The sequence below is a fragment of the Arminella tubonensis genome, assembly GCF_003240585.1.
Taxonomy (GTDB): Bacteria; Pseudomonadota; Alphaproteobacteria; order Rhizobiales; family Rhizobiaceae; genus Rhizobium; species Rhizobium tubonense.
The window spans coordinates 1-54,856 of record NZ_PCDP01000053.1 but is presented as its reverse complement, the minus strand read 5'-3'; the positions used below and the strand labels follow the sequence as shown (position 1 = coordinate 54,856).

At 59.0% G+C, this 54,856-nt stretch carries 53 protein-coding genes and 1 pseudogene; 29 read left to right on the top strand and 25 right to left on the bottom strand.

What is annotated here, in order from left to right; translation table 11 throughout:
- The 10 genes and pseudogenes from CPY51_RS24020 to CPY51_RS32895 all read left to right on the top strand — a co-directional run.
- A pseudogene (locus tag CPY51_RS24020) lies at positions 1-127 on the top strand (IS630 family transposase); the annotation flags it as partial.
- Positions 128-350: 223 nt separating this feature from the next.
- Complete coding sequence (locus tag CPY51_RS24015) at positions 351-2,669, top strand: bifunctional salicylyl-CoA 5-hydroxylase/oxidoreductase (RefSeq protein WP_111162752.1); 2,319 nt, start codon at positions 351-353, stop codon at positions 2,667-2,669.
- A 10-nt stretch (positions 2,670-2,679) separates the two neighbouring features.
- On the top strand, positions 2,680-3,468 hold the full coding sequence (locus CPY51_RS24010; protein WP_111162751.1) for an SDR family NAD(P)-dependent oxidoreductase: 789 nt from the start codon (positions 2,680-2,682) through the stop codon (positions 3,466-3,468).
- Positions 3,465-4,316 (top strand): enoyl-CoA hydratase family protein, encoded by an 852-nt coding sequence (locus tag CPY51_RS24005; RefSeq protein WP_111162750.1) that lies wholly within the window; start codon positions 3,465-3,467, stop codon positions 4,314-4,316. Before CPY51_RS24010 ends, CPY51_RS24005 begins: the two co-directional genes overlap by 4 nt.
- A 4-nt stretch (positions 4,317-4,320) precedes the next feature.
- Positions 4,321-5,502, top strand: coding sequence for an acyl-CoA dehydrogenase family protein (locus CPY51_RS24000; RefSeq protein WP_111162749.1), 1,182 nt, complete (start codon positions 4,321-4,323; stop codon positions 5,500-5,502).
- A 14-nt stretch (positions 5,503-5,516) separates the two neighbouring features.
- Positions 5,517-6,704: an acyl-CoA dehydrogenase gene (locus CPY51_RS23995; RefSeq protein WP_111162748.1), complete on the top strand. Its 1,188-nt coding sequence runs from the start codon at positions 5,517-5,519 to the stop codon at positions 6,702-6,704.
- A gap of 9 nt (positions 6,705-6,713) precedes the next feature.
- Complete coding sequence (locus tag CPY51_RS23990; protein WP_111162747.1) at positions 6,714-7,145, top strand: acyl-CoA thioesterase; 432 nt, start codon at positions 6,714-6,716, stop codon at positions 7,143-7,145.
- Positions 7,123-7,518 (top strand): RidA family protein, encoded by a 396-nt coding sequence (locus tag CPY51_RS23985; RefSeq protein ID WP_111162746.1) that lies wholly within the window; start codon positions 7,123-7,125, stop codon positions 7,516-7,518. Before CPY51_RS23990 ends, CPY51_RS23985 begins: the two co-directional genes overlap by 23 nt.
- A 14-nt stretch (positions 7,519-7,532) precedes the next feature.
- Complete coding sequence (locus CPY51_RS23980) at positions 7,533-9,497, top strand: 3-hydroxyacyl-CoA dehydrogenase NAD-binding domain-containing protein (RefSeq protein ID WP_111162745.1); 1,965 nt, start codon at positions 7,533-7,535, stop codon at positions 9,495-9,497.
- A gap of 84 nt (positions 9,498-9,581) precedes the next feature.
- Positions 9,582-9,728 carry a hypothetical protein gene (locus tag CPY51_RS32895; protein WP_195909614.1) on the top strand — a complete coding sequence of 49 codons (147 nt, stop codon included), beginning with the start codon at positions 9,582-9,584 and terminating at the stop codon, positions 9,726-9,728.
- Between the two features lie 36 nt (positions 9,729-9,764).
- Here the strand turns inward: CPY51_RS32895 and CPY51_RS23975 are convergent, their stop codons facing one another.
- Positions 9,765-11,567 (bottom strand): adenine deaminase C-terminal domain-containing protein, encoded by a 1,803-nt coding sequence (locus CPY51_RS23975; protein ID WP_111162744.1) that lies wholly within the window; start codon positions 11,565-11,567, stop codon positions 9,765-9,767.
- A gap of 325 nt (positions 11,568-11,892) precedes the next feature.
- Here CPY51_RS23975 and CPY51_RS23970 point away from each other — a divergent pair, with 325 nt between their 5' ends.
- Positions 11,893-12,195, top strand: a complete 303-nt coding sequence (locus CPY51_RS23970; RefSeq protein ID WP_111162743.1) for a hypothetical protein — start codon at positions 11,893-11,895, stop codon at positions 12,193-12,195.
- Positions 12,196-12,207: 12 nt separating this feature from the next.
- On the opposite strand, the gene CPY51_RS23965 is transcribed toward CPY51_RS23970, so the two are convergent.
- The 3 genes from CPY51_RS23965 to CPY51_RS23955 form a co-directional block, all read right to left on the bottom strand.
- Positions 12,208-13,416: an adenylate/guanylate cyclase domain-containing protein gene (locus CPY51_RS23965; protein WP_111162742.1), complete on the bottom strand. Its 1,209-nt coding sequence runs from the start codon at positions 13,414-13,416 to the stop codon at positions 12,208-12,210.
- Between the two features lie 154 nt (positions 13,417-13,570).
- Positions 13,571-14,473, bottom strand: coding sequence for an SDR family oxidoreductase (locus CPY51_RS23960; RefSeq protein WP_111162741.1), 903 nt, complete (start codon positions 14,471-14,473; stop codon positions 13,571-13,573).
- 52 nt (positions 14,474-14,525) lie between these two features.
- Positions 14,526-15,266, bottom strand: a complete 741-nt coding sequence (locus CPY51_RS23955) for an SDR family oxidoreductase (RefSeq protein WP_111162740.1) — start codon at positions 15,264-15,266, stop codon at positions 14,526-14,528.
- Between the two features lie 118 nt (positions 15,267-15,384).
- Here CPY51_RS23955 and CPY51_RS23950 point away from each other — a divergent pair, with 118 nt between their 5' ends.
- The 3 genes from CPY51_RS23950 to CPY51_RS23940 all read left to right on the top strand — a co-directional run bounded on the left by CPY51_RS23950 (position 15,385) and on the right by CPY51_RS23940 (position 18,362).
- The gene (locus CPY51_RS23950; RefSeq protein WP_111162739.1) at positions 15,385-16,290 is read left to right on the top strand and encodes a LysR family transcriptional regulator; all 906 of its coding nucleotides are present in this window, start codon (positions 15,385-15,387) and stop codon (positions 16,288-16,290) included.
- Between the two features lie 131 nt (positions 16,291-16,421).
- Positions 16,422-17,768, top strand: a complete 1,347-nt coding sequence (locus CPY51_RS23945; protein WP_111162738.1) for an LLM class flavin-dependent oxidoreductase — start codon at positions 16,422-16,424, stop codon at positions 17,766-17,768.
- Positions 17,769-17,819: 51 nt separating this feature from the next.
- On the top strand, positions 17,820-18,362 hold the full coding sequence (locus CPY51_RS23940) for a carboxymuconolactone decarboxylase family protein (protein ID WP_111162737.1): 543 nt from the start codon (positions 17,820-17,822) through the stop codon (positions 18,360-18,362).
- A 204-nt stretch (positions 18,363-18,566) separates the two neighbouring features.
- Here the strand turns inward: CPY51_RS23940 and CPY51_RS23935 are convergent, their stop codons facing one another.
- The 3 genes from CPY51_RS23935 to CPY51_RS23925 all read right to left on the bottom strand — a co-directional run bounded on the left by CPY51_RS23935 (position 18,567) and on the right by CPY51_RS23925 (position 20,696).
- Positions 18,567-18,995, bottom strand: coding sequence for an OsmC family protein (locus CPY51_RS23935; RefSeq protein WP_111162736.1), 429 nt, complete (start codon positions 18,993-18,995; stop codon positions 18,567-18,569).
- 102 nt (positions 18,996-19,097) lie between these two features.
- Positions 19,098-19,850: a FadR/GntR family transcriptional regulator gene (locus tag CPY51_RS23930; RefSeq protein WP_111162735.1), complete on the bottom strand. Its 753-nt coding sequence runs from the start codon at positions 19,848-19,850 to the stop codon at positions 19,098-19,100.
- A gap of 132 nt (positions 19,851-19,982) precedes the next feature.
- On the bottom strand, positions 19,983-20,696 hold the full coding sequence (locus CPY51_RS23925; RefSeq protein ID WP_111162734.1) for a FadR/GntR family transcriptional regulator: 714 nt from the start codon (positions 20,694-20,696) through the stop codon (positions 19,983-19,985).
- 305 nt (positions 20,697-21,001) lie between these two features.
- Between CPY51_RS23925 and CPY51_RS23920 the strand changes: the two genes are divergently transcribed.
- A complete protein-coding gene (locus tag CPY51_RS23920) occupies positions 21,002-22,267 on the top strand; it encodes a glycerate kinase type-2 family protein (RefSeq protein WP_111162733.1) in 1,266 nt (421 codons plus the stop codon).
- Positions 22,268-22,288: 21 nt separating this feature from the next.
- On the opposite strand, the gene CPY51_RS23915 is transcribed toward CPY51_RS23920, so the two are convergent.
- Positions 22,289-22,471 carry a hypothetical protein gene (locus CPY51_RS23915; protein ID WP_111162732.1) on the bottom strand — a complete coding sequence of 61 codons (183 nt, stop codon included), beginning with the start codon at positions 22,469-22,471 and terminating at the stop codon, positions 22,289-22,291.
- 423 nt (positions 22,472-22,894) lie between these two features.
- Here CPY51_RS23915 and ggt point away from each other — a divergent pair, with 423 nt between their 5' ends.
- The 3 genes from ggt to CPY51_RS23900 all read left to right on the top strand — a co-directional run bounded on the left by ggt (position 22,895) and on the right by CPY51_RS23900 (position 28,002).
- Entirely contained in the window at positions 22,895-24,640 is a 1,746-nt protein-coding gene (ggt, locus tag CPY51_RS23910) for a gamma-glutamyltransferase (RefSeq protein WP_111162731.1), read from the top strand.
- 257 nt (positions 24,641-24,897) lie between these two features.
- Positions 24,898-26,346, top strand: coding sequence for an MFS transporter (locus CPY51_RS23905; RefSeq protein WP_111162730.1), 1,449 nt, complete (start codon positions 24,898-24,900; stop codon positions 26,344-26,346).
- A gap of 96 nt (positions 26,347-26,442) precedes the next feature.
- Positions 26,443-28,002: an alpha/beta fold hydrolase gene (locus CPY51_RS23900; protein WP_111162729.1), complete on the top strand. Its 1,560-nt coding sequence runs from the start codon at positions 26,443-26,445 to the stop codon at positions 28,000-28,002.
- On the opposite strand, the gene CPY51_RS23895 is transcribed toward CPY51_RS23900, so the two are convergent.
- Both CPY51_RS23895 and CPY51_RS23890 read right to left on the bottom strand, forming a co-directional pair.
- Positions 27,989-29,020 (bottom strand): hydroxyacid dehydrogenase, encoded by a 1,032-nt coding sequence (locus CPY51_RS23895; protein WP_111162728.1) that lies wholly within the window; start codon positions 29,018-29,020, stop codon positions 27,989-27,991. The two genes, CPY51_RS23900 and CPY51_RS23895, sit on opposite strands and share 14 nt — an antisense overlap.
- 105 nt (positions 29,021-29,125) lie before the next feature.
- Positions 29,126-30,403: an L-fuconate dehydratase gene (locus CPY51_RS23890; protein WP_111162727.1), complete on the bottom strand. Its 1,278-nt coding sequence runs from the start codon at positions 30,401-30,403 to the stop codon at positions 29,126-29,128.
- A 221-nt stretch (positions 30,404-30,624) separates the two neighbouring features.
- On the opposite strand from CPY51_RS23890, the gene CPY51_RS23885 reads away from it, so the two are divergent.
- Positions 30,625-31,410, top strand: a complete 786-nt coding sequence (locus CPY51_RS23885) for an IclR family transcriptional regulator (RefSeq protein WP_111162726.1) — start codon at positions 30,625-30,627, stop codon at positions 31,408-31,410.
- Between the two features lie 91 nt (positions 31,411-31,501).
- Here CPY51_RS23885 and CPY51_RS23880 read toward each other — a convergent pair whose 3' ends face one another.
- Positions 31,502-31,888, bottom strand: a complete 387-nt coding sequence (locus CPY51_RS23880) for a BRA0787 family protein (protein WP_111162725.1) — start codon at positions 31,886-31,888, stop codon at positions 31,502-31,504.
- 246 nt (positions 31,889-32,134) lie between these two features.
- Positions 32,135-33,499: an LLM class flavin-dependent oxidoreductase gene (locus tag CPY51_RS23875; RefSeq protein ID WP_111162724.1), complete on the bottom strand. Its 1,365-nt coding sequence runs from the start codon at positions 33,497-33,499 to the stop codon at positions 32,135-32,137.
- Between the two features lie 252 nt (positions 33,500-33,751).
- Between CPY51_RS23875 and CPY51_RS23865 the strand changes: the two genes are divergently transcribed.
- Positions 33,752-34,111 (top strand): DUF4189 domain-containing protein, encoded by a 360-nt coding sequence (locus CPY51_RS23865; RefSeq protein ID WP_206607262.1) that lies wholly within the window; start codon positions 33,752-33,754, stop codon positions 34,109-34,111.
- Between the two features lie 39 nt (positions 34,112-34,150).
- Positions 34,151-34,672, top strand: a complete 522-nt coding sequence (locus tag CPY51_RS23860; protein WP_111162722.1) for a hypothetical protein — start codon at positions 34,151-34,153, stop codon at positions 34,670-34,672.
- 218 nt (positions 34,673-34,890) lie between these two features.
- On the opposite strand, the gene CPY51_RS23855 is transcribed toward CPY51_RS23860, so the two are convergent.
- The 4 genes from CPY51_RS23855 to CPY51_RS23840 all read right to left on the bottom strand — a co-directional run bounded on the left by CPY51_RS23855 (position 34,891) and on the right by CPY51_RS23840 (position 40,361).
- Positions 34,891-35,160 (bottom strand): PsiF family protein, encoded by a 270-nt coding sequence (locus tag CPY51_RS23855; RefSeq protein WP_111162721.1) that lies wholly within the window; start codon positions 35,158-35,160, stop codon positions 34,891-34,893.
- Positions 35,161-35,697: 537 nt separating this feature from the next.
- Complete coding sequence (locus tag CPY51_RS23850; protein ID WP_111162720.1) at positions 35,698-37,368, bottom strand: FAD-dependent oxidoreductase; 1,671 nt, start codon at positions 37,366-37,368, stop codon at positions 35,698-35,700.
- A gap of 328 nt (positions 37,369-37,696) precedes the next feature.
- Positions 37,697-37,999 carry a hypothetical protein gene (locus CPY51_RS32375; RefSeq protein WP_146260168.1) on the bottom strand — a complete coding sequence of 101 codons (303 nt, stop codon included), beginning with the start codon at positions 37,997-37,999 and terminating at the stop codon, positions 37,697-37,699.
- Between the two features lie 1,552 nt (positions 38,000-39,551).
- Entirely contained in the window at positions 39,552-40,361 is an 810-nt protein-coding gene (locus tag CPY51_RS23840) for a hypothetical protein (protein ID WP_111162718.1), read from the bottom strand.
- A gap of 429 nt (positions 40,362-40,790) precedes the next feature.
- Between CPY51_RS23840 and CPY51_RS23835 the strand changes: the two genes are divergently transcribed.
- The 6 genes from CPY51_RS23835 (at position 40,791) to CPY51_RS23810 (ending at position 44,979) form a co-directional block, all read left to right on the top strand.
- Positions 40,791-41,447 carry a hypothetical protein gene (locus tag CPY51_RS23835; RefSeq protein ID WP_111162717.1) on the top strand — a complete coding sequence of 219 codons (657 nt, stop codon included), beginning with the start codon at positions 40,791-40,793 and terminating at the stop codon, positions 41,445-41,447.
- A gap of 305 nt (positions 41,448-41,752) precedes the next feature.
- A complete protein-coding gene (locus CPY51_RS23830) occupies positions 41,753-42,151 on the top strand; it encodes a hypothetical protein (RefSeq protein WP_111162716.1) in 399 nt (132 codons plus the stop codon).
- 9 nt (positions 42,152-42,160) lie between these two features.
- A complete protein-coding gene (locus CPY51_RS23825; protein ID WP_111162715.1) occupies positions 42,161-42,370 on the top strand; it encodes a hypothetical protein in 210 nt (69 codons plus the stop codon).
- A 136-nt stretch (positions 42,371-42,506) separates the two neighbouring features.
- A complete protein-coding gene (locus tag CPY51_RS23820) occupies positions 42,507-42,968 on the top strand; it encodes an Imm50 family immunity protein (RefSeq protein WP_111162714.1) in 462 nt (153 codons plus the stop codon).
- Between the two features lie 104 nt (positions 42,969-43,072).
- Positions 43,073-43,864 carry an alpha/beta fold hydrolase gene (locus tag CPY51_RS23815; RefSeq protein ID WP_111162713.1) on the top strand — a complete coding sequence of 264 codons (792 nt, stop codon included), beginning with the start codon at positions 43,073-43,075 and terminating at the stop codon, positions 43,862-43,864.
- Between the two features lie 2 nt (positions 43,865-43,866).
- Positions 43,867-44,979 (top strand): PAS domain-containing sensor histidine kinase, encoded by a 1,113-nt coding sequence (locus CPY51_RS23810; RefSeq protein ID WP_111162712.1) that lies wholly within the window; start codon positions 43,867-43,869, stop codon positions 44,977-44,979.
- 331 nt (positions 44,980-45,310) lie between these two features.
- Here CPY51_RS23810 and CPY51_RS23805 read toward each other — a convergent pair whose 3' ends face one another.
- Positions 45,311-45,859, bottom strand: coding sequence for a recombinase family protein (locus CPY51_RS23805; protein ID WP_111162711.1), 549 nt, complete (start codon positions 45,857-45,859; stop codon positions 45,311-45,313).
- A gap of 406 nt (positions 45,860-46,265) precedes the next feature.
- Here CPY51_RS23805 and CPY51_RS23800 point away from each other — a divergent pair, with 406 nt between their 5' ends.
- Positions 46,266-47,867, top strand: coding sequence for a hypothetical protein (locus tag CPY51_RS23800; protein ID WP_146260167.1), 1,602 nt, complete (start codon positions 46,266-46,268; stop codon positions 47,865-47,867).
- A 176-nt stretch (positions 47,868-48,043) separates the two neighbouring features.
- The gene (locus tag CPY51_RS23795) at positions 48,044-49,399 is read left to right on the top strand and encodes a plasmid recombination protein (RefSeq protein WP_146260166.1); all 1,356 of its coding nucleotides are present in this window, start codon (positions 48,044-48,046) and stop codon (positions 49,397-49,399) included.
- A 13-nt stretch (positions 49,400-49,412) separates the two neighbouring features.
- On the opposite strand, the gene CPY51_RS23790 is transcribed toward CPY51_RS23795, so the two are convergent.
- From CPY51_RS23790 to CPY51_RS23755, 8 genes are all read right to left on the bottom strand, one after another.
- A complete protein-coding gene (locus CPY51_RS23790) occupies positions 49,413-49,688 on the bottom strand; it encodes a hypothetical protein (RefSeq protein WP_111162708.1) in 276 nt (91 codons plus the stop codon).
- Positions 49,685-50,152 carry a hypothetical protein gene (locus CPY51_RS23785; protein WP_111162707.1) on the bottom strand — a complete coding sequence of 156 codons (468 nt, stop codon included), beginning with the start codon at positions 50,150-50,152 and terminating at the stop codon, positions 49,685-49,687. The genes CPY51_RS23790 and CPY51_RS23785 overlap by 4 nt, the downstream gene beginning before the upstream one ends.
- A 104-nt stretch (positions 50,153-50,256) precedes the next feature.
- Positions 50,257-50,499 (bottom strand): hypothetical protein, encoded by a 243-nt coding sequence (locus tag CPY51_RS23780; protein ID WP_111162706.1) that lies wholly within the window; start codon positions 50,497-50,499, stop codon positions 50,257-50,259.
- 158 nt (positions 50,500-50,657) lie between these two features.
- Positions 50,658-51,008 (bottom strand): hypothetical protein, encoded by a 351-nt coding sequence (locus tag CPY51_RS23775; protein ID WP_111162705.1) that lies wholly within the window; start codon positions 51,006-51,008, stop codon positions 50,658-50,660.
- A gap of 222 nt (positions 51,009-51,230) precedes the next feature.
- Positions 51,231-51,959 (bottom strand): hypothetical protein, encoded by a 729-nt coding sequence (locus CPY51_RS23770; protein WP_111162704.1) that lies wholly within the window; start codon positions 51,957-51,959, stop codon positions 51,231-51,233.
- 66 nt (positions 51,960-52,025) lie between these two features.
- Positions 52,026-52,664: a helix-turn-helix transcriptional regulator gene (locus CPY51_RS23765; protein ID WP_195909613.1), complete on the bottom strand. Its 639-nt coding sequence runs from the start codon at positions 52,662-52,664 to the stop codon at positions 52,026-52,028.
- Positions 52,665-52,788: 124 nt separating this feature from the next.
- Positions 52,789-53,850, bottom strand: a complete 1,062-nt coding sequence (locus CPY51_RS23760; RefSeq protein WP_111162702.1) for a flagellin N-terminal helical domain-containing protein — start codon at positions 53,848-53,850, stop codon at positions 52,789-52,791.
- A 389-nt stretch (positions 53,851-54,239) separates the two neighbouring features.
- Complete coding sequence (locus CPY51_RS23755; RefSeq protein WP_111162701.1) at positions 54,240-54,743, bottom strand: nucleoside 2-deoxyribosyltransferase; 504 nt, start codon at positions 54,741-54,743, stop codon at positions 54,240-54,242.
- Positions 54,744-54,856: the final 113 nt, after the last annotated feature.

Here is a 54,856-nt window from a genome sequence, read left to right as displayed (position 1 = left end):
GGCAGCCATCAACCGCTTTATCAAAGAGCACAATGAAGAGCCGAAGCCGTTCATCTGGAAAGCAGACCCTGACGACATCATCGCAGCCGTCAGACGTGGGCACCAAGTGTTGGAATCAATCGACTAGGTTGCCGCACCCGCTCAAACACTCGATTCCTCTGTTGCGCGGAGAGCGTTGTTTTAGGAGAACGGCGCGGCAAGTTAACCCCCTCCCCCTTGTGGGGAGGGTTGGGGAGGGGTCTTTCTTCCCATTTAATGCTTGACGCAGGATATCTGGTGATTATATTTTAAACTTAAAATAACTCGACACGATGCGGCTCGCGCCGTGGAGCGACTGTAGAGGAAATGCGATGAAAATCGTCTGTATCGGTGGCGGCCCCGCAGGGCTCTATTTCGGCCTTCTGATGAAGAAGCTCCACCCGGAACACTCGATCCGCGTCGTCGAGCGCAACAAGCCCTACGACACCTTCGGCTGGGGCGTCGTCTTCTCCGACGCGACCATGGATTCGATGAAGGTCTGGGACCCCGAAAGTGCGGCCGAAATCCAGGATGCCTTCAATCACTGGGACGATATCGAAGTCTGGTTCAAGGGCACGAGGCAGCGCACGTCCGGCCATGGCTTCGTCGGCATCGGCCGCAAGAAACTCCTGAACATCCTGCAGAAGCGTTGCGAAGCGCTCGGCGTCGAGCTCGTCTTCGAAACCGATGCGAACTCCGATCTCGATTATCCGGACGCCGACCTCGTCATCGGCTCGGACGGGCTGAACTCGAAAATCCGCAATCACTATCCCGAGATCTTCCAGCCCGACATGATCACCCGCCCGAACCGGTATATCTGGCTGGGCACTAACAAGCTCTACGACGCCTTCACCTTCGATTTCCGCAAGACCGACCACGGCTGGTTCCAGGCACATATCTACAAGTTCGACGACAAGACCTCGACCTTCATCATCGAGACCACGGAAGAGGCTTATCTTGCCCACGGCCTCGACAAGATCGACCAGGACGGCTCGATAGCCTTTTGCGAGAACCTGTTTTCGGAAGTGCTCGGCGGCGCCTCGCTGATGACCAACGCCCGCCATGTCCGCGGCTCGGCCTGGCTCAATTTCAACCGGCTCATCTGCGGAAAATGGAGCCATTTCAACGGCAATTCCCACGTCGTGCTGATGGGTGACGCCGCCCATACCGCCCATTTCGCCATCGGCTCCGGCACGAAGCTTGCGATCGACGATGCGATCGAATTGACGCGCCAGTTCCAGCTGCAGGGCCATACCGTCGATAAGATCCCCGCCGTCCTCGACACCTACGAGGAAATCCGCCGTGTCGACGTCGCCCGCATCCAGAATGCGGCGCGCAACGCCATGGAATGGTTCGAGGTCGTCGGCCGCCGATATGCCGACACGCTCGAACCCGAGCAGTTCATGTATTCGATGCTCACCCGCTCGCAGCGCATCAGCCACGAAAACCTCAGGCTCCGCGACAAGGACTGGCTTGAAGGCTACGAGCGCTGGTTTGCGAAGAAGTCGGGGCTTGCCGTCGGCAACGATCGCTGCCTGCCGCCGATGTTCACGCCCTATTCGCTGCGCGGCGTCACGCTGCCGAACCGCATCGTCATGTCGCCGATGGCGATGTATTCGGCCAAGGACGGCCTGATCAACGATTTCCACATGGTGCATCTCGGCGCGCGCGCGCTCGGTGGCGCGGCTCTGATCTTCGCCGAAATGACCTGCGTTTCGCCCGACGCCCGCATCACCCCGGGTTGCCTCGGGCTCTGGAGCGAGGAGCAGGCGGAAGGTTGGCGCCGCGTCGTCGATTTCGTCCACAGCAATAGCAGCGCCAAGGTCGGCATCCAGCTTGGCCATGCGGGCCGAAAGGGCGCGACCAAGGTTGCCTGGGAAGGCATCGACCAGCCGGTGACCGAGGGCGAATGGCCGCTGATCTCGGCCTCCGCCCTGCCCTACCTGAAACACAGCCAGGTGCCGAAGGCGATGGACCGTGCCGACATGGACCGCGTCAAGGCCGAACACGTTCGCGCCACCGAACTGGCCGCAACGACCGGCGCCGACTGGCTGGAGCTGCACTGCGCCCACGGCTACCTGCTCTCGAGCTTCCTTTCGCCGCTCACCAACATCCGCGATGACGAATACGGCGGCAGCCACGAAAATCGCGCCCGCTACCCGCTGGAGATATTCAAAGCCATCCGCGCCGTCTGGCCTGAGGACAAGCCGATCTCGGTCCGCCTGTCCTGCAACGACTGGACCGATGGCGGCAATACGCCTGAGGATGCCGCGATCTTCGCGCAGATGTTCAAGGATGCCGGCGCCGACCTGATCGACTGCTCGTCCGGGCAGGTGTCAAAGGAGGAGCAGCCGGTCTATGGCCGCCTCTTCCAGACCCCCTTCTCCGACAAAATCCGCAACGAAATTGGTATCCCGACCATCGCGGTCGGGGCAATCTCGGAAGCAGACCACGCCAATTCGATCATCGCCGCCGGTCGCGCCGATCTCTGCGCCGTCGCCCGTCCGCATCTGGCAGACCCCGCATGGTCGCTGCACGAAGCGGCCAAGATCGGTATAAGCTCGATCCCCTGGCCAAAGCAGTACCAGGCAGGCAAGTATCAGTATGAAGCCAACCTCGCCCGCGCGGTTCCACCCGCGCCGGCAAAGTGAGTAGCCGACGATGACAACCTCGGGCAAACTTGCGGGCCGTCATGCCCTCGTCACCGGTGCCGGCAGCGGCATCGGCGCAGCGATCGCACGCGCCCTTGTTGCCGAAAGCGCCCATGTGACGCTCGCCGCCCGCCGCCGCGAGCCGCTCGATGCACTTGCCACGGAACTCGGAGACGCGGCGTTCGTTGCCGCCGGTTTCGACGTGACGAATGCCGAGGCAATCGCCACCGGCTTTGCCGCCGCAAGGACGAAATTCGGTCCGGTGACTATCCTTGTCAACAATGCCGGCGAAGCACCCACCGCGCCGTTTGAAAAAACCAGCCTGGACATGTGGTCCCGGGTGATCTCCGTGGATCTCACTGGCGTCTTCCTGGTGACGCAGGCAGCTCTGGCGGACCTGAAATCGCACGGCCACGACGCCCGCATCATCAACATCGCCTCGACGGCCGGGCTTCAGGGCTACGGCTACGTCTCCGCCTATGTCGCCGCCAAGCACGGCGTCGTCGGCCTGACCCGGTCGCTGGCGGTCGAGCTCGCAAAGACCGGCATCACTGTCAACGCCGTCTGCCCCGGCTTCACCGATACGCCGATCATCGAGCGCGCGATCGACACCATCGTCGCCAAGACCGGTCGCTCTGCCGAGCAGGCACTGGCCGAATTCACAAAATCCAATCCGCAGGGACGGCTCGTCAAACCGGAGGAGGTTGCCGATACCGTTCTGTGGCTCGCATCGCCGGGCGCGGCATCGATCAACGGTCAGGCAATCGCGGTTGCCGGTGGGGAGGTTCAGGCGGGATGAGCGAGCGCGACATGACGATGCAGGGTCATCTGAAGCCCTTCAAGGACTACCAGGCAAAGCATTTCCTCTGGGAGGTCAGCGACGACGGACGCGTGGCGACCATTCGCCTGAACCGGCCAGAGCGTAAGAACCCGCTTACTTTCGAAAGCTACGCCGAACTCCGCGATCTCTTCCGCGACCTCGTCTATGCATCCGACGTCAGGGCGATCGTCCTGACCGGCGCCGGCGGCAATTTCTCGTCCGGCGGCGACGTATTCGAGATCATCGAGCCACTGACCCGCATGGCAATGCCGGAGCTTCTCGCCTTCACCCGCATGACTGGCGATCTGGTCAAGGCGATGCGCAAATGCCCGCAGCCGATCGTCACCGCCGTCGACGGCATCTGTGCCGGCGCCGGCGCGATCCTCGCAATGGCCTCCGATCTGCGCCTGGCGACGCCCGAGGCAAAGACCGCCTTCCTGTTTACCCGGGTAGGCCTCGCCGGCGCCGACATGGGCGCATGCGGCATCCTTCCCCGTATCATCGGCCAGGGCCGCGCCGCCGAGCTGCTCTACACCGGCCGCTCGATGACCTCTGCCGAGGGCAGTGCATGGGGCTTCTACAACGGTCTCCATGCGCAGGCCGATCTGGAACAGGAAGCCGTCAAGCTCGCCCGTTCGCTCGCCGATGGCCCATGGTTTGCCCATGGCATGACCAAGACCATGCTGAACCAGGAATGGGCGATGGGCATCGACGAGATGATCGAATCCGAAGCGCAAGCGCAGGCGCTCTGCATGGCGACGCAGGATTTCCGCCGCGCCTTCGAAGCCTTCGCCGCCAAGCGCAAGCCAGAATTCCGAGGGAATTGACGCGATGTCGGCGCCAACCATGCTCAGAGGACCGACGCGCGACCATCTCGAATGGCCGTTCTTCGACATCGAGCATCGGGAGTTTGCCCGGAACGTCGATCAATTCGCAAAGTCGGCGCTGAGCGAAATCGACCACGCGGACGTCGACAATGCCTGCCGCAAGCTGGTGCGGGCCCTCGGCGACGCCGGGCTCCTGCGCGCTGCGGTTGGTACTGGTGCACCCGGCGACATGCCGATCGATTCCCGCCTTGTCTGCCTCGCCCGCGAAACGCTTGCCTGGCATGACGGGCTTGCCGATTTCGCCTTCGCCATGCAGGGCCTCGGCACCGGCGCGATCGGGCTTTCAGGAGACGATGCACTGCGCGCTACGGTGCTGCCGAAGGTGCGGTCGGGAAAATGGCTGGCCGCTTTCGCCCTGTCGGAAAAAGACGCCGGCTCCGATGTCGCGGCGATGGCTTGCGCAGCCCGGCTTGACGGCGAACACTATGTTCTCGACGGCGAGAAAACCTGGATTTCCAACGGCGGCATTGCCGATGTCTACACCGTCTTCGCCCGCACCGGCGAGGCTCCGGGAACGCGCGGCATCTCCGCATTTGTCGTCTTTGCCGACGACCCGGGCTTCTCGGTCACCGAGCGGATAGAGGTGATCGCGCCGCACCCGCTGGCGACCATCCGCTTCGAGAATTGCCGCATCCCTGCGTCGCGCCGCCTTGGCGCTCCGGGCGAAGGCTTCAAGATCGCCATGCGGACGCTCGACATCTTTCGCGCCTCGGTGGCGGCGGCTGCCGTCGGCTTCGCACGCCGCGCACTCGACGAATCCATCGCCCATGCCAAGGCGCGGCCGATGTTCGGCGGAGCGCTTGCCGACCTGCAGTTGACGCAAGCCGCCCTCGGGGATATGGCGACCGGCATCGATGCTGCAGCACTGCTCACATACAGGGCGGCCTGGCGTCGCGACGTGCAGAAACTGCCGACGACCCGCGAAGCGGCCATGGCCAAGATGACGGCCACGGAGACGGCGCAGAGCGTGATAGACCGTGCCGTCCAGCTTTTCGGCGGCCGCGGCGTCAGAAGTGGCGAAATAACAGAGAAGCTTTATCGAGAGATTCGTGCGCTTCGCATCTACGAGGGTGCGACCGAGGTTCAGAAACTGATCGTCGCGCGCGAGCTCCTGAAGGCCAATTGATGGGAGATCAGACTATGCAGCACACCCGTGAAATCTTTGACTGGGCCGATCCGTTCCGGCTGCAGGAGCAGCTGACCGACGAAGAGCGCATGGTGCTCGACACCGCGCAATCCTATGCGCAGGAAAAGCTTGCCCCTCGTGTTCTCGATGCCTTCCGCCACGAAAAGACCGACCCGGCGATCTTCCGCGAAATGGGCGAACTCGGCCTGCTCGGCCCGACGATCGCACCGGAATACGGCGGCTCCGGCCTCGGCTATGTCGCCTACGGCCTGATCGCGCGCGAGGTCGAGCGCGTCGACAGCGGCTACCGCTCGATGATGAGCGTGCAGTCGTCCCTGGTCATGGTACCGATCGACGCCTTCGGCTCAGAAGCCCAGAAGCAGAAGTACCTGCCAAGGCTCGCAACCGGTGAATGGATCGGCTGCTTCGGCCTGACCGAGCCCAACCACGGTTCCGACCCCGGTTCGATGGCGACCCGCGCGAAAAAAGTGGACGGCGGCTACAGCCTGACCGGTTCCAAGACCTGGATCTCCAACGCCCCCATCGCCGACGTCTTCGTCGTCTGGGGCAAGACGGAGGACGGCGTCATCCGCGGCTTCATCCTCGAGAAGGCCTGGAAGGGACTGTCGGCCCCGGCGATACACGGGAAAGTCGGGCTGCGCGCCTCGATCACAGGCGAAGTGGTGATGGACAACGTCTTCGTGCCCGAAGAAAACATGCTGCCCAACGTTACCGGCCTCAAGGGGCCTTTCACCTGCCTGAACTCGGCCCGCTTCGGCATCGCCTGGGGTGCGCTAGGCGCTGCCGAGGATTGCTATGCCAAGGCGCGGCAATACGTGCTGGATCGCAACCAGTTCGGCCGGCCGCTTGCCGCCAACCAGTTGATCCAGAAGAAGCTGGCCGACATGGCGACCGAGATCAGCCTCGGCCTTCAGGGCTGCCTGCGCCTCGGACGGATGAAGGAAGAGGGCCACCCGCCGGTCGAGCTCACCTCCATCCTCAAGCGCAATTCCTGTGGCAAGGCGCTCGACATCGCCAGGGCTGCCCGCGACATGCTCGGCGGCAACGGCATCTCGGACGAGTTCGGCATCATCCGCCACTTGGTCAACCTTGAAGTGGTCAACACCTACGAAGGAACCCACGACATCCACGCCCTCATCGTCGGCCGAGCCATCACCGGCATCGCGGCCTTTGCGAACTGAGGCACGAACTTGGCATTCAAGGCAACCAGACCCTTGCGCTTTGGAGATTGCGATCCCTCGGGGATCGCATATTTCCCATCCTACCTGAACATCCTCGTCGGTGTGACGGAGGACTATTTCGCGTCGCTCGGCTTTCCCTGGAAAACCCTGATAGAACAGCGCCGTATCGGCATGCCAACGGTGCGCCTTGACGCGACCTTCGTAAGTCCCGGCTTTCAAGGGGACGAACTGGAATTCGCGATCGTGGTGCGCCGCATCGGCCGCTCCTCGCTCGATCTCGAGCATGAGGTTTCCGCCGCCGGCAAGGTCCTCTGGACCGCACGCCAGCGCGTCGTCGCCACATCGCTCGATACCCATCAATCGCTTGCCTGGCCGGATGATATCCGTGCAGCGCTGGAACATCATCTGGAGAAGACCGATGCACACGATCCTGCAGCCTGAAGGTTGGGCCAAGCCGATCGGATATGCCAACGGCATGTCGGCCACCGGTCGCATGGTGTTCGTCGGCGGCCAGGTCGGCTGGAACGAGAGCTGCGAATTCGAGAGCGATGATTTCGTGGCGCAGGTCCGCCAGACGCTGAAGAACGTCGTGGCAATTCTTGCGGCAGGTGGTGCCGAGCCGCAGCACATCACCACGATGACCTGGTACTTCACCGACAAGGCGGAATATCGCGACAACCTCAAGGGCATCGGCCAGGCCTATCGCGACATCATCGGCCGCCATTTCCCGGCGATGGCCGCCATGCAGGTCGTGGCCCTCGTCGAGGACCGCGCCAAGATCGAGATCCAGGCCACCGCCGTCGTTCCGGAATAACGGAGGGATAAGCAATGGCGGGTTTAAGCTTTTCCGAAAGCGTATCGGCAACAGCAGCCGACGGCATTCTGGTCGTCACGATCGACAACCCGCCGGTCAATGCAACCTCGACCCATGTGCGCATCGGCCTGATGGCAGCACTTGACCACGCCGAGCGGGATGCTGGCATCATCGGCGTCATGCTCACGGGCGCGGGCCGCACCTTCGTTGGCGGCGCCGACATCAGGGAATTCGGCAAGCCTCCCCTCGAACCGTTGCTGCCGGACGTCATCAACCGCATCGAGAACTTTGACAAGCCAATTGCGGCGGCCATCAATGGCGCCGCCCTCGGCGGCGGCTGCGAGATCGTCCTTGCTTGCCACGGCCGCATTGCCGGCACCGCCGCGAGCTTCGGCCTGCCGGAGGTCAAGCTCGGCATCGTTCCGGGCGCCGGCGGCACACAACGACTTCCGCGCCTCATCGGGACCATAGCCGCCATCGACCTGATCGGCACCGGCCGTATCGTCAAGGCCGACGAAGCCGTGACGCTCGGCCTCATCGATAGCGTGGCCGCCGATCCGCTGGCGGCGGCCGAAGCCATGGTTAGAGACCTCGCGACAAGACCGCTTCGCCGAACCGGCCAGCTCGCCGTCAGAGCCGAAGATACGGCTGCGATCGACGCTGCTGCCCAAAAGGTGCTCGGCAGATCCAGAGGCCAGACAGCCCCCGGACAAACCGTTCGACTGGTCATCTCGGCCTCCACCACCCCCCTCGCCGAAGGTCTTGCGGACGAACGCGCCACCTTCCTTCGCCTGCGCGACAGCGAGCAGGCTTCGGCACTCCGCCATGTCTTTTTCGCCGAGAGATTGGCCGGCAAGGTCGATGGCCTGGAGAAAATAGTTGCGCGGAAGATCGAGACGGTTGGCATCGTCGGCACCGGCCTGATGGGTTCGGGAATTGCCGTCGCTACGCTTAATGCCGGCTACCGCGTCATCGGCATCGAGCAAACCGAGGAAGCCGCCAAAAAAGGCCGCGAGCGCATCGCCGGTATCTTGGAGAAAGCCGTGCAGATCGGCCGACTGGATGCCCCAGGTCTGGCAGATCGGCTGCAGAGATTGACGGTGACGTCCGAGATGGAAGCGCTTGCCGCAGCCGATCTGATCATCGAGGCCGTCTTCGACGACCTGACCGTCAAGACCGAACTCTTCCAGCGCCTCGACGTGGTCGTACACGACGACGCCATCCTCGCCACCAACACCAGCTATCTGGACCCCGATGCCATAGCCGCAGCGACGCGTCTTCCCGAGCGCATCGTCGGACTGCACTTCTTCTCCCCGGCCAATATCATGCGGCTGGTGGAAGTGGTGAACTGCGCAAAGACCGCGCCTGATGTACTCGCAACGGCCCTCGCCTTCGCCAAACGCCTGGGCAAGCTGCCCGTTGTCAGCGGCGTCACCGAAGGCTTCATCGGCAACAGCATCTTCTCCGCCTATCGGCGCGAGGCCGAATTCATGCTCGAAGACGGCGCCCTGCCCCACGAGATCGACGCCGCGCTTGAAGCCTACGGTTTCCCGATGGGCCTCTTCGCAGTCTATGACATGGCCGGCCTCGAGATCGCCTGGGCGCGCCGCAAGCGCCAAGCCTCGACGCGCGACCCGAATGCACGCTACGTCGACATATCAGACCGCCTTTGCGAAGCCGGGCGCTTCGGCCAGAAGGCCGGTCGCGGCTGGTATGTCTACCCCGGCGGCAAGCGCACCGTCGACCCCGAGGTCACCGCACTGATCGAACAGGCGCGCCGCGAAAAAGCGATCGAGCCCCGTTCGTTCACATCAGACGAGATCGTGACGCGCCTGCTGAAAGCCATGGCCGACGAAGGCGACCGCCTTTTGGCCGGCGGCATCGCCGCGAGACCCGGGGATATCGACCTTGTAATGATCAACGGCTACGGCTTCCCATCCTATCGTGGCGGCCCGATGTTCGCAGCCGGCCGCCGCTGACGGACTTGACGCAACCAATCCTAGGACCATCTTAGATCAAGCACTTTAGGTTGAAGCTTGTGATCTGAATAAAAGGTGGGGAAGATGCGAACACTGATGCTCGTCATCGTCGTGGTAATGATCGGCTCCATCCTGAGTATTCTCGTCATCAAGCCGTTCAGCCCCAGCAAGAGCGGCAAGGACGCGGAGCCGCAGAAAGTCATCCAGCAGCCCGACCCGCAGAAGCCATAGGCCGGGACGCCATCGCCCCGGCCCGGCAAAGTATGGTCAGGCCGGCTCGAACAGCGGCGCGATGGTCATCTCGGGCACCAGCACCAGCCCCTTGTCGGTGATGCGGATTTCCGGGATCACCGAGAGCGGGATGAGGTTGAACCCCATATAGGCGATGGTGCACTCCGCCTTTTCCCATTCGACCTTCAGCAGTTTCACTTCGTCGGCAACCTCATGCACCCGCTTGTCGGACAGAAGTCCGGCAATGGGCAGCGGCACCATCGCCGTCACCTTCCCGTCCATGACGACGCAGACCCCGCCCTGCCTGGCCTCGATCGCATCCAGCGCCACCTGCATGTCGGCCTCGTTTGTGCCGGCCACGATGATGTTGTGGCTGTCATGCCCGACTGATGAAGCGACCGCGCCTTTCTTCAGGCCGAAGCTGTTGAGCAAACCGTGTGCGACGTTCCCCGGAGACTTGCCATGTCGCTCGACCACCGTCACGAAACAAAGACCGTGGCGCTCGAAATGGGTCTGCCAGTCGTTCGCCGGCTCGAGTTCTACTGTCACATGCCCGAGCGTGATACCCGGTAGTTCCGTCTTGATCGTGTGGGCGATGACCGGCTCGGTCGGCAGGTCGGGCGTCAGCTTGAGGTTCTTCGGCAGCTTGACGGTATGATAGGCCGCCTCGGGGTATCGATAGGGATTGGAAAGTGCAGCCTCCAGCACCGGCGTGATCTTCCTGTGGTCGACGACGAGCTCGCCGCCGTACCAGGTGCTGACCGGCTTCAGCTCATCGGTCAGAAGCACGAGGTCGGCGCGCCGCCCGCCCCCGAGCCCACCGATCTCGCCATCCATGCCGAAGCGTGTCGCGCCGTGCAGCGAGCCCATGGCCCAGGCCTGCTCCCTGGACATGCCGGCCTTCATCGCTTCGCGTGTCACCCAGTCGAGACCGAACAGCAAAAGGTCGTCGGCATCGCGATCGTCGGTGCAGACGGCGATACGCTTGTGTGAGGCGCCGAGTTCGGTGATCGTCTTGATCGCATGCGGCAGGCTATGCCACGGCGTCGTCGGCGGCCCACCGCGCAGGAACAGCCAGATACCGGCCTCGAGCATATCGTCGGCAATCTCCCGATCGATTGCTTCATGGGTGTCGGTGACGCCTGAAGCGGCATAGGCGGACACGAACTCGCGGCCATAGACATGACCCGATACGGGACGGCCGCGCTGCAGGGCCGCGGCGAGGATCGCGTGGCTGCGCTCGTCGCCCATCGCCACCTGGACGAAATCCATTTTCTCGCCGAGCGCCACCGCCTCCGGCCATTTGTCGAACAGTCCGGCAATCTTCTCAGGCGTCAGGTCGCCGCCTGCCGTCTCGAGTGCCGCCGAGGTTGCGGGCACCGTGCTTGGCACCGTCAGGAAAATCGACAGCGGCGCGTGCCGCGCATCTTCCAGCATCGCCTCGACGCCGGCGACATCCATGACGTTGCCGATCTCGTGGCTGTCGCAGAAAATCGTCGTCGTGCCGTTGAGAAGGGCTGCCTCGGCATAGGCGCAGGCCGTCACCATGCTGGACTCGATGTGGATATGCGGATCGACCAGGCCTGGAGCGATGATCCCGCCCTTGGCATCATAGAGTTTTGCGCCGCTTCCCCTGTAGGTACCGGCGGGTTTCACAGCGGCGATGCGACCGCCAGCAACCCAGACTTCCCGGTCACCGAGAATGCGCTCGGAATAGGTGGAAAGCACCCTGGCTCCCTGTATCACCAGATCTGGTTCCCTGCGGGCAGAAGCAACGTCGGCAAGCGTCCGCGTCATGGTCGACAGCGGCTTTACGGAAAAACGGGTGAGCGTGGCCATCGAAATCCTATCCTGCCAGAGACCGGACGCGTACTCTCCCACGGCGAACTCTTCACCGCAAAATCTACGCGAAGTCGTATTGTCTAATAATTTGACATGCTTTGCATTTGAGCATGTTAGGCCGATTTTGGAGATCACCACAAGAGCCCAGGGCGAACGATATGCTGCGATATCGGACCATCCACACGGGATCATTTGTCGAGAAGGAACCGCTCCAAACAACCCGTCTCGGACACATTCGGACTACGACGCAAGAAACGGGCTTCTTTTAGCCTTCGCCTGTGAGACTGTGACAACTGCCGAAAGTGGAAGGGAGAATTTTTTGATGAGAACGATCATGCTTGGCCTTGCGCTCGTGGGTATCGCCTCCCCCGCGTTGGCAATATCCACACAGGTCTCGACGCAGATCTCCTGCTCTGCAATTCACGCGCTTATCCAGAGGGATAGGGCTGTAATCCTGCGCTACACATCGAAAAGCCCGCCGGGCCTTCCGATCTATGATCGGGCCGTTGCCGATCCGGTCGTGTGTTTCGGCAGCGGCACCGGCAAACGCGACTATTTCCCCGCCTCGGACACGAACAGCTGCGCCGTCTGGGTTTGCGCACCCGGCAGCGATCTGCGGCCCTGAGGAATAGAACGGTCAGCCCGCGGAAATCAGCGTGAATAATTCCTGCGCGCGCTTGACGCCACGCAATGCATAGCGGCCGACGGAGACCAGTTCGTTTCGTTGCGCAACCGGAGCCGCGGCGACGAAGTTGGCGGACATCAGGATATCGCGATCCGCCGAGTGGCACATCGAGGCGATGCGGCTCACCTCGTTGACTGCGGGACCGATGACGGTGAAGTCCAGCCGGTCCTGGCTGCCGATATTGCCATAGAAGACGTCGCCGATGTGGAGGCCGAGATACACCTCCGTCACCGGCCGGCCCTCGATCTGGCGCTGGGAATTCAGATCTCCCAACCGCTGGCGCAGCAGTGATTCCGCCTTCAGCGCCGCCGCGCAGGCTTCGCTCATCTCCTCCGCCTTGAAAATCGCCAGCGTCCCGTCGCCCATCAGCTTCAGCACGTTGCCGCCGGCCTCATGGATCGATGAAATCACGGCATCGGCGTAGTCGTTCAGCATCGGAATGATCTCGTCCGGTTCAGCCGTGTCCGAGATGCGGGTGTAGTTGGCAAGGTCCGAAAACCACAGCGCTGCCGAAATGCGCTCCGTCTTGCCGCGAGTGATCTTGCCTTCGAGAACATGTCGCGCCGCATCTTCGCCGAGATAGACCTCCGCAATGGTGCGGGCAATCCGTCCGAGCGCCGTGCATTTGATCGCCAGAGCCAGAGCAGGGACGAGCCGGCGCAGGACGGAGAGGTCGTCATCGCAAAAACCTTCTCTGGACATCGTCGAGAAGTGCGAGAAAAAGCAGTCCATCTCGCCGATCGTGCCGGCCTCCTCGAAGCGATGGCAGAAAGCGATGAAGTCGGTGTAGCCGGCATCCTTCAACGTATCGAGCAGGTAGAAATCGGCGGGGTCGCCGAAGCCGATGCGGCGGCGCACCTCGTCGAGTTTGTTTTCCAGCAGATGATAGAAGGCCGATTTCTGCCAGGTTTCAGCGGCGATCCCCTCGACGGAAGGACCGTATTCGAAAACAGGTTCGATGATCTCCGTACTGTCCCAACGGAAAGCCCGTCCTTCGAACACTGGGTGCAGCGTATCCATCAACGCCATGCCGCGGTCCATGTTGAGACCGTGTCTGCGGCACGCCTCGCAGAAGCCCGCAAGCAGATCGGCCTCCGACGTACCTTTCAGACCTTGCTGCATGAGCCATGCAGCAATCTCGGCGATGTCTTTATCTTGCATGGAGTCATCCCAGCTGCTGAACGACCGATTTAATACCAATCCGACCGACAGGGAAGCGGCGGAACGAATAAATGGCTCTCAAGGACGGCCAATCGCCGCTCCATGGTCTTGGAGCGGCGATTTGACGCGACAGTGTTCTGATGAGCCAAAGGCTCTACGCGTTGATCCGCGGCTTCAGCAGATCTTCAAGGCCGATGCGCCGGAACATCTCGGCACGGACACGGTCGGCAACGCCATTGACGATCTCCGCACCGTCCTGCGACGGATCGATATGGACGCGGAACGGCCTTGTGCCGAAGGGCATGCCGACTACATCGACGATGGCGACGGCGACGCTTCCCGCGTCGGCATCGGCAGGCTCCAGGGCGGCAAGGCCCTTGAGAGCCTGGTCCGGAACTCCGGCATAGGGACCTTCGTCATACTCGGCGGCACGAGCCTTGTCGGTCGGAGAGCCGGAATGTGCGAAGTGGTTCGTCCCCTTGGTGAAGGCGCCGGGAACGATGATCGAAGTCTCGATGCCCCAGCGGGTAAGTTCCGAAGCGTAGGAGACGGCAAGGGAATCCATCGCTGCCTTGGCGGCAAAATAGGGCGACAGGTATGGAGGCGTGCCGCCACGGGTGCTCGACGAAGATACCCAGACCACGAGGCCCGTGCCCTGCTTGCGCAGATATGGAAGTGCCGCGCGGTTGACGCGCTGGGTGGACAGTACGTTGATGTCGAACAGCTCGGCAAATTGTTCGGGCGTAAACGCTTCCGCCGGGCCGAAGGACATGTGGCCGGCATTGTGGATGATGACGTCGATATGTCCTTCCTGCTCGATCACCCTGGCAATCCCCGCCTGGACCGACGCGTCGGAGGCGACGTCCAGCTCGACGGCTTTCAGGTCGACATTGTTCTCGGACGAGAAAGCGGCGACGGCCGCGACTTGCGGCGCGTTGCGACCCTCGGTTTCGCGCATGCTGGCGTAGACGGTGTGGCCGGCTCTGGCGAGGGCGCGGGCGGTGAGAGCGCCGAAGCCGCTCGAAGCCCCTGTTATGACGATGACTTGCTTGCTCATGATCCTGTTCCTTTTCTGAAAGCCGAAGAGCTTGTGGCGAACGCGTCGCGGCTCAGACCATGCCGCCGTTGGAGCGCAGTACCTGGCCGTTGATCCAGCCGCCGTCAGGCCCGACGAGGAAGGCGACGGACGAGGCGATATCTTCGGGCGTGCCCAGGCGTTCCAGCGGGTTCATCTTCGCCATCCGCTCGATCAGTTCGTCGCTCTTGCCGTTGAGGAAGAGGTCGGTGGCGGTCGGGCCGGGAGCGACGGCGTTGACGGTGATCGAGCGGCCACGCATTTCCTTGGACATGATCGCCGTCAATGTTTCGACGGCCGCCTTGGTGGCCGCGTAGACGCTGTAGCCTTCAAGCTTCAGGCCGACAACGCTGGTGGAGAAGTTGACGATGCGCCCACCGTCCCGCAGCCGCTTTCCGGCTTCGCGAAGGGTATTGAACGTGCCCTTCAGGTTGACGCTGATCTGGCGATCGAAATTTGCGTCGTCCGCGTCGGCAAGCTTGGCGAGCGACATGATGCCGGCATTGTTGATGAGGACATCGACGCCCCCGAATGCAGCCTCGGCTGCATCGAACATGCGGCGAACTGCTTCTGCGTCGCTGACATCGGCCTTGGAGGTCAGCGCCTTGCCGCCCTTCTGCTCGATCTTCCGGGCAAGCTCTTCGGCCGGAGCAGCATTACCGGAATAGTTGATGACAACAGTGAAGCCATCCGATGCAAGCCGCTCGGCGATGGCAGCACCGATGCCGCGGGAGGCGCCGGTGACGATGGCAACCTTGTTTGTATTCTCGGACATATCTTTCTCCTTCGTGTCTGCGCCGCAGCGCGTTTCAATGAGGAGAGGATGCCCTCTTTCTTTTTGCGCATAATCAGGCATTATCCGGCATCACTATCCGAAGATCGCGAACAAATAGATGGATCGGTTCGATGCCATGCGGGTTTTCACCCGCGTCGTGGAAAGGCGCAGCTTCACGCTGGCGGCGGAAGACACCGGGCTGCCGCGCTCGACAGTCACCGATGCGGTCAAGCAGGTCGAGGCGAGGCTGGGCGTCCGGCTGCTGCAGCGAACAACCCGGCACGTCTCCCCGACGCTCGACGGCGAGGCCTATTACCAGCGCTGCCTGCGCATCCTGTCGGATATCGAAGACGCCGAGAGCGCCTTTGCGGGCGCCAAACCGAAGGGGCGGCTGCATGTCGACGTGCACGGAACGCTTGCCCGGCATTTCGTCCTGCCGAGCCTGCCTGCCTTTCTCGAGACCTATCCCGACATCGATATCTACATCAGCGAGGGCGACCGGCTGGTCGACCTTGTCCGCGAGGGCATCGACTGCGTGCTTCGCGTCGGCGACCTGCAGGACAGCGACATGATCGCCCGCCGCGTCGCCATGCTCGAGGAAGTGACGCTCGCCTCCCCCGCCTATATCGAGCGCCATGGCATGCCGATGCATCCCGATGGGCTGGAGGGCCATCGCATCGTTGGCTTCCGGTCAACGGCGACGGGGGGCCTGCTGCCGCTGGAACTGACGGTCGACGGCGTTGTCCGCAACTACCCCTTGCCTGCGACCGTCGCGGTCAACGCCGCCGAAAGCTATTTCGCCGCCGCAAAGCTCGGGCTGGGGATGATCCAGGTGCCTCGCTATCACGCCGAGCATGCCCTGCGATCAGGCGAACTGGTTTCCGTATTGAAGGATTTCGCTCCCACCCGGACGCCGGTCTCCCTGCTCTATCCGCGCAACCGCCAGCTGTCGCCGCGCGTCCGCGTCTTCATCGACTGGGTGGCAGGGATATTCAATCGACACGCCGAAGTCGCCGACGGCTGAAACCGGTCGTTCAAATAAATGCCGGCGGCCCTTTGCATGAGCCGACGGCGTTCCTACCTCCAATAGGAAATTCCAGAGTGGCGTGACCTTGTCCGCCTCCATCACCAATGATTTTCCGAGGGGATTGCTACATGACTGAACAGAAGCAGTTGAGGCTCGGCGCCTTCATGCGCCCCGTCAGCCTTCACACCGGCGCCTGGCGCTATCCCGGCGCCTACCCGGATGCCAACTTCAATTTCAAGCACATCAAGAGCTTTGCCCAAAAGCTGGAGGCCGCGAAATTCGACGCCTTCTTCATGGCCGACCATCTGGCCGTGCTGAACATGCCGGTCGAGGCGCTGAAACGCAGCCACACGGTGACCTCCTTCGAACCGTTCACCCTGCTCTCCGCTCTTGCCGCGGTCACCGAGAAGATCGGCCTCGTTGCCACGGCCTCCACCACCTTCGATCAGCCCTACCATATCGCCCGTCGCTTCGCCTCGCTCGATCATATCAGCGAAGGACGCGCCGGCTGGAACATCGTCACCACCTCCAACCCGGATGCGGCGCTGAATTTCGGCCTCGACGAACATGTCGAGCACGACGAGCGCTACCACCGGGCGCGCGAATTCTACGACGTCGTCACCGGCCTCTGGGACAGCTTCGCAGATGACGCCTTCATTCGCGATGTCGAGAGCGGCATTTTCTTCGATCCTGAAAAGATGCACGTCCTTGCCCACAAGGGCGAAAGCCTGTCGGTCCGCGGGCCGCTCAATATCGCCCGCACGCCTCAGGGCTGGCCCGTCATCGTCCAGGCCGGCCAGTCCGAACCCGGCCGCCAACTGGCCGCCGAAACCGCGGAAGTCGTCTTCGCAGCCCCTCGGGACCTGGAGGGAGCCAAGTCGCTCTATGCAGATATCAAGGGCCGGATGCAGGCCATTGGCCGCAACCGCGATCATCTGAAAATCCTGCCTGCCGCTTTCGTCATCGTCGGCGATACCGTCGAGGACGCCCGCGCCAAGCGGGCCAAGCTCGACAGCCTCGTGCACTACGACAGCGCCCTCGCCTCGCTTTCGATCTCGCTGGGACACGACGCCTCCGGCTTCGATCCCGACGGTCCGCTGCCGGAAATTCCCGAGACCAATGCCAGCAAGAGCAGCCGCGAGCAGGTCATCCGCCTGGCAGAAAAGGAAAACCTCACCGTCCGCCAGCTGGCCCAGCGTCTCGGCGGCTATGGCGGACTGGCCTTCGTCGGCACGCCGCAGACGATTGCCGACGAGATGGAACAATGGCTCTTCGAGGAGGGCTCCGACGGCTTCAACGTCGTCTTCCCGTTCCTGCCTCAGGGCCTCGACGACGTGACCGACCGCCTCGTTCCGGAACTACAGCGCCGCGGCCTGTTCCGCCGCGACTATGAAGGCACGACGCTTCGCGACCATCTCGGCCTGCCGCGACCGGAAAACCGTTTCTTCGCGCAGGTGGCGCAGGCAGCTCAGTGACATCAGCCGCCAAATCGGTCAGAAGACATCGACCATTTGAGAGCCCTATCCATGAGCCATCTATCCCACTTCGATTACGACACGGCCTCCGACGCCGCGCGCGCCGAGCACGACAGGGAGATCGCCCTGCGCGGGCGCATGACCAATATGAAGCGGACGCTGCTGCATTCCCCGGTGGCGCACCGAATCTATGCCGAATGGTTCACGCTCCGCGAAGAGCTGCGCCCGGCGCTCGACGACCGCGCCGTCTGGCTGTTCTGCCAGGCGATCGCGATCGAATGCCGGGCGATTATCCCAGTGGGCTTCCTCCGGCGGGCGCTGATCAACGCCGGACTGAACCCGGAAACGATCGAACCGACCAATGACGAGGCGCTGCTGATCGAATTCGGCAAGGCAATGGTGATCGATTCCAATGGCGTTCCCGATGCGCTCTGGGATCGCCTCAAGTCCCGCTACGACGAGCCCACCCTCGTCAACCTCGTCGCCTTCGCCGGCATCATGATCGCCACCGCGATCTTCAACAACGTCGTCGACGTCGATGTGGACGAGGAACTGTTGCCGTATATTGAAGGCTTCGAATTTCCGGCGCGATGATTGGCGGATATTGCCGTTCCCAAAGACCCCCTCACCCTAACCCTCTCCCCGCGGGGGAGAGGGGACGACTGCGCTCATCGCAGCTTATCGGATATCAAAAAGGTGAGGGACGACGGCAGGCACGTCTATCCCCTTCGCCCCGCGTGCGGGGAGAAGGTGGCCGACAGGCCGGATGAGGGGGCGCCGCGACCTCGAGTTCACCAATCACCCCGAGACCGTCGTCGAAAACGCCGGATTGCCGCGGATCGTGTTGCTCACCGTACAGATCTCGTCTTCGGCCGCGCGTGCGATGGCCTCGCGCGTGGCGTCATCGAAATCGCCCTTGATCCTGAAGGCAATGTTGAATTTCTCGACGCGGGAAACGCCTTCGGCGGCCTTTTCGCCAGTGACCGCGGCGGTCACTTCAGTGAGCTTGTCGAGCACACTCATCTGGCTGGCCGCCATCCGCGCACTGAGCACGAGGCAGGCTGAAAGCGACGCATAGAGCAGGTCGAGCGGATTAAACCCCACCTGCGACGGGGCGGTGACGATATTGATCTCGCCACCCGTCACCGACGTCACATGAGGAAATCCGGTGCGGCCGAGGATTGCCGTAGCACCTGTCTGTCTTGCCTTTGCCTTCAGCTCAACCATGTCGAAAATCCCTGCAATTGATCCGTTCGAAACGTCATCTGAACAGATAAGGATTTCCGCCCGCGGAAACAATCGTCGGCACGAGTCGATCCGCCGAATAGGCTAATCGATGGAATGATGGGCCTGATCGCGCAGTTCGGCAAACTTGGTCGCGCTTTTGCTGAGGTGATTTCTGAGGTTGCGTCTCGCTCCAGCCTCATCGCCGTCGCGGATGGCGACGAAGATCGAGTAGTGCTCCTTGCGCATCCGGGCTGCATGCCGCCTGCGCTCTGCCGGCGTCATGCGATCGAAGCGGGCCCATTGCCGCGGCACCATGGCGCTACCGAAGGTGTCGAACAGTCGGGCGTAGTAGGAATTCTGCGTGGCGACGAGAATGGCGCGGTGGAAGGCGAAATCTTCCTCTGAGCCGGAAAGCCCTTCTTCGACCGCAGCATCGAGCGCGTCGAGCCGTCCCTGCATGCGAACGATGTCCTCATCGACACGCCGAAGAGCGGCAAGCCCCGCTGCCTCGACCTCGATGCCAAGACGCAGCTCGAGAACGCTCAAAATCTCGTCGATCGACTCCAGATCGTTCGGGACGATGGAGAAGGAACGCGGATTGGGATCGTTGGCGACGAAAGCGCCGAGGCCCTGACGGGTGGTGATGAGGCCTTTTGCCCGCAGCGATGCCAGCGCCTCGCGCACGACCGTCCGGCTGACGCCGGTTGCCGTCATGATCGCCTGTTCGGTCGGCAGGCGCTGACCGGGCTTCAGATCGCCCGATTCGATCTGCGTCACAAGCGTGTCGACCAGACCGCTGCGAAGGTTCGGCGTCTGCTGGATGGCATTGAACAGCGCGGTGTCCTTCTCGGTCATCGTTTCCCAAAACCTTGATTGCAGTAGAGCAAATGCGATTTCTGTCTCGCTTCTGCTAGCGCAACGACGGAGAAAAAGCAAAGCAACCGCCATTCGGCCCTAAGTCGAATATGAAAACGCTATGGGTTTCCTTTATTCCTCGTCCGGCAGTCCCACGCGGTGGGCAGCGCCTGCCAGATGTTGGCGCATTGCGGTCGCAGCGGCCTTTGGATCACGTGCCTCGATAGCCTCGAGAATGCGCTGGTGCTCGCCGAGCGTGACGCTGGCCAGATCCTCCGACTTCTGCTGATTGCCGGAGGCAAGGATACTGTCGCGCACCCGCTCGGAGACGAAGACCAGGAACTGCACCATGTAGGGATTGTCGGTGGCGGCGGCGAGCGTGCGGTGGAATTCGAGATCGGTCTTCAGCCAGGCGACGCTGCCATAGGGCACGCTGGTCATCGTCTCCAGCGCCTGGCGCATCGCCGCCAGGTCGTCATCGGTGCGGCGGGTGGCGGCGAGCGCTGCCGCCTGCACCTCGAGGATACCACGCAGCTCGAACAGGCTGCGAAACGCCGTCGCCTGCTGCAGCGCATCGTAGTCGATGGTCAGCACCGTCGAGTTCGGCACGTCGGCGACGAAGGCGCCGCGGCCCTGCTGCGACCAGATCCGGCCTTCCGAGCGCAACCGGGCGATCGCCTCGCGCACCACGTTGCGGCTGACCCCGAAGGTCGTCGCCAGCGCCTGCTCGGTCGGCAGCTGGTCGCCGACCTTCAGCCGCCCTTGCGCGATCTCGCGCGAGATCGAGCTTGCCACCAGGGTGGAGAGATGCGGCCCGCGATTGACCTTGTCGAGCTTCAGCGTCATCGGTCCCCCTTGCGTGCAACCGGGCGACGCCCCACGCCCGGCAATCGATCCGCCACAGCCGCGAAAACGACTGGACACCTTTATAGTTGCATGGTTACCATACAACACCGCGCTTTAACATCAAGCGCGGCCGACACTTCGACCGCGTGCATCCCCTGAAAACCGGATTGAAATCCGTGACTTGCCAACGTACAACAAGGATAAGCGTCGCGAAGGGCTGCTTTGTCCTGAACACCGCGCCGCGTCCCTGACCATAGCGGCACCGGCAACCGAATCGTTTCCACCGCTGCGAGACAAACGATATCATGACCGTTTCAAATCCCCGCGCCTTCCTCGTCTCCCTCTTCGACGCAGCCGTCAAGGCCGCCGACCCGCTGACCGGGATCCGGCGCCACCTCCCACCGAAGCCAAGGGGTCGGACGATCGTGGTCGGCACCGGCAAAGGCTCGGCGCAGATGGCTGCGGCGCTCGAGGCATGCTGGGACGGTCCGCTCGAAGGGCTGGTCGTCACCCGCTACGGTTTTGCCGCCCCCTGCAAGCGCATCGAGATCATCGAGGCCTCGCATCCGGTCCCGGACGCTGCCGGCCTTGTTGCCTCGAAGCGGCTGCTGAAACTCGTGGAGGGCTTGACCGAGGACGATCTGGTGATCGCCCTGATTTCCGGCGGCGGTTCGGCGTTGCTGCCCTCGCCCGCAGGCCTGCTGAGCCTTGCAGACGAGATTGCCGTCAACAAGGCGCTTCTCGCCTCCGGCGCGCCTATTTCCGCGATGAACGTCATCCGCAAACATCTCTCGATGATCAAGGGCGGACGTCTTGCCGCCGCAGCTTATCCGGCCAAAGTGGTTTCGCTCGTTGTCTCTGACATTCCCGGAGACGATCCGGCGCTGGTCGCATCCGGCCCGACGGTGCCGGGCGCCGGAACGCGGGCTGAGGCCCTGGACCTGATCCGTCTCTACAAGCTCGAACTTCCCGGGGCAGTCATCGCGCATATCGAAGCGACTGAGGCCGACGCGCCCTCACCAGGCGATACCAGGTTTGCGCGCAACGAAGTGCATGTCATCGCCTCGGCCGGCGTCTCGCTTGAGGCCGCTGCCGCGGCGGCGCGCAACGCGGGCATCGAGGCTGCCATCCTGTCCGACGCGATCGAGGGCGAAGCGCGCGAGGCAGCCCATGTCCACGCCGCGATCGCCCGCGAGATCCTCGTCCGCAACAGGCCGTTCACAAAGCCGATCGTGCTGCTTTCCGGTGGAGAAACGACGGTGACGTTGACCGGCACCGGCAAGGGCGGGCGCAATTCCGAATTCCTGCTGTCGCTGGCGATAGACATCGACGGCAGCGACGGCATCCATGCCATGGCGGCAGACACGGATGGCATCGACGGCAGCGAAGACAATGCTGGCGCCTTCGCCGACGGAGGCTCTGTAGCTCGATTGCGCAAGGCGGGGCTGGTTCCCGCTGAAATGCTGCGCAACAATGATGCCTGGTCGGCCTTCGATGCCATCGGCGATCTCTTCGTGCCCGGCCCGACCGGAACGAACGTCAACGACCTCCGCGCCATCCTTATTCAGTAAGGCGGGCGTCGCGACAGCAATTCAATGATCCGTGGAGCAGTGTTCGCAGCGGCCGTATGCCGATGCGGTAGCCGTCCAGCGGAAGAAGTGGCTGTGACAGTGCACGCACTCGATCTCGACGACGTGCTTCTGTTTCGTATCCAGCAACGCTGCCGGCCGCGCCCCGCGTTCGCTTCTCCAGAGCTCCAGTTTGGTAACGATCATGCCAGCTCCTCCAACGGTCTCCGCCTCCAGCGGAAATGCAATGGACACAGACTGCACGCCGGAGAACGCTCAGACGATCACCCGAAAGCACTTATCCCCGGTATTCTTCAAGTATACATCAAACGAACTTAATATTCTGAGATCATTAATAGTATTAATTACTGACATCGACCTAGTCGACGCACAGTAAGGAGTAACCCGGAGGAGGTATATTTAAGCCTTATGATGAGGCAACCCGCTCGACGGCTCCCCTCGAAGATGGCTTTGCGCTTTACAAATGCGAATCGCTGCCGAAGGAGCGGACCCGAAAAGCCGGCATTTTGCCGCGACCTATCTGACGCAGGGTAAATCGGCGATTGGGACTGGACATCCGTGGTGTGAAAGGCTCCTTTTGCAGCCGATATGATGTCTGGAGGAAACGATATGCGCCAGCTCCGCAGCCGCGTCACGACTTCGGTTCTTGTCTTCGCCATCGGTCTGTTCGGTTTGGCGCCCGTCTTCGCGGCCTCGCCACCGCCTGTGGAGGCTGAGCACGGCATGGTCGTCACGGCCCAGCATCTCGCGACCGACGTCGGGGTCGATGTTCTGAAGAAGGGCGGCAATGCCGTCGATGCCGCGGTGGCGGTCGGTTACGCCCTTGCCGTTGTCTATCCGACCGCCGGAAATATCGGCGGTGGCGGCTTCATGACAATCCGCCTCAAGGACGGCAAAACGACCTTCCTCGATTTCCGCGAGCGCGCGCCTTTGGCCGCGACGAAGACCATGTATCTCGACGACAAAGGCAATGTCGTCAAAGGCGCCAGCACCGAAGGCTACCTCGCGATCGGCGTTCCCGGCTCGGTCATGGGCTTCGAGACTGCTCGCGAAAAATATGGCACGAAATCGCGCGACGAACTGATGGGCCCCGCCATCCGCTACGCCCAGGAGGGCTTCACGCTTGATCAGGGCGACGCGATCGAGCTGAACGGCGGCCAGAAGCGACTGTCCGGTGACCCCGCCGCAGCAGCCATCTACGCCAAGCACGACGGCTCGCCCTTTGCCGCCGGCGACAGGTTGATCCAGCCGGATCTCGCCGCGACGCTATCGCGGATCGCCGAAAGCGGTCCGGACGCCTTCTACAAGGGGCAGACCGCCGACACCATCGTCAAGGCAAGCCACGACAAGGGCGGCATCCTCGCCAAGGAAGATTTCGAGCAATACAAGGTCCGCGAACTGGCGCCCGTGACCTGCAATTACCGCGGCTACGAGATCATATCTTCGCCTCCGCCGTCATCGGGCGGCGTCATCATCTGCGAAATTCTCAACGTGCTCGAGGGTTACCCGCTCTCCTACCTCGGCTACGGCTCGGCGGAGACCGTCCACCTGATGGTCGAGGCAATGCGCCACGCCTATGTCGACCGCAATGCGGCCCTTGGCGATCCCGATTTCGTCGCCAATCCGGTCGCCAAGCTTCTCGACAAGGACTACGCCCGCCAGATCCGCGACAGCATCGACCCCTATCGCGCCGGCGTCTCCAAGGACCTGATGCCCAAGGGCTTCGGCGAGAGCCACGAGACGACCCATTTCTCGATCATCGACAATGACGGCAACGCGGTGGCGGTGACCTATACGCTCAATGGTTCCTTCGGCGCCGGCGTGGTCGCCGCGGGCACCGGTATCCTGCTCAACAACGAGATGGACGATTTCACCTCCAAGCCCGGCGTGCCCAACCTCTATGGTCTCGTGCAGGGCGAGGCCAACGCCATCCAGCCGAAGAAAACGCCGCTATCGTCCATGAGCCCGACGATCATCGCCAAGGACGGCAAGCCCTTCATGGTCATCGGCAGCCCCGGCGGCGCCCGCATCATCACCATCACGCTCGAATCCATCATCAACGTCATCGACTTCGGCATGGACATCCGGCAGGCGATCGACGCACCGCGCATCCACCATCAATGGCTGCCGGACAAGGTCTATACCGAACCCTACGCGCTGTCCCCCGACACGATGCGGCTACTGGAGGGCATGGGCTACAATGTCGCCATCGACAAGAACTGGCCGATCTGGGGTAAAGCGGCTGGCATCATGGTCGGCGGCAAGAGCCTCGCCGAAATCGCAACCGGCGGCGGTGCACGATACAATGGCGCAATGGACAGCCGGGCGGATTCCGGTACGGCAGGCGGATATTGATCGGCGAAGACGACGATAGCGGCATGGCGCCGACCGGCTCGAACGCCGCTCGGACGGCCTGAACACACAATGCTTCAAATCGTTGCTAAACGTGCTTGATTGAACGTTTCGGCACATAAGAATTGCATGATTGTATATGGTAAAGCCGAGTAACCGGGCGTATACCGACCAAGTTCAATCGCGGCTCTTGCGCCGTTACCAGATTTGCGGGTCTGCCCTTTGGGCTCCCACCGCACCACCGAGAGCGATACCCGACGATGTCGGATCAGACTTACCCGCCAGCCGCGGTCAGGCAGGCCGCGCCCAACTTCCGCACAATTGCGCTCATCGTCGCCAGTTCCATGTTCATGGAACAGCTCGACGCGACCGTACTCGCAACAGCGCTGCCGACCATGGCGCGCGACTTCGCTGTCACGCCGCCGGCGATGAGCATCGCGCTCACCTCCTATCTCCTCAGCCTTGCGATCTTCATACCGGCAAGCGGCAAGATCGCCGACCGCTTCGGCTCGCGCACCGTGTTCCGCAGCGCAATCGCGGTGTTCGTCCTCGGCTCCATCCTCTGTGCGCAGGCACCGACCCTTTCCTTCCTGGTTGTCGCACGCCTTCTCCAGGGTGTCGGCGGTGCGATGATGATGCCGGTCGGTCGCCTCGTGCTGATGCGCAGCGTCGCCCGAAAGGATCTGGTATCGGCAATGTCCTGGCTGCTGGTGCCGGCTCTGGTCGGCCCCATCGTCGGCCCGCCGATCGGCGGCATGTTCGTCACCTATCTCGACTGGCGCTGGATCTTCTACATCAACGTGCCCATCGGCATTCTCGGCTTCATCCTCGTCAGCATCTTCATCGAGGATGTGAAGGGACCGGCGGACGGCCCGTTCGATACCGTCGGCTTCATCCTTTCAGGCATTTCGCTCGGCTCGCTGCTGTTTGGCTTCGAAATGTCGAGCCGCACCGGCGAAGGCTCGCTTGCGGTCTTTCTGATTGCCGTCGGCCTTCTCTTCGGCATCGGCTATCTTCGCCACGCGAAAAACCACCCGTCACCGATCATGGATTTCTCGTTGATGCGGGTACCGACGTTCCGCGCGTCGGTCATCGCGGGTTCGCTGACGCGCATCACACAGGGCGCCCAACCCTTCCTCATCCCGCTGATGCTGCAGCTCGGCTTCGGCATGTCGGCTGCTTCAGCCGGGCGGATTGTCATCGCCACCGCCATCGGCTCGATGACCATGAAGGCCATCCAGTCGAAGGTGCTCCGCAACTTCGGCTTCCGCACCAGCCTCATCGTATTCGGCCTTGTCGGCACCCTGGGTTACGGCCTGTGTGCCGCCTTCCGGCCGGACTGGCCGATGTCGCTGATCTTCGTGATCCTGCTGTTCTGCGGGTTCTTCATGTCGTTCCAGTTCACGGCCTACAACACCATCGCCTATGACGAGATCGACCGCGACCGCATGAGCTCGGCAACAAGCTTCTACACGACATTCCAGCAGCTGATGCTGTCGCTCGGCATCTGCGTCGCGGCGCTTGCGCTGCATAGCTCGATGTTCGTTCGCGCTCACACCCACGCTGAGCTCAACGACTTCTCCGCCGCCTTCATCGTCGTCACGCTGATCTCGTTGACCGCGACAATCTGGAACGCCCGATTCTCAAAGACTGCCGGCGCCGAAATCAGCGGACACAAGGGCAAGAAAATAGCCGTCGCTGCAGAATGATGAACACACCGGTCACCGCGCGCACGTTGAACTAGCGGCAGCTTCTGTTCTAGATGCATCTACGCTGCAAGGGCGCGCATCTATCGGAGCATGACCATGGTCGCCGGAATTCATCACATCACGCTGATCACCCGCAAGGTCCAGGCGAATGTCGATTTCTATGTCGGCTTCCTCGGCCTGCGTCTGGTCAAGCGAACGGGCGGGTTCGAGGACGCGACGCAGCTGCATTTGCTTTATGGCGATGCCCTCGGATCCCCCGGATCGCTGATAACCTTTCTGGTCTGGGAAGACGGGTCGCCGGGCCGCGCCGGCTTCGGGCAGGTCGGCGAAATCTCGGTTGCCATCGACCCGCTAAGCATCGGCTTTTGGCTGACGCGCGCCCTCTCCTTCGGTCTCCGGCCGGAGGGTCCAGCGGATGAATTCGGCGATCCGGTCCTGCGATTGAAGGATCCGGATGGCGTCATCCTCAAGCTCGTCGGCACGAACGCGCTGCAAGCCTCTGCTCCGTGGGCCTCCGAAAACATCCCAGGGGAACACGCGATCCGGCGCATCCACGGCGCGACGCTATTTGCCGAAACGCCTGATGTGACCCAATCTTTCCTCCACGATCATTTCGGCTACCGGCACCTGACGACGCGGGGTTCGATTCGGCGGATGATTTCCGACGTCGGCGATGTCATCGATATCAGAGATGCCACCGGTTTCTGGTCCAGCGCGCCTGGCACCGGCACGGTCGACCACGTGGCCTTTCGCGCCCGCGACGATGCCGAACTGCAAGCGGTTCGCGCCGCTCTCCAGACAAATGAAGCCTGGCCGACGACCACCCACGACCGCAAATACTTCCGCTCGCTCTATGTCCGCGAACCGGGCCGCATCCTGTTCGAGCTTGCCACCGACGCGCCCGGCATGCTGATCGACGAAGATGAGGCAACGCTTGGAACCAAGCTCTTCGTGCCGGATGGAGATGCGGCGCGCAAAGAGGAATTGACGGTCCTGATGCCGCAATTCTCGATGCCGGGCGAGCCGCGCGTCATTTACCGCGACCTGCCGTTCGTTCATCGCTTCTATACGCCTGACGATCCGGATGGCAGCGTGTTCGTACTGCTGCATGGATCGGGCGCCAACGAAACGACGGTCATGCCGATCGCTCATCAGGTCGAGCCGCGCGCGACACTGCTCGGCGTCCGCGGCCGGGCAGCCGAGGAAGGCCTGCCGCGCTGGTTCCGCCGCATCACGCCGTTCACTTTCGATCAGGCTGATATCGTCGCGGAAGCCGAGGCCTTCGCCGCTTTCATTGAAGGAGCCGCGCAGGCCTATGAGCTCGACACGGAACGGCTTGTCTATATCGGCTATTCCAACGGCGCCAATCTCATCAACGCGATGCTCTCGCTGCACCCGCATCTGATCCGGCGTGCCGTGCTGCTGCGCTCCATGCCGGTTCTCGACGACAGGCCGCCCGCTGACATGTCGGATGCGGACGTCCTGATCATCTCAGGCGAGACCGATGATTACGGCCGATACGCCGAGGAATTGCGGCAGCAACTCGCCGGTTCTGGCGCCAATGTCGAGCTTGAGTTCGTCCCGCACGGCCACGAACTCACCGACGACGACGTCCCGATCATCCGGGCATGGCTTAAGCGGGCTAGTTCTTCGTAACCGGCTTGGAGCGCATCCGGGATACCGTTTCGCGCTCCGCTCGCTTGCAGCGCATCGGCGGCAGGCCGCGATCCATCAGGTCCATGTCCTCGAGCACCATGTCGCCCATTTTCTTGAACGCGCTGTCGAGCGCTCCTGCGCGATGCGCCGAACGGAGAAAGCCCTTGAGCTTGCGAACCGGGTGGTCCTTTGCGAGCGGCTCCTGGGGATAGACGTCGCTTGCCGCAACGATGTGGCCGGAGGCAACCGCTGCCATCAATGCATCGAAGTCGACGACGTCGGCGCGGCTGAGCAGGATGAAAGCGGCGCCCTTGCGCATGCTGGCGAAGACGTCGGCACCGAGGAAGCCCTTGTTCTCGCTCGTGACGGCCGCAACCACGAACACGAAGTCGCTGGTGGTCAGAACCTCTTCGAGGCTTGCCGGCTTGACCCCATGATCCTCAAGGATGGACCGCGGCATCCACGGATCGAATACTTTGATGTTTGCCCGAAATCCAGACAGTACGCGATTGAGCGCCTTGCCGAGATCGCCGAAGCCGACGATACCGATGTCGGAGCCGGATATCTGTCGCGCGCCGACATTGCCGTCACCGCCCCAGAGCTCGTTGCCCTCGCGAAAATCCACGTCCGCATCGACGATGCCGCGCGCAATGCTGAGAGCGAAACCAAGGCCGATCTCGGCAACAGGCTCGGCAAACACCTGCCCCGTCGTCACGACATGGATCCCTCGCTGAAACAGCACGTCGTAAGGCATGTTGTTCATCAGATTGCTCTCGACATTCAGGATGCAGCGAAGCTGAGGCATCCGGTCGAGCGTTTCGTGCGACAGCGGCGGCTGGCCGATGATGTAGCGCGCCCGTCTGAGAACCGCGTCGCCAAGGCCTGCGATATCTTCCGGGTCCGCCTCGACGATCTCGTACTTCGATCTCAGCTGTGCCAATGCCTCATTGGTGAAGATCAGGTCGAGCGTACGTGGATCGGGCGCACTGATCGCCAGGCGCCGGTCGGTTTCAGTCATTTTACTATCTCCCAAAAATCTTAAACAGCGCCCCCGAACGGCAAGCCGAATGCGGAGGCGCCAAAAATCACAATGTTAGCCGCCCGGCGCCAAGACGCGCAAGCCTCATCCGCGGAATGTGTAGGCCTCGATCGATTCGGGTTTCATTTCAATCGAAAAACCCGGCAGGCTCGGCGGCATGTAGGCCGCGTCGCGTATGACGCATGGATCAAGAAAATGCTCATGCAGATGATCGACATACTCGATCACTCTGCCGTCCTTGGTCCCGGAAACGGCAACGTAGTCGATCATCGACAGGTGCTGCACATATTCGCAAAGTCCGACGCCGCCCGCATGCGGCCAGACCGGCAGATCGTACTTGGCGGCGACCAGAAGAACGGCAAGCACTTCGTTCAACCCGCCCATGCGGCACGAATCGATCTGGACGATGTCGATGGCGCCCTCGGCGATGAACTGCTTGAACATGATGCGGTTCTGGCACATCTCGCCGGTCGCGACCTTCACTGGGGCGATCGCCTGGCGGATCTTGCGATGTCCGGCAATGTCGTCGGGACTGGTCGGCTCCTCGATGAAGAAGGGCTTGACGAAGGCAAGCTGCTTGACCCAGTCGATCGCCTGGCCGACCTCCCACACCTGATTGGCATCGATCATCAGGTAGCGGTCGGGCCCGATCACCTCGCGCGCAATGGTCAGGCGGCGGATATCGTCCTCGAGATCACGGCCGACCTTCATCTTGACGTGGTTGAAGCCCGCATCGATCGCCTCCTGGCACAAGCGGCGCAGCTTCTCGTCGTCATAGCCGAGCCATCCTGCGGAGGTGGTATAGCAGGCATAGCCCTCGCTCTCGAGAGTGGCGATGCGCTCGGCCTTGCCGGTCTCGGCCTTCTTGAGAATGGCAACCGCCTCGTCGCGCGTCAGCACGTCGGTCAGATAGCGATAGTCGACGATATCGGCGATCTGCTCCGCATCCATCTCGCTGACCAGCCGCCAGACCGGCTTGCCCGCTTCCTTGGCAAGCAGGTCCCACACCGCATTGACGACGGCTCCCGTCGCCAGATGCATCGCGCCCTTTTCCGGTCCGATCCAGCGGAGCTGGCTGTCGCTTGTCAAATGCCGCCAGTATTTGCCGGGATTTTCGAGCACGGTCGAAAGTTCGGTGCCGACGACCAGATGCTGCATCGCCTTGATCGCCATGCAGCAGATTTCGTTGCCGCGGCCGATGGTGAACGTCAGTCCATGGCCGGAAAGGCCCGGCTTGTCGGTATCGAGGATCACATAGGCCGCGGAGTAATCCGGATCCGGATTCATCGCATCGGAGCCGTCAAGGCTTTGCGAGGTCGGAAAGCGCAGGTCAAAAACCCGGAGACTGGTGATGCGCGTCATGTGAAACTCCCTGGTATTTTATTGCGGGCATGCCGTCGGCGGACATCCCAATCATGATCGACGAAAAGGCGTGATCCGCAACGCAGAATAGCGTGGCGATCCTCTTAAGTATGAGTAATTCATTCATATGCAAAGGACAACGACTTTTGCGTCAAAAACCTTTTCAAGCGAGCCGAATCCTATGCATATATGTAAGTGACTATTCAAATAGGAGGCGAAGAATGGACCTGGACGATAGCGATCGCTATCGCGCACCGGCGCTGGACAAGGGTCTCGACATCCTGGAACTGCTCGCAGGCGTCGACGGCGGATTGTCGCAGGCCGAGATTTCCAAGAAGCTGGATCGCAGCCCGAACGAATTCTATCGCATGCTCGATCGGCTGGTAAGACGCGGCTATGTGATCCGCATCGACGGCGACCGGTATTCCCTGACATTGAAGCTCTTCGGGCTGGCGCAACTGCACGCGCCGGTGCGCCGCCTCGCCTCCTTCGCAACGCCGCTCATGCGCGATCTTGCCGAAAAATCGAAACAGGCCAACCATCTGGCGGTCTTCGATCGAGGTGCGGCCGTGGTCATCGCCCAGCAGGAAGCACCCGACTATTGGGGCATTTCAATCCGCATCGGCTCGCATATCGGCTTGTTCGACACCGGCTCCGGCCATGTTCTTCTCGCCTTCCGTTCGCCGGAGGAGCGCCAGATGATGATATCAGAATATGCAAGGTTGCGGAACGACATCGATCCCGGCCCGGAATTCCATGCCAGGCTCGATCACGTTCGCGAACGCGGCTTCGAGATGATGGCAAGCGTCCAGACCGCCGGCGTCTACAACCTCTCGGCGCCGATCCTCGGGCCTGACGGCCGAGGCATCGCCGCCCTGACATGTCCTTATATAGCGCTGGTCAACACGCCGTCGGCCCCCGACATCGACGAAACCGTTTCGATGCTTCAGGAGACCGCCGCGCAACTCTCTTTGCTCGCAGGTTCGGATGTTCAGCACACACGCTGAATCTGCCGGTAGGGCAACGAAAAGCCGCCAACTTTCGCCGGCGGCTTTTCGCTATCTGATTTATGGCGCTGCAGACGCTTTTGCCCGACGTCTAGCGGTCCGCGTGTTCTTCGGCCTGGCGTGCCGAAGCGGCGGCAACAACCGTAGCGCTGTCATTGGCAAAAAGCCGTTTACGCACCAGCACGCTCATGACGCGAGCCGCGGTCGAGAAAGTCATGGTGTCGAGCGGACCTTCGCCTTCCCAAGGCTTGGTCAGCCGCTCGGTGACGGCGCCGAGCAGATTGCCCGGCATGATATCGGTGCAGCCGCGCAGCGCTTCGAATACGGCACTGATGGGCACGATCCGTCCGTCGAACATGACGATAGGTTCAGTAACTTCGACGTCCCATTCCTCGAAGGCGTCGATCGCCTCGCGGAAAGCCTGCTGCAGGGTAATTGGAGCGTGTCCCTCGTGAAGGGGGGGCAGTACATTGGTCATGGCTGTCTCCTCTTGGTGGAAGTCTAATGTCTTCCAGTGTCGGCCAGCATCAAACTTGGGTGAACAGAGACGGTTCCCGCCGGCCCGACTAACACGAGCGATTCTATAGATTAATCGCCGTTTGGGAACCCTTTAAAATCATTTGTTGAGAATCCCCATATATTTCAATGTATTATCTGTCGATATCGCAACATTAATCAATGTAATCAACCGTGCGCGTTGTTAAAATCTAGCAACCGGAAACGACTAGCGATGGCGAAAAGTGGCCGCCGGATGACTGTCGGGAAGTCGGCCGTCGCCGCGCTGGAACATCTTCTGCCGAAGCGGACCTTGTGCATAATCCGCCTTGAACAACCCGCGCTCCTGCAAAACCGGCACCACCAGATCGACGAAATCCCTGAGGCTCTCCGGCGCGACCGTCCGCGCCAGATTGAAGCCGTCGATCTCACCCTCTTCGATCCACATCTGCAAATGATCGGCAATCTGCTGTGGCGAGCCGACGATCGGCTTCTGCCGGCTGCCGAGCACCATCTGGTCGATGATCTGGCGTGGCGTCAGCGCCTTGCCGCCTGCCTTGCCACTAACCACTGCGAGCGCCGACTGATTGGCGTTGGTCGATCGTTGCTCGATCGGCTCGTCCATCCCGTATTTCGACAGGTCCACGCCGATCGAGCTGGAATAATGGGCAAGGGAGGCTTCGACGCTGGCATGCTGTCGATAATCGGCGAGCTTGTCCTCCGCCTCGCGCTCCGTCCGGCCGACGACGACCGTGATCAGGTTGAGAACCCTGAGGGCATCCGCACCCCGCCCGAAATCGACGGCCCGCTGACGCAATGCCTCGACGGTCGATCGGGCGCCGGCAGGCGACGGGCTGGCGATGAAGACGCATTCCGCATGGCGCGCGGCAAAATCCTGGCCTCGCGCCGATGCGCCGGCCTGGAACAGCAGCGGCGTGCGCTGCGGCGATGGCTCGCTGAGGTGGATGCCGTCCATCCTGTAATACTTGCCTTCATGGCGGACGGCTCGCACCTTGGACGGATCGGCGAAGATGCCGCCTTGCCTGTCGCGAAGCACGGCATCGTCGTCCCAGCTTCCCTCCCACAGCTTGTAGAGCACCTCGAGATATTCCTCGGCTGCATCGTAGCGGGCGTCATGGGCGGGCTGTCGCTCAAGGCCCATGCTGCGCGCAGCGCTATCGAGATAGCCGGTGACTATGTTCCAGCCGATGCGGCCCTTGGTCAGGTGATCGAGCGTCGACATCCGGCGCGCCAGAAGAAATGGTGGCTCATAGGTCGTGTTGACGGTGACCCCGAAACCGAGATGCTGGGTGGCATAAGCCATGGCCGACAACGGGATGATCGGATCGTTGACGGGGATTTGCGCCGCCGTGCGGATCGAGGCATCGGGACTTCCCTTGTAGACGTCGTAGACCCCGACGATATCGGCCAGAAAGATGCCGTCGAGCTTGCCGCGCTCGGCCGTCCGCGCAAAATCCACCCAATAGTCCAGATCGGTATAGGACGAAGACGTATCGCGCGGATGGGTCCACATTCCGTGATTGATATGGCCGACGCAGTTCATGTCGAAGGCATAGATCTGCATTGTCTTCACTGCGCAAACTCCGTCTCGCAAAAGCGAACACCGCCGCTTTTCTCATATCACGTGCGAGACACTTCAATCCTCGATACTGAAATAGTTCAAGCGAAGATTCGGGTGGCGGCAATCGATTCGCGCCAGGGTTGCCCCAAGAATGGGCGAGCGAGGCCGGTAAATCGTCTTCTTGCGCATTTGCTTAAATGATATCACCACGGCGCAATTCGCCCCGATCGAGGTCGATATCTCCGAAGAAACCAGGAACAGCAAATGCATCGTAAGCTTAAACTCGGAATCACCATCGCCGTCCTGATGTCGCTGCAGGTCAGCTCCGCCTTCGCCATCGGCGCGATCGCGGTGCATGACTCCCAGGGCACATCCGCCGACGAAGCCGGCTACGGCGTCGGCTATGGATCGTCCCGCCACGAGGCCGAACGCAACGCAATCCGCAGCTGCGAGAAGGTCGGTAATGATGGCTGCGAGATCGCTGTCTGGTACGAGACCTGCGGCGCCTATGCCGGCGACCGGGTCAATTTCGGCATCGGCTACGGCAGCACCAAGCGCGACGCCGAAGACATGGCACTCGATAGCTGCCCACATTGCAAGCTCATCGTCTCCGACTGCCAGTAATCCACGCCGACCGACTTCAAGTCTCCAAGGAGAGAAACGATGCGATTTTTGCTTTGCCTGATAGCGACTGCCTGCCTGTCCCAGGCAGCCTACGCCGGCCCCGCCGAAGACCTGACGAAGGCCGAACAGAAAACCTACGACGCATGGCAGAGCCTGCCGCTCACGGAGCGCACCGTGACCTTCATCACCGAGGCATCGACCGGCTACGGCATGTACAAGGAGAAGGGCTCGAGCGTCTTCAAGCCCGGCGAGAAGATCATCACCTATGTCGAGCCCATCGGCTACGGATGGAAGGACATTGCCGGCAACATGTACGAGCTCAACTTTGTCACCGACCTGACGTTGACTGCCGAGAACGGCGACGTCGTCACCGACCAGAAGGGCTTCGCCAAAACCGTGTTCCAGAGCCACAACCAGAACATGGAATTCTCGATGGACTTCACCCTGACGCTCGATGGCGCCCCTCCAGGGAAATACATCCTGGAATACACCATCCACGACATGAGCGGCAAACAGGTCTCCACCTTCGACCAGGATGTGGAGATCGCCAAGGGGTCGTGAGCAGAGTGCCAGACCGTCGGTCGAAGCCTTGCGAACAGCTGAAAATATCGGCTTGGATTTTATTCTGAGTCTGTCATGATGACGGTATTGAATTTGTCTCCAACGCTGACCACGGATGTACTGGCAGTGGTGTCGAGACAGATCGAGGAAGGTCGGAACGGTAGCGTCCCGACCTTTTTCTTATGCGAAATCATTTACTTATTCGAGGCCCGCGAGGTTTACGCCTTGCCGCCGTTTTTCTTGCATTCACTGCGGAACTTGGATCGCTCCTTGCCATGGAGCCCCTTGGCGTCTGCCTGAATCGAACAAGCCTTCGAAACTGCCGATTGTGGAGGCGTCGTAGCCTTCGGCTTCGCCATGGCTCCAGTCGATTTCGTGGCGGTCATCGGCGTCGTTGTGGTTGCTGGCGCGGTCGCAGTTTGCGCCATTGCACTGACGCTGACGAAGGCGACAATGGCCGTTGTGGTCAACATTGCGACAAATCGCATAGTCATTTCCTCCGCTAACAGATTCGGCCGCGCTCCAGCTGAAACTAGGTCACCTTTAAAAGACGACGGCCCCCACCGGGTTTTCGGGTCAATCTCGGCGTTGAGGCTGGCGACGGTCCGGGACACTTCGCGCCGCCAGCCTCAGCAGAGACCCCGCTCTGCATATCCGGTACGGTGGGGCCAAGCCGGATACATCGCCACGCAGACCACACGAATATGAGGCAAAACTGATGGATCAACGCTTGGCACAGATAAATTGAGCTCCGTTCCCCTGATCCGGTTGGCGACGTGAAAAAACCACGACCCATCGAGGCAACTGGCAAAGCGCCGACGGAGCCGGGCTCTGCAGCGGGCCGGCCTGTGGCTTATAACGGCTGTTGAAGGCAAGCCCTCGCAAACGCTGACACTTACAGCGTTCGCTTCGCTGATACGGGGCCTGACAGACGAGGGCATCAGCGCTTCAACGCTTGCCTTGAACATTACTGCCGAATAGCAGGACATCCCAACTGGTGCATCACAGTCATATCGGCAAATGCTTCACCGCATACTTAGAGCCGAACCCTTCTGGGGCTCGAAGCGACTGCTCGTCGACAAGACCGCCGCCGTACTTTTGCGGCGGACCTCAGCGGCGAGATGGTCGGCCAGCCTGACGGCCAACGCGACGGCTGGAAGGGTGGGGTTAGCTTGTCCGGACGTCGTGAAAACCGAGCTGCCGGCGATGGAAAGATTGGCGATGTCGATGACGCGACAGTTGGGATTGACGACGGCGTCGTTGCGGTCCACGCCCATCCTGGTCAACCCGATCTGATGGTAGCCGTCTTTGGCCTGCACGGCCATTTGCTCATCAAGATCTTCAGGGGCTGCATCGAATATCAGCTTGCCGATTTTCTGCTCCTTGAGCCAGCCATCGAGGGCCAAATGTGCTTGAAGCGTCCCGCTGAAATCCTGAGGCAAATATCGGAACGAGACATCAAGCTTGAACTGGCCGTCCGCATCTCGCTCGGACTTGAGGAAGGCGCGGTTTGAACTGCTCGGAATTTGCTCTCCGTGGTAGCGAAGGCCGTATCTCATGTCGGGCCTGCGCAGCAGAACATATGGTTCGGCCAAGCTGCGTTTTTGGCGGATCAGTTCCAACGCGGAGGAGGTCGCACCAACCGGATTGCGCAGTACTTTGCGCAGCACATCATTATAACGGGATCGGTCAGCCTCGCTCCATGGCGCCTTGTGCGCGGTGGATTTCCGGCTGTTCCAGAGATACAGCAGCGATAGCGTGGTATCTGTCTCACCGAACGCGGCATTCCGGTTCGTCGGCCAAAAAGCGATATTCGGCAGTTCGAGTGCCCGTTGCAGCTTGGCGGAGGGTTGAAACCGGTTGCTCACGAATGTTCCGGTCGACGTTCGCTTGAAGAGATACCGTTCGGCATGTTCCTGGGTGGTGAATTCGATCTGGGCGATCTGTCCGGCGACGTGCCCCATGTAGAAGCGCCCGAGCGGCCCATCGGTTCCTCCGAACAATTGCGGAAATGCGACCTGGAGATTGAGTAGCAGCCGGGTATTGCCCCTGCCACCACAGGCCAGCACATAGTGGTCGGCGCGCACCTTGTGGGAGCCACCGCGGCAGGCAACCGACATGGAATGTAGCCGTCCTTCGACCGGGTCGAACACCAGAGCTTTGACCCTCGCGTCCAGGGCGACGAAGAGATTGCTGGAAGCAGCGAGCTCAGCCCTGTTGGCTTTCGCCGTATTGCGTGTTCGTGTCCAGCTTTCCCAAGATATCGGAAAATCAGTCTCCGGTTCGAGTTCCGGCTCCGATCGCTCGCCGCCGACATCGCTGCTCAAAAGAGCCCGCGCCCGTTGGTAGAAAGGCGAAATCACTTCGTGAGCAATGGGCCAACCGGAGTGTGCTATATAGTCTCTTTCTTCGAGGTCTATTTCATCGAGCTCAACGCATCTCCCACCCCATCGTTCGGACGTGCCGCCAAGGCCCGTGGCCGAAGTAAGCTGGTCCGCCGCGTGATGGACATCGTCTTCTATGTCGAAGCCGGTTTCATTTCCTTGGGGTCGTTTCGATTGTTTCGGCCCGGCTTCGATAAGCAGCGTTCGTAGGCCCCGCCTGCTCAATTCCAGCGCAGTGGCAATGCCGACCGGACCTGCGCCCGCGACGCACACGTCAAACACCTGTTGAAAGACCTCTAAGTCCGCAAACATACTCGCCCCCCGGCTTTCGAGCTAATGTCGTCTTGGCAGCGGCCGCAATCACCGTTTCCTCTCCTTGCGACACTGCGGATCGGTCTTGGCGCACCGGACAGCAGATCGAAAGTGGCGGCGCAGACCTAAGCGCGGCACGCTAATGCTTCAATATCCGCAGAACAATCTCGCATAAAGTAGGATGAAATTTGCTCCTCACCTCGGGCAAAAGGATTAGTGACGTGTAACTCCGGTCGGGCTACGTCCCCCTTCGTTACACCCACTACCGCCGAGTCTCATTTTGATGCAACGGCGAAGGAGTACGTCTTCATGGGTATTTCGTTCCTTCTCAATGAACTTCTAAAATATCGTCGATGCTGCCCGATGTGATTTCAATCCATTCCACCATCGGTAGATCGCCCCAAAATCCTTTCACCATCATCTCCTGTAGACTCGTTGACAGGCTTCTTCGGATCGAATTTCGTGTCGCTCTTTGTTGCCGCCGAATTTCGAAAAGCTCCTCACCGCCGAGACCTGGAGGATAAATCACCTCAACGCCTTTCGAAGTTATGCCGAATGATTGCCGTATCTGGCTCGTGTGGCGACCAGGAACGCCAATCAAAAATTCGTTTTGTTTAGTGTTCCATCGCATGGAACCTTTTAAACCCCCAAAAGTTCAGTAGTGTCCGCTATCGTACATTCGAGGCGGCCCAGAAAGTCAGGCGTCGCGCCCCCATAATCGACGCCTGATTTCAGATCGCCCAAGTGCACGTCGGATATTTCAGCAGCACCGGAAGGCGAGGAACCGGACTATCCTTGGGGAAAGGTGATGAAGCACGATCTGTCACCTGGGAACGCCATTCTTCCCGCGGCCTTTAAACACCCTTTGAAGAGCTTTCGAAGATTTGCCCTCGAAGCCTCTTTTGAAGACGTCATGTCGGGAAAATCAAAATTCCGGATTTAAGTGACAAAATTCCGGAAAATTACAGACAATGGGAAATTTGGTAGCGGGAGAGGGACGAGAACCTCCACTCTGCCGTAACTCATTGTCCAGGCTGGTTTTCGACCACAGCTTTTGACGTCTCTTTCGATGTACGCTCGTACTTGTTCACGCGCTGAAAGGCAAGTCGTTCAAAGGATCGCGATTCGGTCGAACGCTCTAATGCCGTCACGCTGTATCGCTTTCCGCATTTCGACTGCAGCACCAGGCAGCCTAGAGCGACGTATGAGCTGTTTTTCCGCGCTTCCGTGCTGCTGAATGTAGATGGACGCGATGTAACAGAGGAGACCCCCATTCTGGTCCCGATGCTCGACCTCAACGACCTCAACATTAACCGTTAGACCTCTGATTTTCGTGATCGTTTGGCGCATTGAAAATACTCTCTTCTATTTGATTTTATTGAGTTTTTTTATAGCATAAATGTGGGCTTCAGAGAATCCTTGAAGCGAAAATGATGTCGCTTATGGGAGTTCAGCCGTTAACGGAATTGGTCGGACTTTAATGAGTTTTGAAGCAGATCGGTTGCTCAATCTCGGCGGCAAGGTAGGTGGTTGACAGGACGGCGGGCGGCATAGGCTCTTGGCCAGCCTTGGCCAGAATGGGCATGGCGTTGACCGCAGGTCACAAAGAGCTGCCCGCTGTACTGTCACCGAGGGCCAAGGTTCAATGTCTATGCGTGAAGCCGGGTCGCGTAGCGATCAGATCGAGACAAGCGGCTCGGCCTGAACGGCTGGAGCATCGACATGGAAGAGCATGAGGCTAACCGAATCCAATTTTCATGACGCCATAGATTTCTTACTGGCCTATTTCTTATGGTGTCACTCGTTGTTCCGAATAGCTCCACGAAGACGGTGCTATGGCTTATGAAAAACTCAATAGCTACCGGTGTGGCCGCTTTGTAGGGAAATTGCCAACCGGGTCCGGCATCTTGATCGTAAGCACAAACCCACCGGCAAGAATTGGTCCGCAATCCGAGAATACCTGACTTTTTGAAACTTGGATTACGGGTAAGGAGGTAAGGAAACGCACGTTGCCAATACCATGTTCGATGGAAAGAAGTGGCACATAGGGGGAGAAGAACTATCGGCTGCTTAAGTAGCAGCGGAGGTGCGTTTCGAACGATCTCCCCCAAGTAATAAGACCCTAGTTCGCGACGAATGAGGATTAATCAGCATCGGAAAATTCCCGCCTAATCCAGTCGCTGTCAAAAATCGCGAAAAAGGGTTTGGATGTCGTAAAACTCTGTATCCAATGCTTTTTTGAGCGCCCGTACATTTGGCGTATCCGACACATCATAAAAAGAGAATGAACCTGAACCTTCCCATAAGTGGCCGCAGTAAGAAGATTTGCATACCTGGCCAAATTTGAGATTGGTGGTGATACAATATGGGATGTCCGAGGGCATGCATTCGAGTACAAACCCCGTCCTTTCGGGGTCGTCCCGCACTCTCGCAAGGGAATCTAAATCGACGGAGACTCGCACAGTTTCAGTGTATTCTAGCGGCCCGTTTGATTTGCCGCCCCGCTCCGTCACGTCAAATACTAAATCATTCTTTGCCGGGGAATAGGAAGAGTATGTTATCGATCCATTGTAGGTGTTGTCATCTATTGTTCGTTTGTAGGTGATCGTACCAAATTCGAAGTTAACCCCATTCAAAATCCGAGCTTGCAGCGCGAGTTCGTGATACTGAGGACTGCCAAGTTCAACGTTATTTATCGCATCCACCAGTTGTTGAAGGCTCCTTCCTTCGGGAGTTAGAACACTTTCAGACGTTGTCGGCGCTCCCACGACGGGGTCAGATGTGTTGTCCGCTGGTTTCGCTTGCTTGTCAGAATTGCAGTCGATGAACGAGCAGCGTGCAGCGTTCCACTGGATGACTAGGGTGGGAATGTTGATTAAAACGAGAGTAATCAAGCCAAACAGAGCGGACACAAAAAGCGTCAGCTTCGCCGTATGACCAGTCAGTTTGTCTATCCTCCCCCGTCGGACATGCGGATCAGGAGTTTCGGTCATAGAAAGTCCCCACTTTCTGCTAGCGCACTCTAGCAGACCAGTACTGAATTATACAGCAAGGCTAACCACATCTCGTCGGATGAGAAGCGCACAGAATCCTGACAGTAGGAAGGCATGTTCGTTTCCGCAAATCTGTACTTTATCAAGGAAGTAAGCAGGGCATGACCGACTATCTCGAATAACCGATAGGACGGGTCAACGTATTCCAATAGTGAGCAGTCAGTGCAATCTTCTCGATTAGGTTGTTCTCGCGAGGAGAAACGCCAAGCCAATTCAGCCCAGGCCGTCAGATAACGGCCTGGGCTGCCCCCAACATGACTGGGGCAACTCAACCAATCAGTATTTAATAAAAAACCTCATCCCGCATACGCGAATTGATTATTGCTCTAATTTTATGGTTGCGGCATCTCGTTCAACGAAGCCGCCCACATGGTCAGGATTCAAGGCAAGTATAACCGACGTGACGCGGAACAGCGTTTCTCGTGCGTCTATGAGGCCGTTTCGGGCGACCGCTGCATTTACTGCGGGATGCCCAACAACGGCAAGTTTGATCATCAACCGCCGGTCTACGCTCTCCACAGGTTTTCTGCGGGAGCACTTGTAACCAAAAGGCAAATTCGGGAGCAGTTTGGGACATGCCAATTGGTCCCGTGCTGTACTATTTGCAACATGGGACTGGGCGCTTACATCGGCTGTGACATCAACGACCGAAGGCGAGAGATTGCGGACTGGTTTCTACCGGACAACCGATATCCTGGAGACAAGCTTATCTTGGTGATGGGGTATGGTCCCATCAAACTGCATTTCAAGTATCGGCAAACGCAGTCCATCTATTCATTTCCCGCTGTTGGTCGAGCCATTTACATCAGCGCTTTGACCGGCTTAATGAAAGATCGCTACAAAAGCTTTGATGACTTTCCCGACTGGCTGATAGAAGCCCAACGCGAGTTAAACCAGTGGCTTCATGCCGCGCCGAAACGTTCGGGCCAGCACTTCTTGGAAATGGCAAGACTAGAAAGCTATCGGCTGGTCCCGTCGGCCCGAAGCGATCCACGCGGGCAGTTCTCAAACATGGACGCCAACTGATTTCACAGGGTGCTGGGGACCGCGCGTGACGCCTTCGGACAATAGTCGGCGACCCCTCATGGCTAGGGAAAGTTGACCGGCGGCAACTGTTGGCCCAAAGCTGCCTCTCGTCTGATACCCCTAGAAGGGCTTGAAGCAGTTCGTGATCGCAATCTGTCTCAATTTCATCGCCTGATGAAGTGCGACTTGCCGGATCACCTCAAAGTGGAATGACCTGTGCTTAGCCATTAGCTTGATCGCTTTTGAACATCCGCCGAAATGATTCTTACAGATTGATCCTATATAATACCGCGAAGATTTGGGGGATGCAGTCTGTGATCGTTCTACCTATCGCTCTCAATTGCTTGATTGTTCTCGTCAGCGCCTTTTCGATTCTTGCGGCTGCCTATCTCATGGCGTCTGCCCAGGCCGGTATCCGCATCCATCTTCCCCAGCAGTTTCGCAGTGAAGGCCAGTATCGTTGGCATCTCATGGACTATGCGTTCGATCACTCGGTGCCGTATCGGATCAAACGGGCCTATGTTCTTTCTGGAGCCTTTGGGGTCATATTTTTCATTGGAGCTTTTCTCATCGCAATCCAGACGAAACGCGGTGACGCTATGGTCCTCCTTGGCATCGTCACTGCGTTAGGTGGTGTCCAAACAATCGCCAATCTCAGAAAGCTTCGTGCCACAAAAGGCCAGCCGGATGAAGGAAGGTTTTAGTCTCCGGCCATGATCAGCAACATATTCTTAGGCGCGGCGATGGTGGCGTTTGGCATCGCGTTCTGGCTGATGGTACCGCTAATCGGCAGCCGTCGCGACTTGATGAAAATGGCCCCGACGGAATACGGCTGGCTTGCAATACGGTTTTTCCCGCTGATGTTCCTGTCCATGGCATTCTTTATAGCAGGAAGCTTGGCTGCGAAGTACGGCTGGCCTTGAGATGCTTACAGAATGACAGCCACGTCTCTAACGAACCCGCTTTTAGGTTTCCCTCTCTCCAAAGCGGTGACAAGGGAGTCGGCATGACGGGCGAGTGCTATCGTGAAGCCGAACCCATTTGGCGTGTGAGGTGGTTATGATCTACGACAATGTTTCAGGCGGTCCAGAGTTGCTTGCATGGTTCGGTGAGGAGCCGACATTTCACGACGCGGAAGTCATCTCTCTTTCTCTCAGTCGCACCGGCCCAAGTGAGCTGAAGATTCACGGTTGGATTGCAACTGATGATGTTGATCCAAACGGCTACATCGTCCTCGATAAGCACGCTATCGTTACATTTAGTTTGGAAGGTGTCATGGACCTGCAATTGGATGGCTTTAGCGGTCAAAATGTCGTAGGGGGCTTGATCCTTCGCTACGCGACTGACAGGGGCCGATCTGGCTATCATCCGATGCCCGAAGACCCTCGCGATATCGAGATTGAACTCATACCCTGCTACGGTTTGGACGGGTTCATCAGAGCCAAGAAGGTTGCGCTCTCATTTAGTCCGGGTCGACCAGACAAGACCAACGAACTTGCTCCGGAGGCTCGGCGGCGCTGACTATCTGATGACCGCTCCTGGCGCAACCCAGAAGCTGGTTGGAGCGACGGTGGCGGATTGTAGGTGCCCGCTCTAAGTGGTACGAACCGGACGAAAGGCGCTTAATGACAGTTCTCGACCGGAATAATGTTCAAATAAAAGGCGATGGCCACAGGGCGATGATCTTCGCCCACGGTTTCGGTTGCGACCAAAATATGTGGCGCTTCGTGGCTCCGGCATTCGAACAGGATTTCAAAACCGTCCTGTTCGATCACGTCGGAGCGGGTAATTCCGACCTTGCGGCCTACGATGCGGCCAAATACTCCTCATTATCCGGTTACGCGGACGATCTCATAGAAATTTGCCGAGAGCTTGATATCCACCAGGGTGTTTTCGTTGGTCATTCCGTGAGCGCGATGATCGGTGTACTGGCCTCACTGAAGGCTCCCGGCCTGTTCGAGAGCCTGATCCTCGTCGGACCGTCGCCCCGCTACATAAACGATGGCGACTATGTCGGCGGATTCAGCAGCGCAGAGATCGACGAGCTGCTGGAGTCGCTGGACGACAATCACCTGGGTTGGTCGGCTGCGATGGCTCCTGCCATTATGGGCAATCCAGACCGACCCGAACTTGGGGAAGAGCTAACAAATAGTTTCTGCCGCACCGATCCGGAGATTGCCAAGGCATTCGCACGGGTGACCTTCACCTCCGACAATCGCGAGGACCTGCCGAACGTCACGGCACGAACGCTCATCCTCCAGTCGAGAGATGATATTATCGCCTCTGAAGAGGTCGGCGAGTTCGTTCACGAGCAGGTTCAAAACAGCGAACTAATTGTCCTGAATGCCAGTGGACACTGTCCGAACCTCAGCGCACCGGCCGAAGTGATCTCGGCCATTCGGACGTTCGTTCGGTGATCATGAGCAAGCCTCCGACAACGCCGACCGAAGACCTTGAAGACCTCTATGAGAATGCGCCGTGTGGATACTTGTCGCTTCAGCCCGACGGCAGGATCGTCAAGGTCAACAAGACACTCGCTATCTGGCTCGGTGTTCCTGCCGAGCAGCTTCTTGGAAAACGATTGCGTGACCTGCTGAACATGGCAGGCCGCATTTTTTATGAGACCCACTTCGCCCCACTGCTGCGCATGCAAGGGTACTTCAACGAGGTCGCACTCGATCTGATGACGGCGGACGGTGACAAGCTGGCCGTTCTTGCCAATGCCACGGAACGTCGTGATGACAGCGGCAATCTTGTTTTCACGCGCGTAACGCTATTCCAGGCAACCGAACGCCGTCGCTATGAACGGGGCTTGGTCGATGCTCGGACGGCGTCCGATGCCGCCGGAGCCGTTTTGAAGTCCGACGCGGTGCTGAGAGAACAGTTCATTGCCGTCCTGGGACACGATTTGCGCAATCCGCTGGCATCAATCAATTCCGCAGCCCGTATGCTCCGCAAGGAACCGCTGTCAGACACATCCATCCGCATTCTTCATCTAATGCAAGGTAGCGTGTTTCGGATGTCCGCTCTGATCGACAACATCCTCGATTTCGCGCGTGGACGTCTGGGAGACGGCCTGTCCCTGGACCGTAACAGCAGCGAACCGCTAACACCGGTATTGCAGCAGGTCGTCGAGGAGTTGCGTTCCAGCCATCCTGACCGCAACATCGAGACGGATTTTACGATCGATGACCCGGTCGATTGCGACCGAGGTCGGATCGGCCAACTTCTATCCAATTTGTTGGGGAATGCGATCACCTATGGAAAGCAGGATGAACCTGTCCAGGTGAGTGCGACCACGGGCGGCGGAGTATTCCAGCTTTATGTCGCCAATGGTGGAGCGCCAATCCCGAGTGAGGCAATAGCCAGCCTCTTCAAACCATTCTTTCGGGGCGATGTCCGGGCAAGCCAAAATGGCTTGGGTCTTGGGCTGCACATTGCTTCCGAAATTGCCCGCGCCCATGGCGGCGAACTTACGGTCACGTCGAACATAGACGAGACGCGTTTCACGTTCACACTGTCCTTGTCGTAATTCTCTCGGCACCGCGTAAGCGATGTCGGCCTACGATAAGAAGATTTGCCGCCTCAGCTTGAAATTCGAAATGCGCGAGGAAAACATTTGGCCCCTGAGGCCTGTGAAAAGGGTCAATGGCGGCACGCCGCAGAATGCTCTGCGCATTTAACGTTCCTATAAGTTGACGAGTATTTCCTAACACGCGATGCTTCTCCAAAATCATTGAGAAAGTTCATGGCTAAACCAAAGGCCCGAGCGTTACTCACAGCGTCCGGTACTGGCGCGATCCGGAAGTAGGAGGCATGGGCTTCGTAATTCCGGATAAGTCGCTTTGCGCAAGGGTTGAGGTTCAAGGTCTCATCAATCGATAGACGCTAGCTCGACCGATGCCTAATATCCTTGATATTTCCGACGCCCCTTTTCCTTCAGCAACAAGTCTCTTAACCCGGCCCGGGTCTATCGATGGCTTTCTGCCCTTGTATACCCCGAGCGACTTCGCCTGTTCGATGCCTTCAAGCTGACGCTCTCTTCTGATGGCCGTCTCAAACTCCGCAAACACGCCTAGCATCTGCAAAAACGCCCGACCTGCCGCTGTGGAGGTGTCAATCGGCTGCTCAGTCGCCTTCAGAGAGACCTGGCGTGATTCGAGTTCTTTCACTATGGCGGCGAGATCACCAATCGACCGTGCGAGCCTGTCGATACGGGTTACGACAATCGTATCCCCAGCTCTTGTAAAATCGATCAAATTTCGAAGCTCGACACGACCCTCTGTCGTTGTGCCCGTTCTTTTCTCGGCGCGTACGATGGCGCATCCCGCTGCTTTAAGAGCGGCTTCCTGTATGGACACGTCTTGGTCTGTGGTTGATACGCGGGCGTATCCAAAAAGCTGCCCTGCCATGCGATGTGTCTCGTTTGGTTTTAGACCATAATAGTCTGTCGTCTCAAAAGCCTGAAGTAAACCCATATAAGACGGAAAATGTGTCTCGTCGGGCAGTCTTGATTGCGTATACCCAAATGAGGCAGAGAATTAGGTTGACGCTGGGAAGCTTTGCTCCAAGCATAGAAAAAGCCGTGGTCAAAGGGCGGGAACCCTACACGGACTTTTTTGGAGATTGTTCATTAATGATGAACGATGGCGACTGTAATGTAAAGCTCCCGCGTAACAGTGAGTGAGCCCGAGGCTGGGTGATAAAACCCCAGCCCAGACAACGAAATCTCCTTCCCAACGCCGTCAACAAATTTGGTCTTGTGTATACCCCTCCGGCCAAGGCAAACGTGTTGCCGCTTCCTTCGACGCGATGGAGGTGGCGGCCGGTGAATTGCCAAAAAGGACTCACTTCGACGTACTCAAGGCGAATACCGGTTGGGCACTTGATCGATTTACCTGGGTGAGACGGACTTGGAAATCGCAGCGCAGAACTGCCCAAACTGAACGTATCGCATCGGCGTTGACGCGTGCGGGCATCAATGTCTATCGCGATAGTGACGTGACTCTCATTTCGGCGATTACCGGGGTCGTGGAAAAGCCACGCTCTCATCGATCTGTCTGCATACTACCTGACATCGCGGCCCGGGAGCGTGGTGCGATGGTAAACGGCCTGAAGCTGTTTATGACCGGTCATAAGAACAGCAAGCATTTCCGTTATGCCGTCATGACCTCTCGTCATCCCGTACCAGTTGGTGGTGACCTTCGGAAGTCGATCCAAAAACTGTCTCGCCGCATCTCCAAGTGGTCTCACTACATTAAGAAGTGGGATGTGAAGGTCCTGTTTCGCGGCATCGAGTTCACCAGGATGACGGCAGAGGGCCGTGGCATGACAGATCGTTACGCACCGGACACGATCCTCTACCGTGTCCATGCAAATGTCATCTATTGGCCGACGCGAAAGCTGAAACCGGCAGAGTGGATCGAATTCTTAGAGCAAACCAAAAAATTCATGGATGCTGAGTGGCAAGACAGCGGCACGGTCGAGGACGTCGAGCAGATCGTAAGGTATTGCACGAAGCCCGCCGACACAGAGGCGGCCCCAGATGAAGAGCTTGTTTGGCTCTACCGGCAGACCGAGAGGCTTAAAATTTGCCAGCCTCTCGGTGACTTTAAAATTTGGATGAGCGAGATAAAAAAACGCGGTGAAAAGATCGTTCGCGTTCATGTTGGCAACGGTCAGGGAAGGCTCGTACGCGTTCAGAAGTCGCATCGCCGGAACCTGGTTAAATTGGTAGACGAACCAACTGATGACGAAAGGGCCGACACGCAGCTCTCAGGGACACCACCCGAGGGTGAACGGTCGACCCTTCCGCCCGCGCGGTTGTTAGGTATGACCCGACCGCAGTGGCGGCATAGCCCATGGGCCGAACCATTGATCATAGTCCAGAACTACGATCCTGCTGTAAGAGACGACGACTTTGAACACCAGATCACAGGGTGGCGTCAGGAAGCGCGTCGTTGGTGGGACGCTGCCAATGCGCCGACGCCGGAAGAAGCGCTGCGAGTAGCCCGCGTAGCGCTTGCGGGTTGTGTTCCGGGTGACGACGAATGCGACCCGGAAGCGGACGCTGAGTATATTCTTGACTTATGTCGGGCAACTGTCCCTGAAGCTTTTGAAGCCGATCCTACCCCTTCCGATCCCGTGCGAAAGGATGACGCTCTGGAAAGTAAATCGGAGCATTTCTTGAACAGGGCCGTGGAAGAGGTCTTGTTCAAAGGCGATGAAAGCCCTCGTTCGATCCGGGAAGTGATCAATGAGATGGCAAAGCGCAATCGGCGTGTCTCACCTGTGTCCCTGCCAAAGGTGGCAGAGGTTCAAATGTGCATCTGGCGTCGACGTCGACGCGAAGAAAATCTGAAGGAAACATGGGTTGCCACCAACCTGCAGATAATCCAGGAGCTGCTCGCAGCCGCTTGATTGATAGTCGCCCCGGCTAAGGAGGGGTCTGCCAGAAGGCTCTCGACGACGTCGTCCCTCGGAGGAGCCCCAGAGGGCAGACGCAACAAGCTCGCGCATTGCATTAGTCTGTATCTAAATTAATGCTCTTCCTTGCATCCCTTGGTCTTCTTATTGGGTATTTAAGGAGGCAGACCGTGGCTACTGGATGCCAATTTCTTCACATCGAGGGTTTCTCGCGTAAGAATGATGAAAATGGTCGCACTGTGACCTTCGTTCTTGACGAAGCTGAGCGGCGTCCCAATGCGTCCACGCACGTTGCGCTTCCGAACCCTCCGGAAACTGTTTTCGGTATATCCATTCCCGAACTCCGTGCGCTGCATGACGAGCGCGTTCTGGTGGCAAAGGACACGATGAAGAATGGGCGGACCCGCGCGATCCGCTCCACCCAACAGACGCTCGGCACGGTGATTGCGTCGCATCCCTATGAGATTTCCGATGTACTCACCGATCCTTCCAAAGCGGCGGAAGTGAAAGAATGGGAAAGACGGACGGTGGAGTGGCTGAAGGGTCAGTTCGGCTCCCAACTCGTCTCCGTGCTGCGCCATACAGACGAGCGGTACTGTCACTTACACTGCTACCTTCTTCCGTCAAATGACATGATGAAGGTGTCCGAAATCCATCCCGGCTATCTTGCCAAGGCAGCCATAATGTCGGCGGGACCAGGCCCAGGTGAAGATGAGAAGGCCCTCAACCGGCGTGGCGACCGAGGCTATCGTTCTGCCTTGCGAGCTTGGCAAGATCATTACTTTCATGATGTCGGGGCTCCGTCGGGTCTAACCAGAATTGGGCCAAACGTGCGGCGGCTGAAGCGGGCAGAATGGCACGCGGAGATGCAGGTTTCGCAAGCTTTAAAACAATCCATGGCCCGCGCCGAGGCAGTGAACGCAAAACGCCTTGAACTCATTCGGCAGACAAAACAGGAAGCACAGAGGTTCGTTGAGCGGACGAAACAGGAAGTTTCGGAGGCTCTCCACAGTGCAAAAAAAGAAGCTGCCGCGATAAGAGCGGAAGCAGTGGCCATCCGTACGACCGCCGAACGGGAAATGCAGGCTTCAAACGAGGCAAGCGCTGCCGCGCTGTTCGCGCAAGATCGCGCCCGACAGGAACAGATGCATGCCAGCACGATGCTATTGGATGCCGTCCGCTTCAAGGGTTGGGGCGGTCGTCTCAGGGCTTTCTGGGACTCGTTGAGAGAATCCAAGTTGGCCTTCGCGATCCGTCAGGAAGTGGCGGTGGAAATAGAACGGGTTCATTCATTAGTCCGATCTCTTCGGCAGCGCCTACGGGACGAAGAAAAGAAACGGATAGATGCCGAGAGGCGGGCGCACGAGGCTATGAGAGACGTCAAACGAGCGCTTGATGCAGCCCACAAGGCCACTATTGAGCGAGATCGTGCTTTGGCCATGCTACCCCGGACGCCGGGGCAAAAACTGGTCATGTCGCAACCAGCTTTTGCTTTTCCTCCACCCAAACCGAAGGAACGGAATTAGACGTCGTTGCCAACTATCTGGCAACCGCCTCCCTTAAGTATTCCGCTGGTTCAAACAGATCATTTACTATTCTTTCAACGTGATCCTGTGCGGTACGAAGTACTTCCAGAGCACGTTCTGAGTTCACGGCATTCTCGCCTTCCCGAAACGCTTCTGGCATCGCGTCAAGTGCCTGTTCTTCCTCATCAATGATGCTGGTAATTTCATACGCCAGGTCGTCCATGTACTTGGACATTTTGGTGACGGCCAAGATCAGCTTCTCTATCTGCCTTCGTCGTGAAGCGTTCATGCAAGTTCTCCCCTTCGCAAAAGGGTCCAAGCAACGCATCGCTCAAAATCCCCAGCCTCGCCGGAAACCGACGCCATTTCGAACATCGAGCTACTCTGAATCCAGGAAAGCATCGACACCATCGACACGACCAGCCAAGGCCGCCATAGGCCGTTAGGGCAGTGAGGCGCAGACACACCGGCGTCCGACCAAATGTCCGGCCACGCGCTACGCTCTTCGCAAAGCCACGCCGTCGCGACTGGACGGGATTTATGAAGCAACCTGAATTTCTTCAGAGCGGCGGTCGACTGCAGGAGATCGACGCTCCAGCCAGTATGTTTGATTGTCATACCTTTCAGCCCTGGCGACCGGGGGATAAAAGGGTCGAGCGAATCTATCGTTTGCTCGTCGACCTCGCGACGCTCCGACCGTCTGATGTGTCCAGATTCAAGAGTGTAGTGCATCATGTCCAAAATCTTTTTCACAGGCATACTCCTTCAAGGACGCGGCGAGATCGCAAGCGTCGGTTGGAAATTTCGATTTTCAGATTGGATTTTTCCGTACCAGCAGCGGGTAGGCCGCGTTGTGCTTAGGACGGTTGACTGTCGGCCTCAGTGAAAGGTGCGAATATGACGACATCGCACTCCCATTCCGCTTTCGACATCAGGAACAAATCGCCCCGATCATCTCCGGCGACGACCACGTCAGCGTGAGGATAATGGGATACGATCTGATCATCCGGTCGCTCGATGGAAAGGAACCATTCGGCGGCGGCCAGCACGCTGGTTTTCGAACGGTTGAAGACCGTTGTGGATACAAAAAGCTTACTCATAGGCATACTCGGTCGTTAGGACGTTTCGGGGTCACCGAATCCGTCAGTTGAAGATCATTTCAAACTTGTAAGAAGTGTTTCGTAGTCAGCGCGGCGGCTAGAGTGATGATCTCACTGCGGCGCTGGTCCTATGGTTGCTCACGTCGCGTCGCGTTGCATCAATCGTCAGCGCCCCCCAACGCCAGCGTAAGATTGCAGACCTTGTCGCGATCAAACGGCACGAAAGGAATCTTCGGTTTTCCCGCTTCCGATTTTGACATCAGATAGACGTTTCCACCTTGATCTGCGACGACCAAGATGTCCGCTCTTGGGTATCGATAAACGAGATCGCCTTTGCTGCGCTTCCAGCGCATCCAGCACTCGATTGCGTCTCCGGCGTCGAGGAGAGATCGAGCAACGACATCGGCAGAAATCAGAATTTTACTCATATACGCACCGTCCCGTTTTGAGTGCTCTGCCCTGGGCAGCAAACACCGGTTCAAGGCAACCGGCACTTCGCCGCCGCCCATTTCTTCGCAATGACGCTGTTCCTATTTGCAGCCCGACATTACGACGAGCGGAGGGAAGCATAGAATAATATGCTAAGTCAAACCTAAAATTCAGGGTAGTTTGATCAAACGTACTCCAAAAAGGAAATTATTTTTTAATATTTCCTTGATGTCGCGAAAAGGAATAAATTCAGGTTTCCTTGCCGGTCATTGAAATCATTGAGAAAATTTGACATCTATTTTTCAAAGATTTCCTTGGGGGCCATTCGGCGGTTTCGAGGAATTTTTTTGTTCCTCCTCTGCGTCAAGGCGGCGTTGTTCTGCATCTCGGCGCAGTTGCTCCCGCCATTGCGACGCAGCTCTTGGCATCGCAGCCAATGTTTCCTCGGGGCTCTTGGACCTACAGCGACGGATGGCCTTCCCGCCATCCTCCTCCACCGAGGAATCGATCCAGTCGTGGATTGCAGGTGAAACCATTTTCTTGATGACAGTGATCGCGTCCTGTCTGGCAAACGGATATTGCAGGTGGTCAAGTAGGGTGAACAGGTGCGGCCACTCCTTGCCGTATCGCTCGGGCAAACCTGGGATGACCGGTCGCGCCTCATATCTGATTTGCGAGATATCTCTGCTGGTCAATCCGTCAAATAATTCTTCCGCTTGCTCTCCGGTACGTGGGGCGTAGTCACGGTCGACGTGCTCCTGCAAATCGAAGGCCTTGCGCCTTGTCGGCTTTTTCATGAGCGGTCGCGGCTTCAGTGACGGAGCTGGGAGCGGCTGAGGCGGTGTCATGGCAAACGGCCGGGCAATCTGGCCGAATATTATCAGCATCAACGCCAGCAACCATTTCCGGCGGCGGTGGCGTTTGCCTTTCATCTGGCGGCGGCGAAGATCATTTAGCCACAAGCGGAGCCAATAGTCGGCGCGGCGTTTCTTTCGGCGTTCGTGTTCTGCGATATCGGTGTTGGGTTTCATGAGATTTCTCCTTGAACCCAACGATGTCAATGAACGATGCAAGGAAGAAGTCGCAAGTTAAGTAGGTTAATTATCACTCACGTAGTGGATTGAGCGGTCGAACCCAGCGGTGACGAGCAACACCGCCAAATGCGGCAAACTTCGCGCTCCTATCTGCTTCTTCACGCGCTCCAACCGATGTTCGACAGTACGGGGTGAAAGGGCAACTTCCGCCCCGATCTCTTTTACCGTCATGCCCTGCATCAAGGCCGTCAAAATCGCTTCATCGGTAGCATCGATTTCCAGACTGCTTGCAGGTGCTCCCGCCATGAACCTCCCATGGGTACATATCAACAACCACTGGGGTTTCTGCGACTTTTGAGGAAGAATAATCCGGTCATAGACAACGCGAACTCCGACCAATCTGGCTTCCACCGTATCGATCAGAGGCTGTCGGACCTCAATTGCCTTTGCGTACGCGGGAAGCACGGAGCTTTCGAGGTAAGCCTGATCTCTCAACTCGCCCAATTTGCCGCCCTTGAACAGCGAGTCGAGGTTGATGATGCGACTCGAAAGGCGGGAATGACGAATTGTCCGAAGGAGCCACTCCTTCGGATCATCTGCGTTGAGATAGATGACAGAGAGCCGCATGCGGATCGTCAGAAATGGAACAATTCCGGAATACGCTTTCTCTGGCAGAGACGGCCCTTGGGAACCGGTCAGCATCCAGGCGTCGATGAGCTTTTGGCATATAACAGTAAATGACATGGACCTGTAGAATCAATAAAGGGTGTCAGCGAATAAGACAGCCTGATCTCTTAGCCACAAGTGGCAGATACCGTTCTTTCGATTACCGGAATAGCGATAGCATGCTTTGCGACGACGAATTTGCAATGTTCAATGATTGAATGGCCAGTTGCTGCTGGGTCTGCACAGCTGCAAGCTTTGCGGACGCCTGTTCCATGTTGGCATCGACCATGCGACCAATGCCCTTGGTCGTATTGTCCATCAGATTGTTGTTGAACTCTTCCTGCATGGCGAGCCGCTTTTGCGTCGAGCCGACGGCTGACATGCCGCTGGTGACCGCCTGAATGCGGGTGTCCATCTGGTCGATGAGTGCGCCGTAGTAGTGGTCCCGATCAAGGTTATTCGCCGTTATTCGGACCTCAACATTCCGGAGGGTATAGGGATTTTCGTTCTTCTGGACGTCGCCATTACCATCGACATAGGTGATCGGATAAACCACGTTGGCGCTCCATAGCACTCCATCAAGGTAACCCATGTTTTCGGAACCCGGTTGACCCCAAAGGTTATCAATCGAGCGGTTGTAGTTGATCATCGTCGTATCCTTGGTGTCCAAGGAAATCTTGAGCACCTGTCCGTTGACATATCCGGCCACGAACTCTGTCGTTGCACCTGGCAAAGCCGGTTCGTCCTTGTCGTTCTTCAATAGGTTTACCCCCGAGAAGCTTGAAGACTCGACGATTGTATTGATTTGTTGCCAATGCTGGTAAATCTCGCCATCGACTTTTGCCACCTCGGAGCTGTCATAGGTGCTATCCGGTTCATTGTCAGTCCAGTTGGAATAGCCATTTGTCGAGGGCGGCGGCATGCTTTGGGCTGTGACCATAAGATTGCGGATGGTCACCATTTCCTGCCGGACGGCGTCCATGCCGCTATAGGTCGTATCAAGGACAGCCTTGGCGAGGCCGATACTGTCCGAGACTGCCGACATCGCACCCTTGTCAGAGCGCATTGTTGTGGCTATCGACCAGTAGGCAGCGTTGTCCGAAGCCTTGGCGACTCGAAGCCCCGAGGATACCTGGCCCTGAGTTTTGTTCAGGTCGACACTGATAGTCCGCAATGTCCGTAATGCAGCCATTGCCCCGTTATTGGTGATTATGCTTGTCATGGTCGCCGCTTGCTTGAATCAAAAGACGGCGTCATCATGAGCCTTGCACCGGCTGATGCCGTGCTTTGGATTATGGTTCAAAATTCCTTAACGGAGGTCTCAGGGTTAGAGGGGGAAATCCCCTTCAAAGTCTCGATTTTCGAAGGGACGCTTCAGCGGTTGCCGGGTCGACCTCTAAACTGGTGATTCAAATTTTATTCCGTGGTCGAAATACCGGCTTAAGGTCGTGTGGACATGAGGCCGCTGGCCTGTCCACTGACGTCAAGACGCGGATCATGCTGGTAATCCTGTGAGTCGTCATCCCGGCGACACTCGTAGACCCGTTATTGATCGTTGAAGATCGCAAGGGGCGAAGCTTGAGCATCCGTCCGGGGAGACAGCCAGCGTTCCTACTGGGGTCCATCCCCAATGACCGCCCCGATGCGGTTCTTTAGCTTTTCTCGAAGCTCTTCAGGCGTTTTCCACGTAATGTGGTTGAACTGTCGGGTGTCAAAATGGACATGCTCTATGTGATCCTCTCGGCACGTCCAGATAACCGGGATGCCTAGACCTTGCGCAAAGCCCGCCTCGTAATAGACTCCTCCACGGGGAATTGCCGTCTGGGTCCGCTCGCTGAATACAAGGCCACAGGTAAAATCTGCTACGACAAACCGAGAACGGCGGATTTCGGCAATAATTTCATCGTCAATCTTATTGTTGTGTTCCTTTTGGTCGATCCTCATGGGTCTATAACCAGCGTCAATGATGGCCGGACCAATGCCGTTCTTATAGGCTTCTGCCACTTCGATTCCAAACCACATAGCAACAAAAGCCTGGAGCGACGCACGCGGGTTGGCCTTAAGCTGCTCCAGGTGTGAATAGCCGTCGAACGTTAGACTAATACCAATCCTCATTGATCAGAACCCATTCGCCCATTTTCTACGTCCGATTGACATGATCTTCCACGGTTGGCTTTGGAGAGTACGCCAGGCGTGGCAGCAATGATCGACGATGTCCTCGTAGGATT

Bases quoted from the DNA above. Each gene is read 5' to 3' on its own strand.
- CPY51_RS23860 (WP_111162722.1), top strand. From the start codon at position 34,151: ATGCGATTTTTGCTTTGCCTGATAGCGACTGCCTGCCTGTCCCAGGCA.
- CPY51_RS23890 (WP_111162727.1), bottom strand. From the start codon at position 30,403: ATGACGCGCATCACCAGTCTCCGGGTTTTTGACCTGCGCTTTCCGACC.
- CPY51_RS24015 (WP_111162752.1), top strand. From the start codon at position 351: ATGAAAATCGTCTGTATCGGTGGCGGCCCCGCAGGGCTCTATTTCGGC.
- CPY51_RS23765 (WP_195909613.1), bottom strand. From the start codon at position 52,664: ATGCTGACCGGTTCCCAAGGGCCGTCTCTGCCAGAGAAAGCGTATTCC.
- CPY51_RS23980 (WP_111162745.1), top strand. From the start codon at position 7,533: ATGGCGGGTTTAAGCTTTTCCGAAAGCGTATCGGCAACAGCAGCCGAC.
- CPY51_RS23825 (WP_111162715.1), top strand. From the start codon at position 42,161: ATGATCAGCAACATATTCTTAGGCGCGGCGATGGTGGCGTTTGGCATC.
- CPY51_RS23930 (WP_111162735.1), bottom strand. From the start codon at position 19,850: ATGACCGAGAAGGACACCGCGCTGTTCAATGCCATCCAGCAGACGCCG.
- CPY51_RS23810 (WP_111162712.1), top strand. From the start codon at position 43,867: ATGAGCAAGCCTCCGACAACGCCGACCGAAGACCTTGAAGACCTCTAT.
- CPY51_RS23975 (WP_111162744.1), bottom strand. From the start codon at position 11,567: ATGGCCACGCTCACCCGTTTTTCCGTAAAGCCGCTGTCGACCATGACG.
- CPY51_RS23900 (WP_111162729.1), top strand. From the start codon at position 26,443: ATGGTCGCCGGAATTCATCACATCACGCTGATCACCCGCAAGGTCCAG.
- CPY51_RS23820 (WP_111162714.1), top strand. From the start codon at position 42,507: ATGATCTACGACAATGTTTCAGGCGGTCCAGAGTTGCTTGCATGGTTC.
- CPY51_RS23865 (WP_206607262.1), top strand. From the start codon at position 33,752: ATGCATCGTAAGCTTAAACTCGGAATCACCATCGCCGTCCTGATGTCG.
- CPY51_RS23760 (WP_111162702.1), bottom strand. From the start codon at position 53,850: ATGACAAGCATAATCACCAATAACGGGGCAATGGCTGCATTACGGACA.
- CPY51_RS23850 (WP_111162720.1), bottom strand. From the start codon at position 37,368: ATGTTTGCGGACTTAGAGGTCTTTCAACAGGTGTTTGACGTGTGCGTC.
- CPY51_RS23790 (WP_111162708.1), bottom strand. From the start codon at position 49,688: ATGAACGCTTCACGACGAAGGCAGATAGAGAAGCTGATCTTGGCCGTC.
- CPY51_RS23920 (WP_111162733.1), top strand. From the start codon at position 21,002: ATGACCGTTTCAAATCCCCGCGCCTTCCTCGTCTCCCTCTTCGACGCA.
- CPY51_RS23780 (WP_111162706.1), bottom strand. From the start codon at position 50,499: ATGAGTAAGCTTTTTGTATCCACAACGGTCTTCAACCGTTCGAAAACC.
- ggt (WP_111162731.1), top strand. From the start codon at position 22,895: ATGCGCCAGCTCCGCAGCCGCGTCACGACTTCGGTTCTTGTCTTCGCC.
- CPY51_RS23995 (WP_111162748.1), top strand. From the start codon at position 5,517: ATGCAGCACACCCGTGAAATCTTTGACTGGGCCGATCCGTTCCGGCTG.
- CPY51_RS24005 (WP_111162750.1), top strand. From the start codon at position 3,465: ATGAGCGAGCGCGACATGACGATGCAGGGTCATCTGAAGCCCTTCAAG.
- CPY51_RS23940 (WP_111162737.1), top strand. From the start codon at position 17,820: ATGAGCCATCTATCCCACTTCGATTACGACACGGCCTCCGACGCCGCG.
- CPY51_RS23770 (WP_111162704.1), bottom strand. From the start codon at position 51,959: ATGAAACCCAACACCGATATCGCAGAACACGAACGCCGAAAGAAACGC.
- CPY51_RS23905 (WP_111162730.1), top strand. From the start codon at position 24,898: ATGTCGGATCAGACTTACCCGCCAGCCGCGGTCAGGCAGGCCGCGCCC.
- CPY51_RS23915 (WP_111162732.1), bottom strand. From the start codon at position 22,471: ATGATCGTTACCAAACTGGAGCTCTGGAGAAGCGAACGCGGGGCGCGG.
- CPY51_RS23950 (WP_111162739.1), top strand. From the start codon at position 15,385: ATGGATCGGTTCGATGCCATGCGGGTTTTCACCCGCGTCGTGGAAAGG.
- CPY51_RS23775 (WP_111162705.1), bottom strand. From the start codon at position 51,008: ATGGGCGGCGGCGAAGTGCCGGTTGCCTTGAACCGGTGTTTGCTGCCC.
- CPY51_RS32375 (WP_146260168.1), bottom strand. From the start codon at position 37,999: ATGCGATGGAACACTAAACAAAACGAATTTTTGATTGGCGTTCCTGGT.
- CPY51_RS23880 (WP_111162725.1), bottom strand. From the start codon at position 31,888: ATGACCAATGTACTGCCCCCCCTTCACGAGGGACACGCTCCAATTACC.
- CPY51_RS23805 (WP_111162711.1), bottom strand. From the start codon at position 45,859: ATGGCAGGGCAGCTTTTTGGATACGCCCGCGTATCAACCACAGACCAA.
- CPY51_RS23970 (WP_111162743.1), top strand. From the start codon at position 11,893: ATGAGAACGATCATGCTTGGCCTTGCGCTCGTGGGTATCGCCTCCCCC.
- CPY51_RS23855 (WP_111162721.1), bottom strand. From the start codon at position 35,160: ATGCGATTTGTCGCAATGTTGACCACAACGGCCATTGTCGCCTTCGTC.
- CPY51_RS23965 (WP_111162742.1), bottom strand. From the start codon at position 13,416: ATGCAAGATAAAGACATCGCCGAGATTGCTGCATGGCTCATGCAGCAA.
- CPY51_RS23985 (WP_111162746.1), top strand. From the start codon at position 7,123: ATGCACACGATCCTGCAGCCTGAAGGTTGGGCCAAGCCGATCGGATAT.
- CPY51_RS23755 (WP_111162701.1), bottom strand. From the start codon at position 54,743: ATGAGGATTGGTATTAGTCTAACGTTCGACGGCTATTCACACCTGGAG.
- CPY51_RS24010 (WP_111162751.1), top strand. From the start codon at position 2,680: ATGACAACCTCGGGCAAACTTGCGGGCCGTCATGCCCTCGTCACCGGT.
- CPY51_RS23955 (WP_111162740.1), bottom strand. From the start codon at position 15,266: ATGTCCGAGAATACAAACAAGGTTGCCATCGTCACCGGCGCCTCCCGC.
- CPY51_RS23835 (WP_111162717.1), top strand. From the start codon at position 40,791: ATGGTCAGGATTCAAGGCAAGTATAACCGACGTGACGCGGAACAGCGT.
- CPY51_RS23925 (WP_111162734.1), bottom strand. From the start codon at position 20,696: ATGACGCTGAAGCTCGACAAGGTCAATCGCGGGCCGCATCTCTCCACC.
- CPY51_RS23830 (WP_111162716.1), top strand. From the start codon at position 41,753: ATGCAGTCTGTGATCGTTCTACCTATCGCTCTCAATTGCTTGATTGTT.
- CPY51_RS23935 (WP_111162736.1), bottom strand. From the start codon at position 18,995: ATGGTTGAGCTGAAGGCAAAGGCAAGACAGACAGGTGCTACGGCAATC.
- CPY51_RS24000 (WP_111162749.1), top strand. From the start codon at position 4,321: ATGTCGGCGCCAACCATGCTCAGAGGACCGACGCGCGACCATCTCGAA.
- CPY51_RS23945 (WP_111162738.1), top strand. From the start codon at position 16,422: ATGACTGAACAGAAGCAGTTGAGGCTCGGCGCCTTCATGCGCCCCGTC.
- CPY51_RS23815 (WP_111162713.1), top strand. From the start codon at position 43,073: ATGACAGTTCTCGACCGGAATAATGTTCAAATAAAAGGCGATGGCCAC.
- CPY51_RS23895 (WP_111162728.1), bottom strand. From the start codon at position 29,020: ATGACTGAAACCGACCGGCGCCTGGCGATCAGTGCGCCCGATCCACGT.
- CPY51_RS23840 (WP_111162718.1), bottom strand. From the start codon at position 40,361: ATGACCGAAACTCCTGATCCGCATGTCCGACGGGGGAGGATAGACAAA.
- CPY51_RS23960 (WP_111162741.1), bottom strand. From the start codon at position 14,473: ATGAGCAAGCAAGTCATCGTCATAACAGGGGCTTCGAGCGGCTTCGGC.
- CPY51_RS32895 (WP_195909614.1), top strand. From the start codon at position 9,582: ATGCGAACACTGATGCTCGTCATCGTCGTGGTAATGATCGGCTCCATC.
- CPY51_RS23885 (WP_111162726.1), top strand. From the start codon at position 30,625: ATGGACCTGGACGATAGCGATCGCTATCGCGCACCGGCGCTGGACAAG.